This window comes from Acinetobacter sp. LF10 (assembly GCF_048585715.1).
GTDB lineage: Bacteria > Pseudomonadota > Gammaproteobacteria > Pseudomonadales > Moraxellaceae > Acinetobacter.
The window spans coordinates 2,996,913-3,054,583 of the sequence record NZ_CP184160.1; the positions used below are offsets into that span (position 1 = coordinate 2,996,913).

A 57,671-nucleotide genomic window follows, 5' to 3' on the forward strand; every position below is an offset into this window, starting at 1 on the left:
TGAAGGACAACTTGAGCATTTCCGCCAAATTTTGAATGCATGGAAAGCTGAGTTAATGTCTGAAGTTGATCGTACATTGAATACAATGCAAGATGAATCAAGCGCACTTCCTGATGTCAACGACCGAGCAACGCAAGAGGAAGAGTTTGCGATTGAATTACGCACACGTGACCGTGAACGCAAACTCATTCGCAAAATCGAACAATCACTTGAAACAATTCAAAACGAAGATTACGGTTTCTGTGAAACATGTGGTATCGAAATTGGCTTGCGCCGTTTAGAAGCACGTCCAACAGCGACTTTATGTATCGATTGCAAGACTTTGGCTGAAATCAAAGAAAAGCAAAATAACGGTTAATAATCCCTCCCAACCTCCCTTTGAAAAGGGAGGAATACTACGAATTGAAAGATTTATGATATTCGAGTATTTCCCCTCCTTTATAGGAGGGGCTGGAGAAGGATTGAAATACACAACCATAAAATCTTTATGCCTTACATCGGACGATTTGCCCCCTCTCCAACTGGCCCATTGCATTTTGGCTCCCTACTCACCGCAGTCGCAAGTTACTGTGATGCCAAAGCCAACCACGGAAAATGGCTAGTTCGAATTGAAGATACCGATATTCCTCGTATCTACCCCAATAGTGAAAACCATATCCGATCTTGTATTGATGCCTTTCAATTTGAACCCGATGCAGAAATTATTTGCCAAAAAGATCGTTTAGATATTTATGCACAAGTCCTTGAGCAGTTAAAACACTTAGATGCGATCTATGCCTGTCAATGTACCCGTAAAATGCTCGGTTCAAATCATATTTATGTTGGTACTTGCCGCGATTTACATCTGGATTTCAATGATCAAGCTATTCGCTTGAAAGTTGCTGATCAATTGATTTGTTTTGAGGATCGCTTACAAGGTCAGCAATCTTCCAACTTAAAACATGATCTAGGTGATTTCGTACTTAAGCGCCGTGATGGCATTATGAGCTATCAATTGGCTGTGGTCGTAGATGACGATCTACAGGGCATTACTCATGTGGTACGTGGCGCAGATCTATTGGATAACACCGCTCGACAAATCTGGTTGGGTTCTTTACTCAATTATCCCAGTCTCAGCTATATGCATTTACCGCTTGCAATGAATGATCAAGGGCAAAAACTGTCTAAACAAAATCTGGCACAAGCACTAGATATCAGCAAAGCATCAAACCTATTACAGCAAGCCATTTTAGCTTTAGGGCAACCGTTGGTTGAACTTGACCAGCCACGTATCATGCTGCAACAAGCTGTTCAACAATGGGATATCAATTTAATTCCTAGAGGCATCCATCTCACAGGTACTTTCTTATAAGCCATAAAAAAGCCCTACTTAAAGTAGAGCTTTTTATTTGCGATACGATTAGAAATTTGATTCTTCTTTAACTGGATTGAGCTCTTGCGTTGATGCATCAATTTTCAGGATTAGACTAATCATTGCAGCACACATCATTAAAGATGTTCCCCCATAACTAATGAAGGGCAAAGTCAAACCTTTGGTTGGCATTAAGCCCATATTCATCCCCGCATTTACCAAAATCTGCATGAGAAAAATAATACTGATACCGTATGCCAAATAGCCTGCACGCAAGTAATTATGTTGCAAAGCACGATGTCCTATTCGAATACAGCACGCCAACATCGTAAAGGACAATACCATCACCAAGGTGACGCCAACAAAGCCAAATTCTTCGCCCAGAACAGCTAACATGAAGTCTGTATGTGCTTCTGGAAGATAGGAAAGCTTTTGTACACTGTGTCCTAAACCTGTTCCAATCCATTCTCCACGTCCAAATGCCATCAAAGCATTTGATAACTGATAACCGACTCCTAATGGATCTGCCCAAGGGTTTGTAAAAGAAATTAATCGCTGGAAACGGAAAGGCTCAAATAAAATAAGTGCTGTAATCCCTGCAAGAATTGCTCCTAACATAATTAGGAATTGTGTTGCGGGTGCGCCTGCCAAGAAAAACACACCAACCATCATGAGTACAATTACAACTGTTGCCCCTAAGTCTGGTTCTGCGACAATAAATCCAACCGTTAATGCCATTACTCCACTCAAACGCAATAAACCTTTCCAATGCGTTCGAACTTCTTTAGCACGGCGAACCACATAATCTGCGGTAAAAATTGCCATCACAATTTTAGCAATCTCTGTTGGCTGCAATGTAAAACCACCAACCTTAATCCAACGGTGAGCACCATTCACTTCTGAGCCAACAACCAGTACAGCCAACAACAAGACCATCGTTACTAGCCATAAAGGAAAAGCATTCTTGAACCATAAATTCAAAGAAACTCTATAAGTTAAAAATGCAACGATGGAGGCAACAACAATCGAAATACCATGACGAACCAAGAAATAAAATGGGTTCTCATGAATATATTCGGCATATGGCATCGATGCGGATGCCACCATGACCGAACCGAAACACAGCAAAGAAATGACGCAAAAAATGAGAATATTACGTGCTGTCATTTCTGCGGGAAGCTTGGGCAACCGATTCAATAATTGCGAAATCTTTTGTACCGTATTTTGGGCTAAATCAGCCATAAATCTGTTCCTAATTTTTATTTTCATTCAGGGCATGTACACATGCCACAAATTGCTGTCCGCGATCATTATAGCTTTTAAACATATCAAAGCTCGCACAGGCAGGTGATAATAAAACCACATCTTCAGCTTGTGTGCCATTCTGAGCGAGTGCAACGGCTTCTTTTAAACTTGCTGCATGTTGAATCAAGGTTGTACCTTGAATTGCTTGTTCAATTACAGCAGCATCTTCACCAATTAAAATCACTGATTTAACATATTTTTGAATTGCACCACGTAAAGCTTTGAAGTCTTGCCCTTTGCCTTGCCCACCCAAAATCAATGCCAGTTTGCCTTTTTTTACTTCAATTGCAGCACCTAGACCATCAATTGCAGCGAGAGTCGCACCGACATTGGTTCCTTTAGAATCATTGTAATAGCGTACCCCTGCAACTGTTTTGACGTATTCGCAACGATGTTCCAAACCTTTAAAGTGTTTAAGTGTTTCTAACATAGATGCAGTTGCTAAACCAATCGCCTCACCGAGTGCCAAACATGCAAGCGCATTGGCAACGTTATGCATGCCTTGAATGTACATTTCAGAGGTTTGAATCAAACGCTCTCTGCCACGCGCTAACCACATCGTGCCATCAGCATCACGAAGCACACCATATTGATTTAAATCAGGCGCATTCAGACCAAAACTTTGCATTGGTGTAACATCAGGTACAAGCGGACGACTCAAATTGTCATCACGATTATAAACAACCTTTTTTACACCTTGGAAAATTCGATGTTTGGCTTTGTGATAGCCAAACATATCACCGTGACGATCCAAATGATCTTCACTCATATTCAACAAAACAGCCACCTCTGCATTTAGATGTGAGGTTGTTTCTAACTGAAAGCTCGATAACTCTAAAACAATCAACTCTGGCTGATCTTTGAGTAAATCCAACGCAGGACGTCCAAGATTGCCTCCAACTGCCACGTTTTTACCTGCATCCTGTGCCATCAGCCCAATGAGAGTGGTGACGGTGCTTTTTGCATTTGAGCCTGTAATCGCGACAATGGGGACTTCTGTAGCACGGCGTAGCAGTTGAATATCACCAACAACTGGAATACCTTTTTCTATCGCTTGTTGAATTTCAGGCAACTGAGGTGCAAGCCCTGGACTAAGAATAATTTCTTCTGCTTGTAATAAAAGTTCTGTATCCAACTTTCCAAAACTGGTACGAACACCGGTAGGAATTTGATCATGCCCTGGCGGTGTTTCCCGAGAATCCGTTACTGCAACTTGGTAGCCTTGTTCATGTAGGAAGTTGACTGCTGAAACACCCGAAATTCCCAAACCAGCCACAACTTTTAATCCACCACGTTGTATTAACATTTTTTCCCCATTTTTTGCAGATTACAGAATGGCAAAAATGTTAGCACTTTACTGTTTTAAATGCTTTTTCAGTTTTCGTTTTATTCAGGCTTTTTTGTGTCAGTGCGTAAAAGTGAATCTATATCGTGTATAGGGAATTGTTCACATTCAACAGATGTTTGCAATATGAACCGTATAGCGCAAAATTTTTAGATAAAAATACGTTTCGCGAAATTTGGTCATTCTGAATGAAGAAAGATAACGCAGTGACAACAACAATGGTTCTCTGTAGGGCTGTGACTAAAATGCTCACCATTCCCAATTAATCAGGGATAAAATAAGAAAATACCCATAAGATGATCGCAACATACATTATCCCATCAATTTTCTTGGCTGTGGCATTTCGTAGCTGAAAATGAATAATCTCAGGTCTTAACCATAAATACTTGACATCCTCCCCGACCTAAAGGACGGGGATTCCTCCTCCGAGACGCTCATGTCCGAGCGCAAGAATATTCAGTGCGGAATTTATATCCCGATCCCATGAGCTACCACACTCATGACACTGCCATTCTCTTATTCCTAAGCCTGCTCTACCTTTCGGACTACTGGAGCGTGAGCCACAGCACGAACAAGTTTGGGTGGTATAGGCTTCATTGACTTCTTCAAACCATACCCCTGCGTTCTCGCATTTATACTTGAGCATGGTTCTTAGTGTTGTCCAACTCGCATCTAGTACAGACTTGGCTAATTTAGTCTGTGCTAATGCTTTGGCATTCACATTGCCAACAAAGATTGCTGCATGTTCATTTACCAGTTTATGGCTGAATTGATGCAGCATATTTTGACGTATATTTTTAATCTTGGCGTGGATTGCTTTGACACGCTTTTTATTTCTTGCACGCTGTGCAATTCCTAGTTTTTTTTCATATTGTCGATAGATTTTAGGAGCTTTAAGTTTTACGCCATCTGAACAAGTGGCTAAATCTTTTAAGCCTATTGAGGTTTTAGCAGTGGTTTTTTCTGTTTTGACGGCATCAACCACAAGACATACATACCAACGTCCACGACTATCTTCTACAAATGAGCCTGTTTTGACATTGTATTTTGATAGTCCGTAACTATCCCATAGTTTGAATTGATGCTTGCCATATTGAACATAACCATCAGCATACTTCACAGCAACTTTTTTGAAAGGTATCCAACCAAGTGAGCGTCTTGCTGATTTCTTATTGCTGACACGCCATTTTAATTTAGCTTTTTTAAACTGCTTACGCCTTGTGATGAGTTCTTCTGTCACTGCCTGTATGGTTTGGCTATGCAAGTTACATTCTTTTGATGTGCCTTTGGTGTATTGAGCAATATCGTATGCTGAAAAGAATTGTTGTTTACGCTGTAGGTGCTTGAAACACAAATCATTGACATAGTTCCAGACAAAATTAACTTCGGATGCTAGTTGGTCTAGCATCTTGCAATGTTTGTCTTTTATACGTAATTTAAGTGTTTTCATAACGTTATTTTAGCAATTATTGTACTAAATCATCAATCTAAAACACACTAATACGACACCAGTTGACATGTTAACACAGACACCGCATTAGCAATCCTCTTGCGGAACTTTAATCGTTCCTCACCCTCACAAGGGGGACTAGCGGATTGCAGCCTTATATCCCCGCCCTGAAGGGCGAGGTTTTACGGCTATTTGGATAAAATTGCTTTTAAATGATGAGTTTCCGACCAATTTAGAATAGCAAAAATATTCAGCAATACGATGAAACCGAACAAAATTAACTTATGTTTAAGGCTTAATACTTTTGTTTCTATATTTTCTAGTTGATTCATTCGATGACTCTTTATTTTAATTCTTAGGTCATTAAAAAATTGCCCATACCCTAGAATATGAGCACTCATTATCTTTTAACGCCATTTGACTGCTTGAATAGTTTCTTGTTTCTTGAGTTCATTATTATCATCGACAGTACAGCCGCAACCTCCGCCACAACCCACCACGATTTTAGGCTTTAACCACATTGCCAAACGGTGCCAACCCAAACGCTGACAGAGATTCGATAAGGCAAGAAAGCTCGAACTTGCGGTTTTAGGGAACACTTTTTTAAAGACAACAAGCGCGCTCCACAGCACCAATACAGCAATAATCAAGTATTCAAACATAAACCACTCTCCAATCATTAGCTCCCGTTTTAAAGGGATGAGCTACCGTTATGGCAACTCACGGTGAGATTGCTTGCTTAACCCCAAATGCGTGATGCAATTTGGTAAGTAAAGAAAGACATTAAATACGCTAAACCAAATAAATAAGTCGTCATCACTGCGACATGTTTCCATGAACCCGTCTCACGGCGTACCGTTGCTAAGGTTGCCAAACAATGTGGCGCATAAATAAACCAAACCAATAAAGATAAACCCGTTGCCAGCGACCAACCTGTACCATCCATACTGATTAAATGTGATAAGCCTTGTGCCACTGCATCATCATCAGCGCCAGATAAAGCATAGACTGTACCCAATGCTGCAACGACTACTTCACGTGCTGCCATTGCTGGAATCAATGCAATACAGATCTGCCAGTTGAAACCAATTGGGGCAAAAATTGGTTGTATCAAGTGACCTAACATCCCCGCAAAACTATAATCAATTGCAGGTTGTGTCGCACCCTCTGGCGCTTGTGGGAACGTACATAGAAACCAAAGTAAAATCGAAAGGGCAAAAATAATCCCACCCACACGTTTTAAAAAGATTTTGGCACGATCAAGCAAGCCAATCCCAACGCTCTTTAAATCTGGAATACGATAACTTGGTAACTCAAGTAATAGCGCATGTTGTGATTTATCTTTTTGTAGAAATTTCATCACAATCGAAACACACAATGCACTCACGATCCCTGACATATATAAACCAAAGAGTACCAAGCCTTGTAGATTAAAAATCCCCCATACCATTTGACTTGGAATGAAAGCAGCAATCAATAAAGCATAGACGGGTAATCGTGCTGAACAAGTCATTAATGGTGCAACCATAATCGTGGTAAAACGATCACGCGGATCACTAATACTACGTGTTGCCATAATGCCCGGCACTGCACACGCAAAGCTTGAAAGTAACGGAATAAACGCACGACCACTGAGGCCTGCTTTAAACATTAATTTGTCGAGCAAAAAAGCTGCGCGTGGTAAATACCCAGACTCTTCCAACACTAAAATAAAGAAGAACAGAATCAAAATTTGGGGCAAGAACACAACAACGCCACCTGCACCCGCAATAATCCCGTCAACAACTAAACTATGGAGTAAAGGCTGTGAAATATGGGCACCAAGTGTCGTACCTAACCATCCAAAAAGACTTTCAATCCCATCCATAAATGGAGCTGCCCAAGCAAATACAGCTTGGAACACAATAAACATCATCACAGCAAGGCTTAATAAGCCCAATACAGGATGCAAAAATATTTTGTCGAGAAAATCAGTACGCTTATCTTCCTGATCAACAAAGTGAACGACATCTTTAAAAATAACTTGAATTTTCTGATGATGCTCGCCCGTTAATCCGCTGAGTTCGGTATGCGGCACTGTATATTTTTGTTGATCTAATGCGTGCAGTAAGTTCTCAATACCTGAGTTACGCACAGCGACTGTCTCGACCACGGGAACGCCCAATCGCTCTGATAATTTTTGAGTATTGATTTGAATTCCACGACGACGTGCTTCATCCATCATGTTTAACACGACAAGGATGGGACGACCTAACTCAATAATTTCTAGCACCAATCCGAGATGAAGCTTTAAATTAGTCGCATCAATGACACATAAAAATGCATCTTGCTGCCCTTCTTCAGCAATCTTGCCTTGACACACATCACGGGTAATTTCTTCGTCAGGGCTTGTTGCCTGTAAACTATAAGTGCCTGGCAAATCCAGCACACGTACAGCTTTTCCAGAAGGGAGTTGAAAATGCCCAACCTTACGCTCAACCGTAACGCCTGCATAATTGGCAACTTTCTGACGTGTTCCTGTCAGATGATTAAATAAAGAGGTCTTACCACAGTTTGGATTTCCCACAAGGGCAACACGTAACGCATCACTCATGCAGGCGCTCCTTCACGTTGAATTTCAATTTTATCGGCTTCAGCTTTACGCAATGCAAAACGAGTAAAACCAATCTGGATTAGAATCGGGTCACCACCAAAAATACCTTTGGTAATCACCTGTACTTGTGTACCAGGCACAAAGCCTAAACTCTCTAAACGAATAGCCACAAGGTCTGGCTGTTCGGCATCATCTACTAAGCGATTCACTTTAGTAATCATCGCCGTTTGCTTGACTTTTAATGCTGACAATCGCACCGCTTCTAACCCTAAACTCTTTTCTCCTAGAGTATACAGACAAATGAGAATAATTACCAAAAACAATCTCAATGGCATTCGCTTGTGTGACAGATCGACAACAATTCATTTTTCTTTTACAGTGCAGTTGAATGAAGGACTTTTCTGATTATGTTAAATAAAAAACCTCGTATTCCAACTGCGGTCACAATTCCAGAACATCTCAGTTTTTTACACGGTTTCCGTGATTATTTAGTGGCGCAAACCGTGAGTCCACATACACGTAATGCCTATCTATCAGATCTTATTCAATGTGCTGAGTTACATCCAAATGTGACATTAACGCAATGGTCGAGTGATGATATTGCTGATGTATTAATTGCACTCACTAAAGCAGGCAAAAGCCCACGCTCCATTGCACGCTGCTTGTCTGCTTTACGTCAATTTTATAAATTTCTGAGAGAACAGAAACTCAGAGATGATAATCCCGTTGCAAACCATCGTTCTCCTAAAATTGGACGTGCTTTACCCAAAGACTTATCGGAACAAGATGTAGAAGCATTAATCAATGCACCCGATGTCAATACAGCGCTAGGTCTCCGTGACCGAGCAATGTTCGAGGTGTTATATGCCTGTGGCTTACGTGTATCAGAACTACTTAATTTACGTTTGGAACTGATTAATCTCAAACAGGGCTTTCTTCGTATTACAGGTAAAGGCAATAAAGAACGGCTTGTCCCACTTGGACAACATGCTTGCGACTGGATCGAAAAATATTTAACTGAATCACGTCCACAACTCTATAAAAGTCGTACGGATTATTTATTTTTAACACAACATGGCGGCATCATGAGTCGACAGAATTTTTGGTATGCGATTAAACGTTATGCACTACAAGCCAATATTCTTGCAGAGTTATCACCCCATACCTTACGCCATGCTTTTGCAACCCATTTACTCAATCATGGTGCTGATTTACGTGTTGTGCAAATGTTACTTGGTCATAGTGATTTATCAACTACTCAAATTTACACGCATGTTGCTCAGCATCGGATGCAAGAACTACATAACAAATACCATCCAAGAGGATAAAACTACCTTTTATCAATCAACATGATTTCATTCACATGGCATCAGCAAGATTTAACGAACTCAATTTAAATTTTTGGTATGCTTGGTCAAACTTATAAATACAGTATGAAAGGTTGTTTATGTTGTTTACTCGGTCTCAGTTGTTTATTGCATGTGCATTAACTTCAACACTCTTGATCAGTGCTTGTTCAAAAGAAAATTCAGCACAAAAGCCTGATGCTCTGACAGCGAGTGCGCCAGCTACTGGTGAAGCATCAAAGTTAAATGAACGTAATACGCAACAACGTCTGGTTTCTACTTTAGAAAAAAATTTTAAAACCGCCAATATCAACGCCAAAATTCTTGCCATTAAAAAAACTGAGGTTCCAAATTTATTTTGGGTCAGCCTAGAAGGTATGGGATCGGTTTATGCGACCAGTGATGGGCAATATATTATTCAGGGCGATGTCATTCATCTTGGAGAAAAACAATTACGTAATGTGAGTGAAAGCTTACAAGCGGGTGAAAATAAAAAGCACTTAGCTACCCTTAAAACTGAGGACCTTATCGTTTACCCAGCACAAGGGGGTAAAGCGAAACACGTCATTTATGTATTCACTGATTCAAGCTGCCCTTATTGTCACAAACTACATGAACATCTTGCTGAAATTAATGCAAAAGGCATTGAAGTCCGTTACATAGCATGGCCACGCGGAGAGCAATTTATGCCAACCATGCAAGCGATTTGGTGTAGTCAAGATCGTAAAGCTGCATTCGATCAAGCTGCGCAAGGCTTACCAGTTGCATCAGCAGAATGTAAAAATCCAGTTCGTGATCAATATCAATTAGGCTTGAATATGGGCGTGAATGGCACACCTGCAATTTATAATGTTGAAGGTGTGTATTTAGGTGGGTACATGACTCCAGATGAAATCATTAAACGCCTAGAAAAATAAAACATTCTCTACACCGTCTCACCACGACTCGGGCGACAGATTAAAGATGATCTTAGCCCTAGTGTCTGCGCACTTTTTTAGCTATGATCAAGCTTCATTAAAATGATTGAATAAAATGGAGTGTGACGTGAAACCAGTTCGTCTGGCGATACTCGGTCTTGGTACTGTAGGTGGTGGAGCCCTTAAATTATTACAAGAAAATGCTGCTGAAATTAAACGCCGTACCGGTCGCGAAATTCAAATTACACATGTAGGCACACGCCGTCCACGTCCAGATTTACAACTCGAAGGGATCAAACAAAGTGATGATCTCATGAACATCGTACGTCAACCTGATGTTGATGTCGTAGTCGAAGTGATGGGCGGTATTCATCCTGCCTATGAAATCATCATGGAAGCGATTAAGCATGGCAAGCAAGTTGTCACCGCGAATAAAGCTTTACTTGCTGAACATGGTAATGAGCTGTTCAAAGCAGCAGAAGATAATGCTGTGCAAATCGCCTATGAAGCAGCGGTTGCTGGTGGTATTCCAATTATTAAAGTCATTCGTGAAGGTCTAGCTGCGAACCATATTCAATGGCTTGCAGGTATCATCAATGGTACAGGTAACTTCATTCTGACTGAAATGCGCGAAAAAGGTCGTGCCTTTGATGATGTCCTCAAAGAAGCTCAAGAACTCGGTTATGCTGAAGCAGATCCAACTTTTGATGTAGAAGGGATTGATGCTGCGCACAAACTCACTATCTTGGCGTCATGTGCTTTTGGTATCCCATTACAGTTTGATAAGGTCTATACAGAAGGCATTAGCAAAATTACCGCACAAGATGTGAAATATGCTGAAGAGCTTGGCTTCCGTATCAAACATTTGGGTATTGCACGTCGTGCAAGTAATGGTATTGAGTTACGTGTTCATCCCACACTGATTCCAGCAGAACAACTGATTGCGAATGTGAACGGCGTTAAAAATGCGGTATTGGTACAAGCACATGCCGTAGGCCCAACGCTTTACTATGGTGCTGGTGCAGGTGCTGGTCCAACGGCTTCTGCAGTTGTTGCTGATGTGATTGATATCGTACGTGATATTTCTTATACAGAAGATGGTGCAGGAACAATTCCACAATTGGCATTTGAAGCACTAACAAACATGCCTATCCTGAGTCGTGAAGAAATGACGACTGGATACTACATCCGTTTAAATGCTGAAGACCAAACGGGTGTACTCGCTGATGTAACCACCATTCTCAGCCGTGCTGGTATCAGTATTGATGCGATCATGCAGCAATCTCGCTTGAAAGATTTGATTCCTATCGTGATTTTAACAGATCCAATTGTTGAATCAAAAATGGATGAAGCACTTGCTCAAATTCAAGCATTACCAGCTATTCGTGGCGAAATCGTAAGAATTCGTTTAGAATCGCTCGATAGTTAATCAGTTTAAATCTCCCCTCACCCCTCTTTATAAAAGAGGGGGAACTCCTCCCTTTGGAAAAGGGAGGTTGGGAGGGATTTTCTCTCTACCTCATATTGGAACACCATCATGTCGAATGCCAATCGTTATACTGGTCTTGTAGATCGTTATCGTGACCGTTTACCTGTGTCTGCAACTACACGTGCAATTTCTCTAGGAGAAGGAAATACTCCTCTTATTAAACTTGAGAACATTCCGCGTATTATTGGCAAAGACGTTGAAATCTATGTGAAATACGAAGGTCTTAACCCAACAGGTTCATTTAAAGACCGCGGTATGACGATGGCTGTAACAAAAGCTGTTGAAGAAGGTTCAAAAGCGATTATCTGTGCATCTACTGGAAATACTTCAGCAGCAGCAGCAGCATATGCAGCGCGTGCAGGAATTAAAGCCTTTGTTTTAATTCCTGAAGGCAAAATCGCAATGGGTAAAATGGCTCAGGCGATGATGTATGGTGCGATCACCATGCAAATCCGCGGTAACTTTGATGATGGTATGCGCCTCGTAAAAGAAGTTGCAGATCAAGCGCCTGTGACGATCGTAAACTCAATCAACCCTTACCGTTTGCAAGGCCAAAAAACGATTGCTTATGAAATCGTAGAGGCATTGGGTCGTGCACCTGACTATCACTGCTTACCAGTTGGTAATGCAGGTAATATCACAGCTCACTGGATGGGTTATACCGAAGCAGTTGCAAATCAACCTGCTGATCAGTTTGAATCTGTTATCTATGATGCTGCAACAGATCAATTCACAGGTCCTAAACCAGAAAGTTTACCGACGATGGTCGGTTATCAAGCTTCTGGCGCAGCGCCATTCTTACGTGGTGCTCCAGTCGAAAGTCCAGAAACGATCGCAACGGCAATTCGTATTGGTAATCCACAAAGTTGGAACCATGCCAAAGCAGTCGTACGCGATTCTAAAGGTTGGTTTGATGAACTTGCGGATGCTGAAATCTTAGAAGCTCAACGCTTACTTTCAATGTATGAAGGTGTGTTCGTAGAACCTGCTTCAGCAGCGTCTATTGGCGGTGCAATTCGCGATATTAAAGCGGGTAAAATTGCTGAAGGTTCTGTAATTGTATGCACAGTAACAGGTAATGGCTTAAAAGATCCAGATACTGCAATCAAGCAATGCGCTGATGCCGTGATGCTGTCAATTGATGCAACGATGGCTCAAGTGAAAGATTCAATTCTTTCAAATATGTAAGCATAAATTTTTACAATATAAAAAACCAGTTGCCCGCAACTGGTTTTTTTATTGACTAAAGTACAAACTTATTCTTCATCATAGCCATATTGCTCCGCCAATTCTTTTTCAATCGTCTGAATTTCATCTAAACTAATTTCTTTGATTTCAAATAAAGGCTGTTTTAATAAAGGATTAACCGCATACAACCCCTCCTCTTCCCAGCCTTGCATAATAATTAATGTTTGACTTTTATTGTTATATTTTAACGCTTTATTATTTTTTATTAAGGCTTGTAATAATACAGGTTGTTCCGATAAATCTTCGAATGAACCTTTCAATTCAATATCATCATAATCGTAATCTGCAAAAATAGTTCCGACATTCGTTTTTAATTGTTCAGGTCGATCTGCATACACTAAACCTGCAAAAAACTCATCATGCTCTTCCACCCATGCTTGTTTTTTCACTGACCATAAACCATAGAACTTAATGTCTTGATCAAAATGAATTAATTGATAACTTTGCATGTTAGCAAGCTGAATAAACTCAAAAGTATCTTCATCATTTAAGCTTTCGGGCAAGGTTTCTCGAGAAACCTCTCCCTCCTGATAAATATGTTCACCACAACGTGAAAAGACAAAATCATCTAATTGTTTTAATAATGCCTCATCTGCATCAACTAATGATTCAACTTCATATAAAAAAAAGTTACGTGCAGCTTTAATTTCAAGTTGTTTATAGACCACTTCGGCTTGCTGTTTATCATCAAACACATTGCTCATACGATGTCCAATTACATAAAAAAACTCATCGTTATAACCAAAGCTTTTTTCACGAATAACATATTTTTTCATTTTAATTTCCCAATTTCAGTGTGTGATTTTTAAATATCAAGAATCATAATTTAACAAAAATTGCTCAAAATAGAAGTGATAAAGCATTTTTCACGTCATAAAATGTCGTTCCATTATATAAAAAAGCTCCTCAGATGAGGAGCTTTACGTTCATAAGCAATTAAATTCTTTTCGGTAAAGTACTCAGCCAAGTTAATAGGTTGGTTGCATCATTGGTACGTGCCTGAGAAGTTGAAGCTCCGAGCAATACGACAACAGCTGGACGAGAATTCACTGTGGTATGCATCACTACACAACGCCCAGCCTCACCGATATATCCTGTTTTAGATAGATTAATATTCCAACCACCATTACGTACCAAGGCATTGGTATTATTTGACTTAAGCACACGATAACCTAAATTAAAATCATAAGTTGGCGTGGTAGAAAATTGACGAATCAAGCCATACTGCGAAGCTTCTCTCACTAAAATCCCTAAATCTCGTGCAGATGATACATTGTGCGGGTCTAAACCTGTTGATTCTGCATAATGCGTAGATGCCATACCAAGTTTTTTAGCTTTAGTATTCATTGCTGCAATAAAAGCAGGACGACCACCTGGGTAAGTGCGTGCTAATGCCGCCGCTGCAGGATTTTCCGATTTCATCAAAGCGAATAACAACAGTTCCGCACGATTCATGGTATCGCCGACTTTCAAGGTCGAGCTTGAATTCTTTCCACCTGCACCCGCAAAGTCAATTTGCTGTAGCGTAATTTCTTCTGACATATTCAGCCGTGCATCTGCGGTAATCACAGCCGTCATCAATTTGGTAATTGAGGCAATCGGTACAGACATATTACTGTTTTTACTAAACAGTACTTCGCCCGTTTGTGCATCCATCACCAAGGCTGCACGTGCATTTACAGCGGGTTGGCTACCGAAATGAGAGGTATCTCGAATCTGTATGCTTTTTTGTGGCGTTGTAGATGAACTAATACTTGCAGAACCACCACTTCGTAAGGTGGTCGTAACCGAAGTTGAACCTTGCGGGCTGATCTCTAATGAATCATCATCTTCCATCAATTGGCTTGCATCACTTGCAGACCAATTTAACGAAGCTGAAGAACTATTCGCATTTGTAGAGACTGGATTGTTATTTACAACCAGCTCAGCATAACTTGTTGAACTAAGCGCCAACAAAATAGACATGCTCAAGGCATGCATGATAGATTTTTTAGAATTTCTCACGACACAATACTCAACTCGGGACGCTGCACATTTGCGCTTAATAACATTATGCCTTACATTTGAACAAATCGGGTAAAGCTTTTATAGACACAATTGTGTACAACTATTCTCTAAACATGGAGAATAGGATTGCTAATTTTGTCGTTTGATTGCAAGCTCATTTTTCTTTATGTAACAAAAAAATCGTTTTTTTAAAAAAAGGAGGTCTTCTTGATCACTGTTCTCGTTGTTGATGATCATGAACTCGTACGTACAGGCATTTGTCGTATGCTGGAAGACCATCCAGATGTAGAAGTCATTGGACAAGCTGAATCTGGAGAAGAAGCGATTGCTTTAGTTCGATTAAAGCATCCTCAAGTTGTATTATTAGATGTAAATATGCCAGGAATTGGTGGCGTAGAAACAACACGTCGTCTTTTACAAACAGCACCTGAGACTAAAGTGATTGCTGTTAGTGGTTTAGCGGAAGAACCCTACCCATCGTTGTTATTAAAAGCAGGGGCAAAAGGCTATATCACAAAAGGTGCGCCTATTTCAGAAATGGTACGTGCAATCAATAAAGTGATGCAAGGTGGTAAATATTTCAGTGCAGATATTGCCGAACAGCTTGCGAGTTCTTATCTTTCAGATACACAACAATCCCCTTTTGACGCACTTTCTGAGCGTGAAATGCAAGTCGCAATGATGGTGGTTAATTGTATTAGTGCTCAAGAAATCGCCGACAAATTATTTGTTAGCGTTAAAACTGTAAATACTTATCGCTACCGCATTTTCGAAAAACTAGCAATTGATAGTGATGTAAAATTAACCCATCTCGCCATTCGTTATGGACTCATTAAACCTTAATCATATTAAGTGATCGCTTATGTTGGGAAAAATTGCGTCATCAGTGTCCCAAACCGTTTATCGGCTCGGAATTTGGTATAGTGGATATCGACTGATTATTTCAATCAGTCTAATTCTTATTTACTTACTCACTGCGGAACAGCTTTCCACCAACTACGATTACCCTTTTTTATATTTCTATACGTTAGTCTGCTATATCTGCATCAACATTTTTCAACTCTTCATACTCAAGCTCATTCCATTACATGTTACGAAACAACTCATTTTCGTCTTTATTGTGGATATTGCCTGCTTGAGTATCATTACCTTCTCTGCGGGAGGACCCAACTTACAACTCAGTTTGCTGTATGTGATTATTATTTTCTCATCTGCAATTCTATTAAATGCCCACCTATCTCTCATCGTGACGCTTTTTGCTGTTATTATGGTGGTTTACCAGCGTTTCCTTGGCAATTTCTTCGATTACAATAATTTAAATAACTTAGGCAATAGCGCATTTCTTGCCTTTTTATTTTTTGTGGTTCATGCAATTGGTCGTATTGCCGTTCAAAGATTTAAGATTTTAGAAACACTCACTTTTCATCAGTCTATTGAAATTCATCAGCTGCAAAATATTAACCGCTATATTTTGGAGCAAATCGAAGATGGCTATTTGGTATTAGATCATAGCAACCATATTGTGTTGAGTAACCCAGCAGCCAACACATTATTAGGCATTCAAATCCCTGTTTCTCCAGAAAAAACTCCTCTGCTCAAATGGCAACCTGATTTATTTGAACTGATTAAATTTAGTGATTTAGAAGATGGTGAAGAATTTAGTTTTGAATCACAACAAAGTCCTTATACGATCAATGTCCGTGTTAAACACCTAATCGTCCCCGAACAATCATTAATTTTACTTATCTTGAAAGATGCACAAAAACTCACGCAACAAGTTCAACAATTAAAACTGGCCGCGCTTGGTCAACTCTCTGCAAGTATTGCACATGAAATTCGCAACCCTTTAGCGGCGATTGTGCAGGCCAATGAATTACTTAAAGAAAGTGATAGTCATCAACAAGAAATGCTCTGTCGTATGATCAGCAAACAAGCTAGACGTATTGATAATATTGTACAAGACACATTAGGCATGGCACGCAACAAACCAACTGAGCCACAAGTCATTCAACTTGCTGATTTTTTTGAAAGCCTATTGAATGAAGATCTAGTCGATGCGAAACATATGATTAAACTCAATCTTGCAGAACGAATTAATATTCTTTTTGATGAGAAACAATTACGTCAAGTTTTAATTAATCTGATTCGAAATGCCCTGCGGCACAATGCAGCTGATGCTCAATTTATTGAAGTGAATGTAGACTTAAAAGATGGCAGAACATGTATTGATGTGATTGATTTTGGTACAGGGGTCGCAAAACGAGATATTTCTCAGCTATTCAAACCATTTTTTAGTACCGAAATTAAAGGAACTGGTTTAGGATTGTATTTGTCTCATACTTTTTGTGAGGCAAATCATGCAAAGCTCACTTACGTAGAGCGACAACAAGGAGCATGTTTCAGGATTGAATGCTCAAAAATTCATTGATTAGATTAGGTTTTTCGGGGAAATGGCAATTAAACAACCACTCGTCTTACTCGTAGACGATGAAGAAGACTTATGTCTTTTAATGCAAATGACGCTCGCACGAATGGGCATTAAAACTCATCTTGCCTATCGCGTAGAGCAAGCAAAAAAATTCTTTACCGAGTTTCAGTACGATGCTTGTTTAACAGATTTGAATCTCCCAGATGGCAACGGTCTGGACTTGGTTAAACATGTCACACAAAACTATCCCAACACACCGATTGCAGTATTAACAGCGTATGGCAATATGGATATTGCAATTGCTGCATTAAAAGCAGGTGCTTTTGATTTTGTCAGTAAACCTGTCAATCAAACTCACCTAGATCAATTGATTCAAAAAGCATTGAATCGACCACAGCCTGAACAAGAAGCTGCTGAGAGTGCACTAGAAAATAAACTTCTGATTGGTCGTTCTACGCCTATTCAACAATTACGAATTGCTTTAAAGAAAATTGCTCGATCTCAAGCCCCTGTCTTTATTACCGGTGAATCAGGGACAGGAAAAGAAGTTGTTGCCAATTTAGTTCATCGTCTGAGTAATCGTAGCGAAGGACCTTTTATTGCGATCAACTGTGGTGCTATTCCAACAGAGTTAATGGAAAGTGAATTATTTGGTCATAAAAAAGGCAGCTTCACAGGCGCAACCCAAGACAAACAAGGTCTCATTCTTTCCGCACATGGGGGTAGTTTATTCTTAGATGAGATCGCTGAATTACCCTTAAGTATGCAGGTAAAACTGCTTCGTGCTGTACAAGAAAAGAAAATTCGCCCTGTTGGCTCAGATCAAGAAATTGATGTTGATTTCCGTGTCATCAGTGCAAGTCATCAAGATCTCGAATTACTAGTACAACAAGGTCGCTTCAGACAAGATTTATTTTTCCGTATACATGTAATGGATATTGTGCTTCCACCATTACGCGAACGTGGACAAGATATTTTACTACTTGCAAGCCACTTTATTCAAAAGATCAGCCAAGAATGGGAAGTATCGGTTAAAACCCTCTCTTCTCGCGCAGAACAGTTCTTATTACAGCAATATTTCCCAGGTAATGTTCGTGAACTTCGCAACATTATTGAACGTGCAATTACGCTCAGTGATGATGAAACTATTGATCTAGCCCATCTTCAAACAGCTCCTCTACGTAGCCCTATTGCAACGCCAATAGTCTCATTTTCAACACAAGATGAAAATGATCATGCGATAAGCACTAGCCCTATGGGTTCTAAAAAGCTACCACCTGAAGGACTGGAGCTCTATTTAGAAAATATTGAAAAAGAAATTCTTCTCAATGCACTGAATTTAACCCATTGGAATCGAACTTTAGCGGCTAAAAAATTAGGAATGACCTTCCGTTCTTTACGCTATCGTTTGAAGAAGTTTGGTTTAGATACCGAAGATGATGAATAAGCGTTAACAATAAAGCCCCTAAATAGGGGCTTTATTTTTGACTAAATTTTACTTTTTATAACCAAATCTGTGACATGTTCCAAATAACTATCTTCTTTCATTTCAGGTAACAACGGATAAGTTTGATTCGGTTGAATTCCTTGCCCTTCAATCATATTACCATTCGGCGTGTAGTAATGTGACACCGTCATTTGCAGTGCAGCACCACTCGGTAATGGAAATAATTTTTGTACTACACCTTTTCCATAGCTATTTTCACCTACCACCCATGCACGTTTATGTTCTTTTAATGCTGCGGTGAATACTTCAGCTGCCGAGGCTGAACGGTGATTAATTAAAATTCCAAGCTTAATATTTTGAAACTCATTCGAGGGTAAAGCCTGAAATTGTTGATCTCCTTCTGAACGACTCTTTGTCGTTACAATCAATCCTTGATTTAGGAATAAGTCTGTCGATTCAACAGCCGAAGACAACAAACCACCTGGATTATTGCGTAGATCAATAACCACCGCTTTTAGTTTAGTTGAACTATATTCTTCAATTAAACGTTTAATCTCATTGGCTGTATCTTGTTGAAAAACCCTAATTTTCAGCACAAGTACCTGATTATGTAGTAAAACAGGTTCAATATCTGTCTCAACTTTTTTATTTCGAACCAAAATCACCGTACTATTATTATTTTCTGGTTGTATTTGTACGGTACTGCCTATCGAGCCATAAAGCAGACCTTGCACTTGATCCTGATTTAAACTCTTTAATTCTTGATTATCGACTTTGAGTATGACCTGCCCATTACGCAATCCCAACTTACTAGAATCAGATCCTGATTTTAGGTCTTGAATTTGCCATAAACGAGTATGAGCATCGTAATTTAAATTGAAATCAACAGAAGCAAGATCACCTTCAGTGTATTGAATAAGCTGGCGGTATTCTTCAGCCGATAAATAACGAGAATAACGATCTAAACCACTCACCAACCCTTTGATTGCTTGCTGAAAGAGTGCATCGTCTGTTTTTTTATCAACGTAGTTATCTTTCACAATCCCATAAATCTGTACAAATTGCTGAATAGATTCAAGTGGCACTTCAGCATTCCGACTTGTAGTCTCTTCCCCCCATCCTGAGGCATGTGTAATAGGTGCAGATAACGTATGCGATCCCCAACACATCAACAAACTCGCAAAGAACCCTCGATAAATGTTGTTGTGTTGGGTCATAAGTTCACCTTATTTTAAAGTAATTAAATTCTTACCTTGCATATCGGAAGGTACAGGAATATTCATCAAATGAAGTAATGTTGGTGCCACATCAGCCAATACACCACCCTCTGCAATCGTTGCTTGAGTTGGGCCCACATAAATAAATGGCACCAATTCAGTGGTATGTTGTGTATGAACTTGTCCACTGTCGTAGTCTTGCATTTGCTCTACATTACCATGATCAGCTGTAATTAACATATGACCTTTGTTTGCCATTACTGCTTCATAGACACGACCTAAACACTTATCAACGGTTTCAACTGCTTTCACAGCTGCATCAAATACGCCAGTATGTCCAACCATGTCACCATTGGCGTAATTGACAACTAGAAGGTCAAACTCACCCGAATTAATAGCATTTACTAATTCATCGGTGACTTCATAAGCACTCATTTCTGGTTTTAGATCATAGGTTGCGACATTTGGAGAGGGAATCAAAATACGCTTCTCTCCCAGGTATTCATCTTCACGACCACCGCTGAAGAAGAATGTCACATGTGCATATTTCTCTGTTTCAGCAATACGCAATTGGGTTTTGCCCAAACCAGATAAATATTCACCAATGGAATTTTTAAGCTCTTCTGGCATGTATGCAACTGGTGCATCAATACTTGCCTGATAGCGTGTTAACATCACAAATTTAGATAAACTTGGAACGACTTTACGCGTGAACCCAGTAAAATCTTTCTCAACAAAGGCACGGGTGATTTCACGCGCACGATCAGCACGGAAGTTCATGAAAACCACACTATCGCCATCTTGGATTTTGGCAATTTCACCAATACGTGTTGCTTGAACAAACTCATCATTTTCTTCTGCTGCATAGGCTTGCTCTAAACCTTCTACAGCTGAGTTTACAACACGAACTGCTTCGCCTTCTGTCATTAAACGATAAGCGAGTTCAACACGATTCCAGCGGTTATCACGATCCATTGCAAAATAACGGCCAATCATCGAAACGATACGACCTTGATTTGGATACTGGGCAAATAAAGCATCGAATTTTTCTAATGAAGGCTTTGCGCTACGTGGAGGGGTATCACGACCATCAAGGAAAGCGTGTAGATATACGGTTGCGCCACGTTTTAATGCAAGTTCACACATCGCCACAATATGATCTTCATGCGAATGCACACCACCTTGTGATAACAACCCCATGACATGAACGGCACCATTTGCTGCTTTGGCTTTTTCAACTGCATCAACTAACACTTCATGCTCAAAAAAAGCACCTGTCCGAATATCTTTAGTAATCCGTGTAAAGTCCTGATATAAAACACGACCGGCACCTAAGTTCATGTGACCAACTTCAGAGTTGCCCATTTGTCCATCAGGTAGGCCTACATCTTCGCCAGAACCTGAAATCAAACTATTTGGATGCTTTGCTTTCATCGCAGTCAGATTTGGTGTTTTTGCTGCTAAATATGCATTATCTTCAACTGCTTCACGATGTCCTACACCATCCATAATTACAAGAACGTGAGGAATTTTGCCAGCATTTGCATCCGTCATAATGGAGTCTCTGTTTGTCTATCATTTGATCGGCGTATTTTACCCAAATTTACTGTAATTCTCTATGGCGTTACTGATGGCTTTCATCAATCAAAAGCATCGGGAATCATCTTTATATTCAAGTTTGGGGCTGATATTGATTAATTATTTTATTGAGCATCTGCGTGATGACTTGTTGGGTATAACTATGTGCCTGAGGCAAACTCGCCCCTTTGGGACCTGCGACATTTAAAGTAGTAATATTATTCTGATGACAAAATAAATAGATGCGCTCTGCTGCTCGCTCAATCGGAACCTCATTTCCATCAATAAGCAAATATGCTTTGGACTGCTTGATACATTCTAATAACGTAAGCTCTGTACCACCTTTGGGATAAATATAATCGAAATAGATAATGACCGTTGCATCACTATCTCGAACATTCTGTTTAGTCCGCTTTCGATAGCCACTCTCTGCTAAAATAATTAAAGGATACTTGTCTGGAATCTTTCCATCTTCTGCCATTCGATCCTCGGGACACCAACCACCACACGGCACCCCTAAATCTAATGCGGCATCTAAAGCACCTCTATCAACTCCGGTTTGTCCACCAGATATAATTTTAATGTGCATAGAAATCTAATTTTCTACCTTGCTCGATACAATAAGTAACTACCAACCATAAACATCAGCACAACGGGTAACAGTACAAACCAAGCAGGTGACGGTGCATAAACTAAGCTTGCATAACCTAAAAAGTCTTGTAAATAGAAGAACCCTAACCCAGTGAAAAGTGCGATAACCAAGCGAAAACCCATCGACTGTTGACGCAATGGACCAAAAATAAATGAACAGGCAATCAAAACCAAAGTAATTAAAGCGAATGGTGCTGTGACCTTTTGCCAAAAAGCCAATTCATAGGTTTTTGGGACTTGGCTATATTCCGCTAAGTACTGCATAAAACTGATCAGTTGACTTGGAGATAAATCGTCTGGGTCCAAAGTCACCATATGTACATATTTAGGTTGTAAAGCCAATCCTAACGCTTGTTGCTCGTGATCCGTTTTAATCGCATTGCCTTGAGCAAGTAAATCAACCTGATGTGATTTCTCTAAAGTCCACTGACCATCTTTTAAAAATTGGCCTTTTTCAGCAGTGACAAAGGACTGCAATCGATAGTTCTGATCAAAATCAATCGCTTGAATATTGCGCAATTGACCTTGGGAATTCGCATAATCAATATAGATAAAACGTTGGCCTTCACGTGACCAATAACCTTTTACCTCACCTAGAGCCGCTACACTACGTTGTTTTTTAATGCTTTGTGCTTTTTCATTGGTATAAGGAATCACCCATTCACTCAATACAAAAGACAATAAAATTAAAAGTAAAGCTGAGCGCATCACCCAACCCACTATACGCCACAGGCTGATACCAACCGAACGCATGACGATCAGTTCACTATTCGAAGCAAGAGCACCTAAACCTAAAACAGAACCAATAAGTGCTGCCACAGGTAAAATCTCATATAAATAACGAGGTGCGCCCCACATCACATAAAGAAATGCTTGCCACGCAGTATAAGTTGGCTTGAGTGAACCCAATTCACCCAAATAAGTGAATAATACTTGTAAAAAAGACAACACAAGTGTTGTACCTAGCATCGCGAGGACAGTGGTTTTTGTCACATGTTTGGCGACTATTCGACGTGCTAACATTACAACCCCACTCGCTGAATACTTTTCTTAAGTTTTGGTGCTAACTTTTGTTTCCGTGCAAAAATTGCCGCCGCAATGGCATAAATCATTAATGCGACAGGATAAGCCCAGATATCTAACTCACCTTTACTAATTCGTGTCTGAATTGCGATCATTAATACAATAAGGCTAGCAAAAATAAATATAGATGGAATAAGACGATAATATCGACCTTGACGTGGACTTACTTCAGATAACGCAACCGCAAGCATCAATCCAACAATAATCACAAATGGACCAAAGATACGCCAACCAAGCTCGCTGCGAATAACAGGGTCATCACGTCGTTCCCATAGCTTAGACATCGATAAAGCTTCAACATCATCGCTTTCAAACTTAACGTCTTTATCATTCTCTAAACGTAAACGATAAGATTGAAATTCTGCTTGGGTATAGCGTGGCTGGTTTGGATAAATTTCGTAACGACGACCTTGAACCAAATCAACAACATTGGCGGTATCATTTGCCATTTCAACACGTGTCGCTTCTTTGGCTAAAATCATCACATCAGGTTTATCTTCACGGTCTGCTTTTTGATAATAAAAAATATCTTTTAAATTTTTACGGTCTTCAGACAATGAACCTGCGTAAATGGTATAAGGACCTGAAGAAATAAATTCCTTAGGTCGGACCAAATCAAAACCTGCTCGCACTGCTTGTGTTTGCATTAAACTTTCGTAAGCACGTATCCCCGATGATGAACCCCAAAACATCAATATCGCCTGAACAAACAAGAACACAAAGGTCATCGGCAATAAAAGTTTGGCTAATTGATTACGGCTAACACCACTGCCATTTAAAACCGCCATCTCATGGTCAACATATAGACGACCAAAAACCAACATGAGTCCAATAAAGAAGCCTAGTGGCAAAATTAAGGTCAGAAACTCTGGCAAACGATAAGCAATGATACTCAGCAACACACTAGCGTCTAAACGACCCTGTGCAGCTCGCCCAAAAATCTTGATTAACTGCCCCCCCATAATAATTAAAGTGAGCAAAGCAGTCACAACCAAAGAGGTGGAGACCACTTGTTTGACGAGATAACGCCGAATAATCAAAGTAATGCTTCCAAAAATAGACCAATCGAGGGGTAGTGCTAGTTTACCCGAATGTTAAAAATATAAAACCTATCGCTTGTTGCGGATTGCAACCTCATATCCGAAAGTGTTTAATGGACTTATCTTTCTTTTTCGCTGCTTAGGTTCTATACAAACAATGAAATTTACCCTTCATACCGCATTCCCAACACAGTCGTCTAGTGAATCTTTGTGGATTTTGGTTGATTCAGAACAATTACAACAGAACTTAAATAGTTATCAAATCAACCATCTAGAAGATGTTCTGAATGCCACACAATTCAAAGCTGGTTTTAATGAAAATATTGCACTGATTACCAATATCTCTGTGCAAGCCAATGCACATTTACTCGGTTTAGGCAAAAGTGCAGAATTGAAAGCGACAAAATTAGCAAAACTCGCACAAACGATTATCAAATCATCACAAAATAAATTTAGACAAATCACTGTAGATCTCAGCGTATTACCAACTGATTTACATTACCTATTTGCCTTAAGTTTAACCCAAGCTGCCTATGCTTATGATGAGTTTAAATCAAAAAAAAATGAGTTCATCTTAGAAACCATTAATCTGGTTGCAGATAAAACTGCACTTGATGATGCTCAATTAAATTTAATTCACGCAGTTCAATCTGGACAAAACTATGCTCGAGATTTAGGCAATCGTCCAGGAAATATTTGCTTCCCTGAATACCTTGCAGATCAGGCGATTGCTCTTGCAGCACAATACCCTGACCTATTAAAAGTCACCATCCTCAATGAACAGCAAATGGCTGATTTGGGAATGAATGCTTTTCTTGCTGTCAGCAAAGGTTCTGATCGTCCTGGTCGAATTATTACCCTTGAATACAACACCCAAATTGATCAAGCACCTGTCGTATTGGTCGGTAAAGGTGTGACCTTTGATACAGGGGGTATTTCATTAAAACCGGGCTTAGGCATGGATGAAATGAAATTCGATATGTGTGGTGCTGCTTCAGTGTTAGGTACTATGCAAGCACTTTGTGAAGCTCGCCTGCCAATCCATGTGGTTGGCGCAATTGCTGCGGCAGAAAATATGCCTTCCGGCCATGCAACTCGTCCGGGTGATATTGTGACGACCATGAGTGGTCAAACTGTAGAAATTTTGAATACGGATGCAGAAGGTCGTTTGGTTCTATGTGACACCCTCACTTATATCAAACGTTTTAATCCTGCGCTTGTGATTGATATTGCGACACTTACAGGTGCATGTGTTGTTGCGCTAGGCAAAGTCGTCAGTGGGCTATTCTCTCCAGATGATGAACTTGTACAAGAGCTACAACAAGCAGGTGAGCAATCGCTTGACCGTGTATGGCGTATGCCTGTGATGGAAGAATATCAAGAATTACTTGATTCACCTTTTGCCGATATTGCCAATATTGGTGGCCCTTACGGCGGTGCAATTACCGCAGCATGTTTCCTTGAACGTTTCACGCGTGATTATCGTTGGGCGCATCTTGATGTGGCTGGGACAGCATGGTTATCTGGTGCAGCCAAAGGTGCAACAGGTCGTCCAGTACCGTTACTTATGCAGTTTTTAGCTAATCGCACAGAATCGAATAACTAACACATGACACAAGTTAGTTTTTATCTGTTTGAAAATAGCATAGAACGGCAAGTCGAAAGTGCTTGCCGTTTATGTCGAAAAATTTTGAATCAGCACCCACAGATTTGGTGGTATTGTGTTGATTCAAATTTACAAAATGAGTTGGATGACAAGCTATGGAGTTTTGATCCAAGTAGCTTTATTCCTCATGGAATTGATCAGTTGAATAGTCCCGTGTGTATTTCAGCTGAATTACCGCCATCCAAGGATTGGATTGTGTTTAATTTTAACAATCATGCACTTGAACAAACTCAAGATTTTCGCCACATTATCGAAATTATTGAAAATAATGAAACTGCAAAACAGATCGGGCGAGAGAAATTTAAGATGTATCGTCGTTTAGGCATTGAGCCACGCACATTTAAATTATAAGTCTGTAAACAATAGCATCATGTAAGGAGTGTCGTGTGGCATTAAATGTAGGACAGGATTTTAAAAAGCGTTGGTTAAATACACCTGAAGCGGTACGTCAGACCTATCAGGAAGATTTAGCTCGTATCTGTGATCTACTGCTACCACAAACACAAATCCAAACATGGATACAACTCGAAGAAAAAGCTCAGCTACGCTCTCAACAACGCATTGATCAAGCCTATGCCAATCTAAAAGCTGAGTTGATTGAACAAGCACGTATCCGTAAACAATTGGCTTTGGAAAAAGCCTTGGAAGAAAAACGTGCTGCCCAAGCTGCTTATGCCGCGCAACTGCAAGCAGATGAGTTAAATCAGTTCGAACAACAAACAGAAAATCTTGTTGCCCTTCGACAGCACATTGATCAAGAAATTGCACAACAAACTGAGCGTTATCAAGCGAATCCTGAACAGCCAAGCATTGATTATGCGCAGGCTCAACGTGTTCGGATTGATGACCAACAAATCTTATCTGAGCTCGAAAGTGTGCGTGTTCGCTTAGAACTAGAAGCAGAAAACTTAATAGAACAAGCCGTAACCGTATTCCGAGCAAAACTACATGCACTCGCACAAGATGAAATTGATTACATTCTGAAAAATAGTAAGTTCTCAGATGAAAAATAATAAAAAAGCCCAGTTTGAACTGGGCCTTTTTATGTTTCATTTTTTATTTTAAGAAACCATTCTCAGCTAAAAATGCCATACTGATGTTTGACTCAGTTTTTTGTTCCGCTGCTCTATCACCCAACAATAAGCGCTCGATATAACGTGCCAGCACATCAACCTCTAAATTAACTTTTGTACCAACTTGCCATGTGCCAATATTGGTACGCTCAGCAGTATGAGGGATGAGATTCAAACTTAGAATATTGCCACGTAGATGGTTAATAGTCAGACTAATTCCATCGACAGTTACAGAACCTTTTTCAGCTAAATATTTTGCCAACTCAACAGGCGCTGTCACCTCAAAATACAACGAACGTGCGTCTTGTCGAACGACTGTAATTTCTCCAAGACCATCGACATGCCCACTCACAATATGCCCACCAAAACGAGTTGTTGGCAACATTGCTTTTTCGACATTGACGGATTGACCCACTTTCCATTGACCTAAAGTCGTTCGATTTAAGCTTTCACGAGACACATCTGCAGCATACCAATTGCTTCCCCACTCGATCACTGTGAGACAAATTCCATTGGTGGCAATTGAATCACCTAAATGCACATCAGACATATCCAAATCAGTTTGAATACGTAGACGTACATCACCGCCTACACTTTGTAAGCTCTCAACCTTACCTAAACTTTCAATAATGCCTGTAAACATGGGAGTTCTAACCTAATCTTATGCAATATATGCCATAGTGAATCGAATACCTTAAAGCAAAGCCCTAGAGATAACAAGGGACTCCAAGTTCAAATACCTGCAATAAAAAAGGCGATCCATTGATCACCCTTTGATTATTTTCAATCTTAAATTACTGCATTTCAGAGACACGTTTATTGGCTGTCTGTTTAAGCTCAACCGTATTATTTAACAAGAAATGGCTAAAAAATAATTTATAGCCTAATACACCTAAGCAAGCGCCAACAATCGGCGCAAAGATAGGCACAATAAAATAAGGAATATCACGACCGCCAGTAAAAGCAATTGAACCCCAGCCCGAAAAATAGGCCACAACTTTTGGACCAAAATCACGTGCAGGATTCATCGCAAAGCCTGTTAATGGACCAAAAGAAGCGCCAATGACAGCAACTAATAAACCCACCAAAATTGGTGCTAAAGCACCACGTGGCAAACCATTATGATCATCCCCAATCGCCATGATGAGCCAAAGCAATAACATAGTGATAAACATTTCCACCATAAACGCCTGTCCAATAGACAATAAATGATGTGGATAGGTTGAGAAAATTCCAGCCAACTCCAAACTCTCTACACTCCCCCGTACCATATGGTGTGTTTGCTCATAATCCATAAATAGATTGCTATACAAACCATAGACCAATAGTGCGCCTAAAGCAGCACCACAAACTTGAGAAATAATATAGAAAGGAACTTTACGTTTATCGAAACCAGCAAACAGTGCTAATGCGATCGTAACTGCAGGATTGAGATGAGCTCCAGAAATACCTGCCGATAAATAAACAGCCAATGCTACAGCCAAGCCCCATACAAGACTGATTTCCCACAACCCTAAACTTGCTCCTGCAAGTTTAAGCGCAGCCACAACACCAATACCAAAAGATAAAAAAACTGCGGTAGCAAAAAATTCAGCTATACATTGTCCCAACAAGCTGGGTTCCGAGCGACTCATCACAACCTCTCTTGGTCAGTGCTGCGTATAGGCATGACCTGAAATAAAGCTCGGCAAAATATATTCATTTTCGAAAATGATCAATATTCTTCTGATAGTTTTTCAACCAAATAGTAAAATATTTGGTGGTGTTTCAAAATGTATGCTGATCATTTTAACATCACTATACAAAACTGTGGTTAATGTAAAAGAATCCAAGATTAAAAGCTTTTACATGATTCAATACCTTCTTCGAAAAACAGCATGTTCTTCTTACTGCTCGCCTTATGCGGTGTCTTAATCGGCAGTTGTTTCCTTCTATCCCGACTGTATAATATTTCCCTTCTTGGTCCGGCTTAAAAATTTTGATGAAACTTTCCCAATGATCACTCGATATACAATCATAAGTAATGCCCAGTTCTTCTAAACGGTTTTTTAGCCTTTGTGCTGTATGAGCATCTCTTCCTCCCCATACAAAAGCCACTATTTCTCCGCTACTTCTATCATAGACGTACTGTAGCCAATGCTTATCTTTCTTGTTGCCTACAAATGTCCAAAATTCATCAACTTCCAAGCATTTATAATGAGTTCTTTGAGGAATTATTTCATGATTTGATTGTGTAAGCGTTTTAAGTATCTTGCCAATACTAAACCTCGTAATCTTTGCAATATCCCGAATGCCACAACATCGCACAAGCATAAGCAAAATCAATTTGACCGCTTTTGAATGACAGCCTAAATACGTCAAATTATGGTCACCCACAAACTGCCTATTACATTCTTTACAACGATAGTTTTGCTTACCATCGTATTTAATGCCATTCTTCTTTATACTTGTACTCTGGCATCGAGGACAATGAAGTTCTATTTCGATTTTCACACATTTAAATATAGCTGAATTGTTCCTCCTTGCCTCCTTTTCTTATGAGCATACTTTTTAGAACACCACCAAATATTTTTTGTAAATAAAAAAGATTAAGTCACACAACAAAATATATAAGTAATTGTTTTTAATTAATTTAAAGATAAATGGTTATTCAGAAAGACTTATTTAAATTCAATGACAATTCATGTAAAAACAATCATTTATTTTATAAAATTATATGTATTAGCAAGAAAGTGAAAAAAATAGAAAATTGTGAATAGACACCACTTTATCCAAAAATGGTGTCTACTTGAATTTACCAAAGTGCAAGCTGAGTACTATTGCCTGTCGTATCAACACCACCCAACTCAGCAAAATGATATAACTGCCCTAAAAGTTGTCGTAATGGAGGGCCAGACTTCGCATGGGTATCCGTAATCACAATAAACTCAAGAACACGTGCACGTTCTGATTGACGCTGTTTGCTCACTCGATAACGCGGTACATCTTGAGTTAACAAAGTCACTTTGCCGCGCTTTAAATTAGCAGTAAGCAAATCTTTAGGCTCAATATTTCCATCAGTCGAATAACTAGTCAAAATATAGCGAGCATTAATGGTTTCCAATAACTTTTCATAAGCTTCTTTCGCATACTTAGAAGAGTTATAAGGACTTGGGCGTTCTTTACGCCATGCTCGATCAATTCCACTCTTAAAGCCTTTGGTATCAGGTGATGGTAAATCCACTTGATCCCATAAAGTCAGAGCATTTAAAACATGGTAGTTACTGCTGTAGGCATGCTGATTATAAGGTGGATCAAGATAGGCAACATCGACTTCGAAACCACTCATTTGGTTGGCTAAATGCTGTGCATCGACACACCACATTTCCGCCGCAGGACGTTTGGGATCACCAATCTCACAGAAACGGCTCGGTGTAAGCCATATTAATGACTCGATTCTTTCTAGCGCTGTTTGAGTTCGACCGCCCCAACCCTGATGAAAGCTCTTAAATACACCACTGGTATTACTCACAAAACTTGCCGAATATAAAAGTGGTGCCAATAGAGCACTCATTTCCACATCATTGATTGCACCTTGTGCTTGCCAAGTTGCGATCTGTTGACGAATTGCATCAATACGCATCCCATTGCGGCGTTTGAAAAACAAACGGTCACGAGCAGGATCATACACATCATCATTACGTGGACAAAGATTATGTGTCACCCAGCCTTTGACTTCTGGCAATCGATTCAAATAGTCGATCGCTTTTTGATAGCCACCTAACTCTTTAAATGCGGGTGCATCAACACAGGCTAAAATCGCATTGTTCAATGCATGGCTATACGGTTCCCAGTCATTTGCAATGACACGATAGCCGTTTTGACGTGCTAAACGTGAGACCACGCCACTCCCTGCAAAGAAATCAGCAAAAATCGGTGGATTCTTTTTTTTACTATTCAGTGTGCCCGTAATCTCAAGTGCTTCCAAAATGAGATGAAGCAGTCGACGCTTATTGCCTAAATAAGGTACTAGCTGATGAAAAAGATATTCGTCAGTCGTACGTGCTGCATGACGACGCTTGTGATAAACCGATGGTTCTGGATTCATATCATCTCTTGGATAGGGAGCAATCTTAGGCGAATATCTTGCCCAAGTTGGGTTACATCGACTAAATCAAAACGCAATTGTTCTGCCATTGTACTAAATTCAGCATTAAACATTGCACGAGCAGATTGACCAAGTAAAGTCGGTGCAACATAACTGATCATTTCATCAACTAAACCCTGCTGTAAAAAAGCCGTTGATAAAGTTGCGCCTGCTTCAACCAACACATCATAAATTTGATGCTGTTGAGTTAAGGTCTGCAATAAGTGACTTAAGGGTTGCGGCGCCAATTGTATCACGCCTAAATCAGCAAGTTCTTGACGAAATGGTGTCATCACCATCACTGTTTCAGGATTTTTCAAAATCTTCGCTGAAAGTGGTAACTGTCCTTGGCGATCCAATACAATACGCTTCGGCTGAACCACGGTACTTAGCTCAATACCGTCCAATTCACGTACATTCAGCTCACAATCATCGGCTAAAACGGTTTGAATACCAGTAATCACAGCACCCGAAATTGCACGCCAATGTTGTACATCTTGTCTAGCGATTGCTCCAGTAATCCATTTTGATTCTCCTGAAGCCATTGCAGTACGTCCATCTAAACTTGATGCAATTTTCAAACGCACATACGGCGAACCCGTAGACATCGCTTTTAAAAAGCCCAAATTGAGCGTTTTTGCAGTTTCTACACAAATTCCTGTTTCAACTTCAATACCCGCTGCTTGTAAAATTTGAACGCCTTTTCCCGCGACTAATGGGTTGGGGTCAGAACAAGCGACCACGACTTTCTTCACCTGAGCTTTAACCAATGCTTCTGCACAAGGCGGCGTTCTACCATAATGTGCGCATGGTTCCAAAGTCACGTAAGCTGTCGCACCTTTAGCATGTTCGCCCGCTTGGCGAAGTGCAAAAACTTCTGCGTGAGGTTGACCCGCTTTAGGGTGATAGCCCTCTCCAATCAACTGCCCATCTTTGACAATAACGCAACCCACATTAGGATTCGGCTTGGTTGAATATTGCCCTAGTCGAGCCAACTCAATTGCTTGCTGCATCCAATATTGATCTTGGGATAAATGATTTTGCGTGAACTCAGACATGATTTCTCTAACTTATGCTTCATTTTCACGTTGTTGCATTTGCTCAATCTGACGACGAAATGCTTCAACATCTTGGAAATCTTGATAAACAGAGGCAAAACGAACATAGGCTACATGATCAAGTGCGAATAAAGCCTGCATTACAATCTCACCAATTGTTCTAGACTTTACATCTCGCTCACCTAAACGTCGAATTTGTGATTGTATATCACTTAAAACCGTTTCAATTTGCTCTTGGGTTACTGGGCGTTTCTGTAAAGCATGCATCAATGAGCGGCGCAATTTTGCTTCGTCAAATGGTTCGCTTTTTGAATCAGATTTAATGACCCGCGGCATTACCATTTCATAACTTTCAAAGGTGGTAAACCTTTCACAACAAATCGTGCATTCTCGACGACGACGGATTTGACAACCCTCAGCCGCAAGGCGAGAGTCGATGACTTTACTATCAGCAGCGTTACAAAATGGACAATGCATAATTGTGCGATTATTTACTCACTTTGCTTAAGTGTAGCAAAGTTTCTGCAATTGCAGAACTAGCACACGAAAGGCATAAAAAAACAGCCTTATTCGGCTGTTTTTTAAACTTCAAAGAATAATGAATTATTCGATACGTTCGCCATGTTGGCTAAGGTCAAGACCCATGCGCTCATCATCAGCACTTACGCGGATACCAATCACAAGATCAATCACTTTAAGGATAATGAAAGTCACTACTGCGCTATATACCATCGTTGCGAGTACACCTTCAACTTGCACCCATAATTGACCTGCAAATGTTGGAGCAAGCGCAACGTTAGCAGCTTTAATGATTTCATTACTGTAGAACACACCCGTAAGAACCGCACCAACGATACCACCAACTGCGTGTAGACCGAAAGCATCCAATGCATCATCTGCTTTAAGGAGACGTTTAAGTGCTGTAATACCCCAGAAGCACACTACACCACCGATTAAGCCCATGATTAATGCACCACCTACACCAACAAAACCAGCAGCAGGAGTGATTACAACCAAACCAGCAACCGCTCCTGATGCACCACCAAGTACTGAAGCCTTACCACGAACGAGACGTTCAACAATCAACCAAGAGAATGCAGCGGCAGCAGCAGCAACTTGAGTTACAAGAATTGCCATACTTGCACGAGCACCAGCACCTAAAGCACTACCACCGTTAAAGCCAAACCAACCTACCCAAATTAAGCTTGCGCCAATCACAGTCAGAGTAAGGTTGTGCGGTGCCATTGATTCGCGACCTAGACCAGCACGTTTACCCAACATGTATGCAGCTACTAAACCAGCTACACCTGCGTTGATATGTACAACTGTACCGCCTGCAAAATCTAAAGCACCAGCTTTGAATAACCAACCATCAGCAGCCCAAACCCAGTGAGTAATTGGTGCATAAACCAAGACGATCCAAACTGCAATAAACGCCATGAATGCTGAATATTTCATACGATCAGCAATCGAGCCGCTAATAATTGCAACAGTGATGATGGCAAATGTCATTTGGAAAATAACAAACAAGCTTTCTGGAATAGTTCCACTTAAGGCATCAAATGCCACGCCATTTAACATGACCTTCGCAAAATCACCAACGTAAGCACCTGACCCAGAGAATGCAAGTGAATAACCCGCAATGACCCAAATCAAGCTGACTAAAATCGCCGCAGAAAGGCTAAACATCATGGTGCTGAGTACGTTTTTCTTACGAACCATACCACCATAGAATAAAGCCAAACCAGGAATAGTCATCAACAGAACCAGTGCTGTTGAAACGAGAATCCAAGCTGTATCGCCTGTATCAACTTTTGCAACTGGTGCAGGAGCTGGAGCAGCTTCTACAGGAGCAGGAGCTTCTGCTGCGACAGTCACAGTTGATGCAGCCACCGTATCAGACGCTGCTACAGTTTGTTCAGCAACGGGTGTTAATGCAGCATCTTCTGCCCAAACCATCGCTGAACCACCTAAGAGTGCGCCAGATAGACTGAGCGCCATAAGCATTTTTTTCATTCGTGTCCCCCAACCTTATTTTGTGAGCTATTTCTCTTAGTTCTAACTCAGCAAACTTTGTGCCAATTTAGACAGCATCTGGTCCAGTTTCACCAGTACGAATACGGATGACTTGCTCCAAATTCGTGACAAAGATTTTACCGTCACCAATTTTTCCAGTGCTTGCGACACGAGTGATAGATTCAATAACCGCATCGACCATTTCATCGCTAATCGCAATTTCAATCTTTACTTTCGGTAGAAAATCAACGACATACTCTGCACCACGATACAGTTCAGTATGACCTTTTTGACGACCAAAACCTTTTACTTCAGTTACGGTAATCCCTTGAACACCAATATCAGAGAGTGCTTCACGCACATCATCGAGTTTGAATGGTTTTACAATTGCAGTTACAAGCTTCATGTGTGTTTTCCTTCGGCTTATTTTCACCAGTAAGGTTTTATGTTCAATTTTCATGCCAATATTTAAAGGTTGGGGATTTTCAAACCATCAGCAAGAGCTTTCTTTATAACCTATTTGGACGTCAAGATGTAGATATTCAATCGAAAATAAGTTTCATTTGCTCCTGTTTAACTGAATTTAGATATCGGTGACATCAATGCGTTGAACAGGGCTATGGGATTACTACAAGCAATGGTACACTTGCCTACAAATACATATAACCTATTGAGTGCTTCATGATTGAAACTCTTTTACAAGCCATTCTTGAACAAGTTGATCAACCTAAAAAAGATTTAGAAAAAAATTTACGTGCTTTGCTCAATGAAAGCGTCGAAAAATTAGATTTAGTCTCTAAACAAGAGCTGGAGCGCCAGAAAATAGCGCTAAATTTGGCAAACCAACGCCTCGCTGCGTTACAACAGCAAATGAGCACTCTAGAAAAAATGGTGCAAGATCAAAAATAAGCACCAGTTTAGCGCACAAATCAACAAAAATGATTAAAAATAAAGCACCATGATGGAACAATAATAAAATGTCTTTCGCAAAAATTTACACGAGGGGTTTATTAGGTTTACATGCCCCTCAAATCGAAGTTGAAGTTCATATCAGTTCAGGACTCCCCTCCTTAACCATTGTAGGTTTAGCAGAAGCCGCTGTAAGGGAAAGTAAAGATCGTGTTCGATCAGCAATTATCAACAGTGGTTTCTTGTTTCCAACCAAACGTTTAACGATTAATTTAGCACCTGCAGATCTTCCTAAAGATGGCTCCCGCCTAGATTTACCGATCGCACTAGGAATTTTAATTGCTTCAGGTCAACTTCCTGAAAATTGTACTGACGGCTTTGAATTTATTGGTGAACTTGCATTAGATGGACATTTACGCCCTGTTACTGGAATATTGCCAATTGCGATGGCTTGCCAACAAGCCCAACACCGCTTATTGGTTCCTACTAATAATCTAGAAGAAGCCAATCAACTTCCGCAGTTTGAAGTTTATGCTGCCAATCATTTACAAGATGTATGTGCACACTTTTTGGGCACTTCTCATTTATCAACTGCACCCAAACAAGAAAATTTAAACACTACTCAGTATCAATTTGATCTTGCAGATGTCAAAGGTCAATTACGTCCCCGTCGTGCACTAGAAATAGCAGCAGCGGGCGGACATTCTTTACTTTTCAAAGGTCCACCTGGTACAGGTAAAACATTACTGGCTTCTCGGCTACCTTCTATTTTGCCACCACTCAATGCCCAAGAAAATTTAGAAGTCGCAAGTATTTATTCGGTTGCAAATGCTCAACATACTTTTGGACAACGCCCCTTCCGCGCACCACACCATACTGCGTCAGCGATTGCATTAGTTGGAGGCGGTTCACAACCTAAACCAGGCGAAATTACACTTGCACATTTAGGCGTATTATTTTTAGACGAATTACCTGAATTTGACCGCAAAGTTTTGGAAGTTCTCAGACAACCTCTAGAGTCGAAAGAGATCGTCATCTCCCGTGCGGCAAGACAAATGACATTCCCAGCGAATTTTCAATTTATTGCAGCAATGAATCCATGTCCTTGTGGTTACGCATTTAACCAAGATAGTCGCTGCCAGTGCTCAGCAGAAAATATTCAACGCTATCAAAATCGTATCTCAGGTCCATTACTAGATCGTATTGATTTACATATTGATGTGCCACCTTTGCAGACCAAAGAACTACAAGATCAAAGTCCGACAGAAAGTTCTACAATTGTGCGGCAACGCGTGATGAAAGCTTATGATAAACAAATGTTAAGACAGCAATGTTTGAATCAGGCACTTTCTCCAAATTTGCTAGAACAATATGCTCAATTAGATGAAAATTCAGCCAAAATCATCGAAATGGCTCAACAGCGACTTAATCTCTCAGCACGCGCCTATCATCGTGTACTTCGTGTTGCACGAACCATCGCCGACTTGGCCGAAAGCGATATCATTTTAACAACCCATTTAACAGAAGCCTTGTCTTATCGAGGCTAGATAGAAAATTACATGAATCAAAAATTGCCTTTATTAAAACTAAAACCTAGCGACATTAAACATGGAATAAAAGTCGTCAATCGTACGAAACGTTTTATTGTTTTTGTTCCTGCCTTATTACATGGCGGCGAAGCACTGATTTTTCCATCGCAAAGTCGTTACTCAGGTCAACAAATTAAGCAAGGGAGAGGTATTGTTTTTTATAATGGGGTTGACTCTGCATGGCAAGCAGCTCTCGGTAATGGTGAAGACTGTATTATTATTAATGACATTACTACATCACAAGCATCGTTGTTATTTGAAAAATATCATGCTCTCTTAGGACAAAATAAAAATTTGAACTTACAAAGTATTAAGACGCTTTTAGCATACGCCAAACAAGAATTGAACATTATTGATTTTTATAATAAACGTGCATCCAGTGTATTAAGGGATACTAAAATTATTGATGAAAATAATCCATTTTTTATGGAAGTAACCAAGCAAGAAGTTCACAAAGCACTATATATTCCACATGGATTCATATTTGATGGTCCCGTCCAACAAGTATACCCTCAAGGAGCAGTGATGGTGAGTGATAAGAAAAGATGCTGGGGTGTAGGAACAGATGTATTTCTAAGAGGTTATCGAAAAATAGAAAATGGCAAAGAATACAATTTAATAAGTATTGAAAATGATTTTGGAGAAAGGTTTACTTTCTCCAAATAATCAAACCCATATAAAAAGGCTGAGATATTGCTCAACCTTTTTATTAAATAAAATGTCTTTAAAAAGCGTAACCTAAACCCAAAACAACTTTATTTTTTTGCTTTGTTTCATCACGAGTATAGCCACCAAAGATATAATCTAGGCTCCAAGTTGCACCAGTATTTCCTAAAGGATGTGACAATCCAAGAGTTGCGTGACGGAAAGCAAAATCAGTTTTGGTGACATCTCCTGCTTTAGCTTGGTAAGCTAAATACTCATCATCATCACCATAATAATAGGCTGCTAATTGAGCTTTACCCGTAAAACCACCAGCTAATTTTGGTGCGTAGGTTGCTAGGAAATAAGTATCACCTTTATTTCCAAAAGTGACATTATTTAATAAAGTTTGGGCTGTAATACTCAAATCTTTATAACTTAAGCCGACAATGGTTTCATATCCTGTTGATTCCCAACCTGGATAATAGTAATAAACCGTACCGCCAATTTGATAACCAAGATCATCTGTAATCTTACCTTTATAACCAACATATAAATCATTTTCAAATGACTTCTTATCTTCGTTTACATAAGTCGGTGAGGTATTTAAATCTGCATATGCAGCAGTTAAGGTCGAAAACCAATATCCCAAATACAATCCACTATCATGCGTATAATCAAGTCCACCTTGTACTGCAGGTGTATCACTTTCAGGTGAATTTGTCATACCACGTAGATTATAACTAGATACTACGTTTACATTGCCTGTAATCGTTCCTGGAAATGGTAGCTTTGTGTCTTCAGCCAAACTTAAAGTTGATGCTGTAAACACCATCGCTAGAACTGTAGCTTTGCATGCAAATTTCATCATATTGATTTCCCCCATGATTTAGATATTCAACTGATTTATGTTCTAAATTGCATCATGATGAAATTTGCAAATGCTGTGCCAAAAGTAAGAACTAAGTTAAAATTAAGTATAAACTGTTGATTATAATCATTTTTAAAAAAATTATTTTATTATTCTATTAATCAATCAATCTCCCACGATAAGAGTGCGATAATAAAATGCATCTTTAAATATAGAGGCGCACATAATTAGCACCTATTCTAAATATAAAGTTTTCGCTTTGCTTTTCTAAGAATAAATAAAAAAAGCCAGCATATACGCTGGCTTTTTAAATGTTCATAAATATTTTTTAAATTAGAATGTTTTAGTCAAACTAAATAAAACACCTGTATCATAAGGTTTTTTAGCATTATCGCTCATACCTGAAGTACTTACATTTGTTCCAACAACATCAACTTCAGCGAGGATACCTAAGAAGTTATAATTTACACCAACTTTATAGTCGATATAATTATCATCTTTTCCAGGACCACCAGCAACAACACTTAAAGCGTCTTTATTTTTTAATTTATTATACCCTACAGATGCTAAACCTGTTAAACCTGTGCTTGAAATTGGTGCTGAGTAACCTAAGTTAAAATACCAAAAATCATCCGTTCTGCCCCAGTAATCAGGTGAATAATTCACGCCTACACTTAGAGCATCACCTGCTAATAATGTTTCAGGGAAAGTCAGCTTACCAAATACTTCTGTAAAAGCTAAACCTTTCTTACCATTATATCCATTTACAGCATTAGATTTAGAACCTATATATCCATAATGAATTACACCTACATCGTAGGTTGGTTTAATTTTATCTGTTAAGGCAAAACTATTAGTAAAACCTAATGTAGCGTCAGTTTCAGTTGAAACACCAGGAATACCGAAATCTACACTTGAACCCCAAAGTGCTAAATACGCACCCGACGTATGTGAAAATGTAAATCCACCTTGAATCGCAGGATTATTCGAAGATTGTGTCACACCACGAAAACGATAATCTGTTACAGCTGAAACATTGCCCGATGCAGTAATACCATATAATGAAGGTTTATCTTCTGCCATAGCAAAAGTCGAAGTCACAGCAAAAATACTTAACGCGATCGCCTTACATGCAAATTTCATCATATTGATCTCCCCCATGATGGATATTCGACTGAATTTATGTTTTAAGTTGCATCATTATATGAATAGCAAATGCTATGCCAACTTCTTTAAAGCACTATAAAACCTAGGTTTGATGTCATATCTTTGTCATGAAATATATAAAGAGAATAAAAAAGGGCTATTTAAGCGTTTTAAACTGGATTTTTTGATCCATTTTTAAGCAAAAAATAAGATTAGTAATTAAACCGCACAAAAATAATGCAACAACACTGCTCAACAATCGATCATTGTTAAACATTTACAGTTTTGGCTTACAAAGCGAGGAAAATTCGCACAACATAAGTGCAACTTCTAAAAAACGAGCGCTTTTTGATACAAAAATCTTACCACTCATCGGGATGTTATTTTTTGCAAATCAACTCAATCATTTTTTAATCAATTACAAAATAAATCATTAAATTTAAAAAGAAAATATAAATATAATCACATATTTTAAAAAGAAAATATCAAAAAATAATCAATTTTAATTACAGGAATAATATTATATTTTTTAATTAAAAAACAATTATTTAATTTTAATTTATCTATTTTTTATACAATAATAAAAACAAAAAATCTTATCCTAATTTTGTGTAAATTTAATTAAAATATTTTAATAAAAATCTATCTTTTTTATGTATAACTTATACAATTGGTCAAAATTTCGATTCTGACCGAAATTGATCTTATTTATTATGAGGCTACCTATGCCAAAGGCAAAGAAACTAACATTAGCGGTTTTGATTAATGCCGCATTGATCTCCTCAACATATGCAAGCGAACAAAGCGAAGCTAAAGGTTTTGTTGAGGATGCAAATGGTTCAGTATTGTTCCGCACAGGCTTTTTAAATCGTGATAAAAAAGACGGTTTAACAAATGACACAAGCTCAACTGCTCAAACTGCCATTTTTGATCTTCAATCAGGCTTTACAAAGGGTATTGTTGGCTTTGGTGTTGGCGTAGTAGGTGATACATCTTTTAAGCTTGGTGCGAATAATAATACGGGTAATCAAATGATTCCTGTAGATGATCGTGGATTTGCTTATGATCATTGGGCTCGTGGTGGTGCCAATGTGAAAGCACGTATTTCCAACACAACCGTGACTTATGGTACACAGGTGTCAACACTTCCTGTCATGGCAAGTAATCAAGCCCGTTTAGTACCTGAGTATTACACAGGTGTTTTCGTTGAAAGTAATGAAATTCCAAATCTAAATGTGGTTGCAGGTAAGTTCACAAAAAACCAAATGTCAAACCAAATTAACACCGATAAAGATGTGACAGGTCAAGGACTTGATCGTGCAGTAGTTTGGGGTGCTAAATATAAATTTAATGATCAACTCAATTCATCGTATTATGGCTTAGACGTTCAAGATAAGTTAGAACGTCATTATGCTAATGTAAACTTTACCCAAAGCTTAAAAGATAAGAGTACCTTAACACTTGATGCCATGGGTTATCATACAAAATGGGATAAAGATGCGCTCACTGATTCACATACCACAGATGATCTAGCAAACCGTAAAAACTCGATTTGGGCTGTTTCAGTGGGCTATGGCAAAGATGTACATAATGTCATGCTTTCTTATCAAGATAACACAGGTAATACTGGGTATGACTATGGCTATAATGCTGATGGTTTACAAAGTATCTATGTCCCTAATTCCTATTTAGGTGACTTTAATGGTAATGATGAAAAATCTGTCGGGCTACAATATAACTACAACTTCAAAAATCACGGTTTACCTGGTCTAAACTGGACAACTGCATTTGTTTATGGTTGGGATATTGATATCGCTAAAATAACAGATCGCTCAAAAATCATTGACCAAGCCGAAGAACATGAGTTCTTTAACCAAGTCAAATATACAGTTCAAACAGGTGCATTGAAAGATGCAAGCCTACGTGTTCGCTATTCTTACTTACGTTCAAGTGATACCTATAATAATGTTTCTGGTCAATATGTCAGCAATGTCATTGGCTCAACCAATGAATGGCGTTTGTTCCTTGATATTCCTGTGAAACTGTTCTAATTCACAGCTTTATTTAAGTCATAAAAAAACCTCCATCCAATTGAATGGAGGTTTTTTATCAGCTAGACTTTAAATCATAAAATCTAGCTGAATCTACTCAGAAAATTACTGCTTAGCAGCTTCGATTGCTTTCAATACTTCAGCTTTTGCAACGTCAGCACCTTCCCACCCGCTGATTTTTACCCATTTACCTGGCTCTAAATCTTTATAGTGAGCAAAGAAGTGCTCAATTTGGCTAATCAATAAAGGTGGAAGATCTGTATATTCTTTCACATCTTTATAGAGAGGAGATAACTTCTCATGTGGAACTGCGATGAGTTTCGCATCGATACCACCATCATCTTCCATTTTTAATTTACCCACTGGGCGGCAACGGATGACTGAACCCGCAGCAACAGGATGTGGAGTTACAACCAATACGTCTAATGGGTCGCCATCTTCAGATAATGTATTTGGTACATAACCATAGTTAGCTGGGTAGAACATTGCTGTACCCATAAAACGGTCTACAAATAACGCATCAGAATCTTTATCGATTTCGTATTTGATTGGCGCTGCATTTGCAGGAATCTCAATGATGACATAGATGTCATTTGGTGCGTCTTTACCCGCAGGAATATTGCTATAACTCATATCAACACTCGTTTATCTTGTGAACTTAGATGTAAATCCGACAGATTATAGCGTGAATACCATAAAAATGATGCTAGATATGCTGAGCGTTAATGAATTTTATACTCAACATCGATTTAGGTCAGTTTAATCGTAATCACAAACAGTAAAATTGGACAAAATATTGAAAAAAACCAAATAATCGAACGTAAAGTAGCTAGATTCGCTAAATAACAGATGCCATAAATAATGCGAAATATAATATACGCCCAGCCTAAGCTCAGAATAAATTTCTCAGGCACAACCATATATTCAGCCATTAAAATTGCAGCGATAAATAAGGGTAAACTTTCAAAACTATTCTGTTGTACTGCATTGGCTCTTGCAGCTAGACCTGTCGTTTTCGCCAAAAAATCACGCGGATTCTGATTATCCTTTGCTTGGAAGCCACCTTTTGCTTTTGCAATTAAGGTAAAAACATATGGCAATAAACACGCAACGATAAGAATCAATATAATGCCGCTAATACCTTGCATGCTGATATCCATCATTTGAAGTTCTTGTGATCATGCTATCATAACTTATAATTTATCAAACTTTCATTTGTGCTTGTTCAACAAGCACTGCTTTTATATATTTTGCTAGTTTTAAAAGTAGTTTTCTTTGATTCAATCTCAAGGTCATGTTATGCCAGCTCAAGATCAAAACAAATTGTTTGATGTTCTTGCTCAACAACGACAGCATCAGCTTTTAGTTGACCGCGTTCTCAAAGTAGTGTTGCCCATCATCGCATTTCTACTCAGCGTGATTTGTGCAAACCTCAATTGGCAATCAACTTTAGGGACTTTCGCTATTCTCACACTTGCATTTTATGCAGTTGGAATTAAAAGGCTCACACTTTGGCATTGGCTAACGATAGTTGTTCTCTACGTTTTTGCGGACAATTACTTCAGCTTTAATGGAATTGACCAAATTCGGTTACGTTTTCAACTTGCGACCATGCTTGTATTTGTCGGCATTGTTGGGATTGGACGGCCTTATATTGATCGTTGGTTGATGAAATCAAATAATACTCGATAAGCCCAAATAAAAAAACGCCACTATTGTGGCGTTTTTTTATTTCCAATAGCTCCCTTTTAAACGGAGGCTAAGTGGAATTATTAAGCTGGTTTACGTAAATCTTTACGTAAGATCTTACCTACGTTAGATTTTGGTAGATCATCCATAAACTCAACATAACGTGGGCATTTATAGCCTGTTAAGTTTTGTTTTGCATAAGCAATAATTTCTTCAGTTGTTAATGAAGGATCTTTTTTCACGATGAATAGTTTAGGCACTTCACCTGATTTTTCATCTGGCACACCAATCGCAGCAACTTCCAATACTTTTGGATGCTTCGCAATCACTTCTTCAATTTCACTTGGGTAAACATTAAAGCCTGAAACCAAGATCATATCTTTTTTACGGTCTACAATTTTGAAATAACCGCGTGAATCCATGACACCAACATCACCCGTACGGAAGAAACCGTCTTTGGTCATGACTTTCTCAGTTTCATCAGGACGATTCCAATAGCCTTTCATTACCTGTGGGCCACGAATCGAAATTTCACCCTGCTCACCAAGTGCCACTTCATTACCATCATCATCAAGTAAAGCAACTTCAGTTAATGGTAATGGGATACCAATCGTACCACTAAACTCTGTTGTTGCAGGCGGGTTTGCTGTCGCCACTGGCGATGTTTCAGATAAACCATAACCTTCGATAATGATCGTACCTGTTACTTTCTGCCAAGCAGCAGCCGTAGATGGCAATACAGCCATACCACCACCCATTGCCATCTTCAATTTGCTATGGTCAAGCTGTTTGAATTCTTCGTTATTCACTAAGGCATTAAACAAGGTGTTTACTGCTGGGAAGAAAGAAGGTTGATATTTACGTAATTCACCAACGACTGCTGGTAGGTCACGTGGGTTCGGAATCAAAATATTGGCTTGACCTTTATACATACCGTAAAGCGCGCACACCATGAATGCAAAGATATGATAAAGCGGTAACGCACACACGATACGATCATCTTTAGAACCGTCACCTGTGCCAAACTTACTTGAGAAAATACCATCACATTGTAATAGGTTAGAAACCAAGTTACGGTGTGTCAACTCAGCACCTTTAGAAACACCTGTCGTACCACCTGTATATTGCAGTACAGCAGTATCGCTTAAGGTCAAACTTGGACGTTTATAATTGCTTGGATTCGCTTTACCTAGCGCTGCATTAAATTTAACGTGGCCAGGAATATTCCATGCTGGAATTTGTTTACGTACTTTGCGTAAAACGAAGTTTACAATCGTACCTTTCAGTGTACCGAGCATGTCACCGACAGAAGCAACCACAACATGCTTCACTGGTGTTTTACCAATAATACTTTGATAAACACTAGCAAAGTTTTCGATGATTACAAGGGCTTCTGCACCTGAGTCATTTAACTGATGCTCAAGCTCACGTGAAGTATAAAGCGGGTTTACATTGACCAATACTAAGCCTGCACGGAATACGCCGAGAGCAACTACTGGATATTGAAATACGTTCGGCATCATCACCGCAACGCGTGTCCCTTTAGCCAAACCAAGGCCTTGTAAATAAGTCGCAAACTTACGACTAGCGACTTCTAATTCATTGTACGTTAAAACTTTATCCATGAAGATAAAGGCATCACGTGAACCAAATTTTTGGAAATTGCGTTCAAAAATATCAACAAGTGAGGTGTTTTCAGCAGGCAGCGCAACTGTTTCTGGAATTCCTGTCTTTTGGTATTCTGCAAACCAAATCTTTTCCATAATGCCATTATCTCCGAGTAGTAATCCTTAAAAATGTAACGACGTTACTTTCCATGACAAAACTTTTTTTTAACTTTTGAAATTGCCCTGTCAATCTATTCAAATAATATGAATACCTTGTCATATATAACGTATTTTTATCACAGAATACTAGCCTTATCTCTGAATGAGGAGTCTATTTGCTTTTTGATATCCCCGTGGTAAAAGTTGCCCCTTTGTTGCTCTTTTTCCTATATATTTTTGGAGATCATCCCCTTTCAGTTTAAGGTGTTGTTGTCCTGCAGCGACTTGGATTATTTCATCTAAACTAAGTGTTGTCATGGATAAAATTTGCTCTTTTTCATCAAGTTGTATCAACTTGTTACCTTTTCCTTTATTTAGAATCGGTAATTCAGCTAAATCAATAATCAATAACCGCCCTGATGAACTCAGGATTGCAACATGTGTGGCTTGTTGAATTGGCAATAAAGGTAAAGCTGTTGCCTGATCTGCGACTGTCAAAAAGGCTTTACCTGCTTTAGCATTCGTATCTAACTGCGCCGCTTGCGTTTTAAATCCATATCCATTTGAACTGACAGCAAGTAACTCATTACTGTCTTCATCAACAAATACTTGAATAAATGACACGCCGCTAGCTGGTGCAAGTTTCGAACTCAATGGCTCGCCTAAGCCACGTGCAGAAGGGAGACTACTAATCGGCAGCGCATAACTCCGCCCTGTTTCATCTAAAAAGTAGACACGTTGATTGGTTTTTCCGACTGCATGACTCAAATATTGATCACCTGCACGGAAATTTAGATTTGCTGCATCAACATCACCACCTTTGGCAGCTCTCACCCAACCTGCTTCTGATAAGACCACAGTTACCGTTTCCGCAGGCATTAAATCTTGTTCTTTGATTTGTACCGCATCTGCACGAGTAACAATCGGTGAACGGCGATCATCGCCAAACTTTTTCGCGTCTTCTTTTAACTCACCAATAATTAAATTCTTCAATGATTCAGGATTTGCAAGTTGCTCGCGAATAATGGCAGCTTTTGCTTCCAGTTCTTCTTGTTCACGGCGGATTTCCATTTCTTCAAGTTTAGCCAAATGACGAAGCTTGAGCTCCAAAATCGCTTCAGCCTGAATATCATCTATCGCAAAGTGCTGTATCAAAACAGGTTTTGGCTGATCTTCTTCACGAATAATCCGAATTACAGTATCAATATCTAAATAAGCAATTAAAAGACCTGCCAAAATGTGCAAACGCTTTTCGATTTTAGTTAAATGGTATTGCAAACGGCGCGTTACGGTTTGCTTACGGATCTCAATCCATTCCAACAAAATACGGCGAATCGATTTGACTTGCGGACGACCATCTGCACCAATCATGTTTAGATTGACACGATAGCTTGATTCTAAATCAGTGGTTGCAAATAAATGGCTCATCACAGTTTCAGCATCTACACGATTAGAACGTAATACAATGACTAAGCGTGTTGGATTTTTATGATCTGATTCATCACGAATATCTGCCACCAAAGGTAACTTTTTCGCAATCATCTGATCCGCAATTTGCGTGACGACTTTTGAACCTGAAACTTGATAAGGTAGTTCAGTAATCACAATCTCATTTTTTTCGACCGTATACACTGCACGCGCACGATAGCTACCACGCCCTGTGGTTTGGATTTTTAGTAATTCTTCTGGTGGTGTAATGATTTCAGCTTTGGTCGGTAAATCGGGGGCTGGAATATATTCTGCTAATTTTTCATCAGTGGTTTCAGGATTTCGAATCAGTGCAATCGTGCCTTTGACCACTTCACGTAAGTTATGCGGTGGAATATCGGTTGCCATCCCTACCGCAATACCCGTAGTACCGTTCAGTAGAATATTGGGAATACGTGCAGGCAAAGTAATCGGTTCTTTCATCGAACCATCAAAGTTATCTTGCCATTCACTAGTACCCTGTCCAAGTTCGCTCAGTAATAATTCACTATAAGCAGACAGTTTGGCTTCGGTATAACGCATTGCAGCAAATGACTTAGGGTCATCAGGTGAACCCCAGTTGCCTTGACCTTCAATCAATGGATAACGGTAGCTGAATGGCTGTGCCATTAACACCATGGCTTCATAACAGGCTAAGTCACCATGCGGATGATATTTACCGAGTACATCACCAACGGTACGGGCTGATTTCTTGGGCTTGCCAGTCGATTTTAAACCCAGCTCACTCATTGCATAGACAATACGACGTTGTACAGGTTTTAAACCATCGCTGATATGCGGCAGTGCACGATCCATAATCACGTACATGGCATAATTTAAGTAAGCTTGTTCTGTGAATTCGGCTACGGAGCGGTTTTCGGTTGCATGGTGTGCAAGGCTGGTCATTTCAGCAAGTCATCCAAAATCATTGTTATCGTCAATGTTTTGTATGCTATGTGGATGAATGCCTTGTGACAACCCCTTGTTGTTGTTTAAACGTCAAATGGTGTCTTTGTATAGGGATAACTTGATCCATCATTTCCTATGATGAGTACCGCTTTGATACTCACCATTCTTTTAATTAATTAGCGTTATAACCAAATGTTCTCGTAAGTAATGTATTCTTCCACCAACTTTCTCGATTTAATATGACTTGATCATCAGTTGTTGATTTAAAAATGTCTAAAATAGAAAATTTAAAGTTATTTTCAATATATTCTCGACTCAGTTTTTCTAACTGAATATTTCCACCATGCCCACTTTTGATATAATTTTGCCATCTATTTAAAAGCATATTTTCACCATATGCCGACCCTACATACATTTTTCCATTAGAAATGTCGGTAATGAGATAAACAGCTTTTTGATTCTGTAAAGCGATTTTCCATGATTCCTTATCAATGACATATTTCAACTGATTCCATGACAAATGGATATGTTCATATCCTGGAAACTTTTCCATAGGTTGATCAGAATATAACTCTATTACTTTTTTATCCGTATTATGATAATGTTGATGCCATGATCTTTCTGCATCACCCCAATCAATAACTAATCTAAATTTTAGCGCATTAAATTGAGGCATTTCTTCAAGATCATACTCATACTGATCTTTCTCTGGGTTATATCTCCCACTGTGGACTTTAAATACTCCCCAAAATAAGGACTTGCGACCGTCAAAACCAATAAAAGAAATAATGTAATCTAAATTTTTAAATACATCTTTACGCTGTTCACTTTGATAATCCTCTAACTCTGAAATATTAGGAACGATATGTTCAGAAAGCTCTAAGAATCGTTTCTTATCCTTATGGCGAACATACTTAACTCTACTATTTTCATCTAAAGGACTATTTTCAATTAATTTCATTAAGCTTTTAAATGTCAAATGGTTCACTATTGTTCTCTTTTCTATAAAATATGATCACTTAAAAATTAATTCAGGTTGAATATCTAAGATACGAAGTAAAAGCAACACTGAACCCGTTGGAGATCGCTCCCGACTTTCCCAATTTTGAAGCTTTTTCAGATCTATATGTAAACGTGCAGCGAACTCCTCTTGGGATAAATAGGTCTTTTCTCGCACTTTTTTCACATCTGGATAAGAAATATTACGAAGTACACACTCTATTGGATTGTTCCCCAATCCAAGTTTCCCTTCCTCCAATAAATCCTTAAATTCAGGGTGATTAGGTGAAATTATTTTGACTTCTAAATTTTTAGACATTTATCTATCTACCCTATATCTTTTTTTAAAGTATAAAGTGCTTAAATTTATAAAAGTACAAGGATAAAGATCGAAGCGTCAAATTATGACGCTTCGAACATAAGTAACTAATCTATACAAATAATTGTAGAAAAAGCACTCTTACTTTTATTTTGACTAACAGAATCACTAAAAGTCTTGATCTGCTGTCTTAATTGTTTAAGCACATCATTATTCATTTCAATGCTCATCTATTGAAGAAGCAGACTCAGCATCATCCTCTTTATAAATAAATTTCGGCATTTCCAAACCAAAATAAATGGCAATTACACGTAAAGTAAAACCAAATACTAAGGTGAAAATCACGGTAAGATCGTGCTGCAATCCAATTTCCAAACAGACCCAATAGCAGATTACTGCAACAAAGGAAATACTGGCATACAATTCACGGCGGAACACTAAAGGTACATCATTACAAAGAATATCACGCAAAATACCCCCTGATACCCCTGTTAAAACACCCGCAACCGCAGAAACCACAAAACCATGACCCATCGACAATGCAATTTGACAGCCAATAATCGTAAAACCAATTAAGCCCATGGCATCGAGTAATAAGAATACACTGCGTAAATGACGCATCCATTTTGCAATAATAATCGTGACAAATGCAGCACAACACGTCAGAACCAAATACTCAGGATGCTTCACCCAAGTTAAAGGATAATGTCCTAATAACACGTCTCGAACTGAACCACCGCCCAATGCGGTTACACAGGCAATCAACGTTACCCCGAACCAATCCATACTCCGTCGTCCCGCAGATAACGCTCCCGTCATTGCTTCCGCAGTAATGGCAATAATATAAATCACGGTCAGTAACATCTGCCGACATCCCTAAATCAGGCATCAAAGTGTGCGCTATTTTAAGGCAAACTTAGATGAATTGTGCACAACATTGTTTAAATTTTTTCCCTGAACCACAAATACAGGACTGTTTCATGGTGATTTGCATATCCAAGGTTGGATCAAGAAAGTACCAGTGTTGTTGATGCAAAACAAAATGTGAAATTTCATGATGAATATGCGCCTGTTTGTTACCCTGATTTTTATCACAGTAATGCGCTTTGAACTCTACCAAGGCATGGGTTTTATCTAGTTTTGGCTGGTGCTGCACGACTTCTAATTTTAGCCACTGATTGGATTGACTCCAATCTGCAATTGCATCTCGATCCAAAGCAGCTTGCTGCCCCAAAGCGGTGGTTTGCAAAATATAATCAATCTGTTGTAAAGCAAAAGCACTGTAACGCGAACGCATTAATTGCTCTGCATTTTGAGCAAATTGTTGTTTCAAATGCAAAGGCTGGCAGCATGTTACATATAGCCCATTTCCACATGGGCAATTGTCCGTCGATGTCATTTCAATACTCAAATAAAAATAGCCTTGAGCAAAACTACCGCAATCACGATAGTAAAACTCAGAGGCTATCTAGAACAAATTTAATTATTTATCGGCTAACTTTTCTTTGGCAATAATACGCACTTTTTCAATCTTGTGCCCATCCATTGTCACAACTTCAAAGCGATAGCCATCAGCTTCGACCATTTCCCCATTTTCAGGTAAACGACCTAAATGGAATAACACATAACCAGATAAAGTTGAATACTCTTCACTTTCATCAACCAGATCTTTACCTAATAACAGTGATACATGGCGAATGTCAGTTGAACCTTCTAATAACATTGAACCATCATCCAAACTGGCAGCCACAGCTTCCAATTCATCTTCGTCAGGGAATTCACCTGCGATAGCTTCTAACACATCAATCGGTGTGGCAATTCCTTCAATTGAACCATATTCATTCAGTACAATTGCCAACTGCAATGGTGCTTGACGTAATTGTTCCATCACCATCAAGACTTGCGCATTTTCATGCACAATAACGGGTTCACGTAGGTGTTTGCTGAAATCAATTGATCCAGTTTCAATGTATTCATTGAGTACTTTATGAGTTAATACAATACCTTCAATATTATCTAACTCACCACGCGCAATAATCAACCGCGAATGGGTCATTGCCATTAAACGTTCTTTCAATTCTGCTGGATCAGCGTCTAGGTCTAACCATTCTAATTCAGGACGTGGTGTCATTACCGACTTTACAGGTCGTTCAGATAATCCTAAAACCCCTTGTACGAGTACACTGTGGTAAACACCGTTGTCTTCATCAAACACTTCGTTGGCATAGGCTTGAGTTGCGAGAACATCACCCACTTCTTTATTTTGCCCTTCTGAACTGCCATTACCTTTGTTTCCAAGCATACGCAATACTGCTGATGCGGTACGGTAACGTAGATCTGTCGTCGTGACTAATTTCTCTTGATTACGACGCATGGTCTGGTTGACCATTTCAACTAATACAGAGAAACCAATCGCAGCGTATAAGTAGCCTTTCGGAATATGGAAACCAAAGCCTTCAACCACCAATGAGAAACCAATCATCATCAAGAAGCCAAGACACAGAATGACCACTGTTGGATGCTTATTGACGAAGTCCATGAGAGGTTTTGCTGCCAACAGCATAATACCTACAGCAATAATCATGGCGAGCATCATGACACTTTGGTGCTTCACCATACCAACCGCAGTAATCACACTATCTAAAGAGAAAACTGCATCCAAAACGACAATCTGAACAATAACCATCCAGAAAGTCGCATGTACAGGATTTTCTTCTTTATGCGTTTGATGACCCTCAATTCGTTCATGCAGCTCCATGGTTCCCTTAAATAATAAGAACACACCACCGAATAATAGAATCAGGTCTCGTCCAGAGAAAGCATGATCGAACACATAAAATAATGGTTCAGTCAGCGTTACCACCCATGCAATGGCAGCGAGTAATCCCAAACGCATTAATAAAGCGAGAATCAAACCAACTCTACGAGCAGTATCACGTTGTTCTGGCGGGAGCTTTTCTGCTAAAATTGCAATAAAAACAAGGTTATCAATACCCAGTACAATTTCTAGTACCACTAACGTTGCTAAACCTACCCATGCAGAAGGGTCAGACATCCATTCGAACATCATTAAAATGACTCCTCTGCAAAATCAGCAATATCGTTATTAAATTGAACATTTAAAAGATCGGCACAAACAGCCAAAACATTTTTTTTAGGAAATAAGATCAAAGCGGAGCGACAACAACCACTACTCATAGAGGGACATAAATTAATAAAAGGATTTTCAGTATAGGCAAGATTTCATCGAAATTCATCTATTTTATGTGGGTGATGTTTTCAAATTCTTTCTAAAGTTTGTAAAAGCACATTGTATGTAAAGTGTGCATTAAACTGTCATAAAAGTCATTTAGCCTAGACAAGCACAATGAAAATGATAAGGTGAAAATAAACCAAATGAATAGCGTATTTAGAATGACAGATAAAAAAACCATTTCTTCTACTCCCAGAAAAACCACTCAATCTCTGATTGCTTTATATTGCGGTTCTCGTACAGGCAACAAACCCATTTATCGTGAGAAAGCGATTGAATTAGCACAACATATTGCCAACCAAGGTTTTGGAATCGTCTATGGCGGTGCCAGTATTGGTTTAATGGGACAAGTTGCAGATACTGTATTGGAACATAGCGGTGAAGTTGTCGGTGTGATTCCTGAATTTATGTTGGACTACGAAATTGCGCACAATAAATTAACGGAGTTGCATGTCGTCCAAACCATGCATGAGCGTAAAGCTTTAATGGCTGAACGTGCCAGTGCTTTTATTGCTTTACCTGGTGGTTTAGGTACTTTTGAAGAGATTTTAGAAATAGCGACTTGGGGACAACTCAATCAGCACCAAAAACCGATCATCATTTATAACGTTAATCATTTCTATGATGCACTGATTGCACAACTGGATCATGCGGTAGAAGAAGGTTTTTTACCTCCGCAACATCGTGCCAAAGTGATTATTTGTCAAAGTCTAGATGAAATTTTCAACGTTATTCAAAACCTAAAAACACCAAAACAATTTGTGATTTAACTCTAAATTTTGTTGAAACGGATCAGTCTGATCCGCTCTCTTTAATGTCCGCCTATTGTGTATTGACTGGGCAAACTGTGGTTGAACCACCTAACTTATTAGCCGCGACTAATTTTTATGGATCTTTGACAGCTTCAAAGTAAATCACAGTGGCATTGAATTTGCCTGTAGAGAACGTCATATTAACGGTATAGAATCCTTTTCGGGCTATGCGAAAAAATGGCTCAGCAAGTTTAATGGAATTGACAAGAAGATGTTTTATTTGCATCTTAAAGAGACGGAGTATCGCTTCAATCATCGGCATGATACTTTATCCTCGATTTGCTTAAATGACTCCGTAACAACCCTCTTTCACGTCCTAACCCCCAATTTTATTCGTAACTAGTATTGTTAAAACCATACTCTGGTTATTTGAAGGATAAAATGAAAAAACTATTATTATTAAGCGTGATATTATTAGCAGCTTGTAATAAACAAGATGAACCTAGTGTTGAGCCATCAAAAGCCACCATCATTCCTTATGTAAAAAAGCACCATGCTAAATCTGACCCACCAGCCCAGCTTGATTTCCTTCAACTTGTTCAAGTTGTCATTAGCAGTTTTCCAAATGCGCAAGCAAGCTATAACAGCAATGCGACAGAGCTAAGACTTTTATCTAAGCATATCCCTTCTGATAGTAAATTTAAGACCTATGAGAACTGGTATAGTATTAAAATTACGAGAAATATAGACTCAGAAAATTGGAGTAATTTTCTTGTTGAAATACGAGATAATCAAAGTTATGAACAATCAAAAACTGATGCTTTTAATGCCTGCAAAGATGTTTGGCGAAATATAGATCACCGTGTACCGACTGTGATTAATGAGTTGGCAAGTAGAATTAATAAATATGGAAAAAATAGTTCTTCCGCAACGGCTCAGCATATCATCCGCTATGGTTATCTTTTTAATTTAGATGCAAGTCATTTTAATGATGGTTATCCTGTATCTTGTTCTATTTCATACAATAACAAATAAACGGAAGCCTTTCCATATGACATCATCATTTGATGATGTTTTAGTTATGGGCAAAAATACATTTTATCTGGACTCAGTCTAAGCCGCGTGGTTGGACTTCAAGCAAGGAGTGCAGCAATCGTAAAGCGTGCAATCGAGATCATTAAACAAGATTTTATAGTCATTAAAAGTGTGCATTCAAAATAGCAATCCTTTCTTAACTACAGCAATTGAAAAACGAATTTATCTCGGTGCACATCAATATAACGAAGTACTCTAATCTTTGAACTCAATGACACTTTAATGTCAGTTCCATGACCACTCTTTGACAATTTTTGTCTTTATTTCAAATACAGTTACTTTAAACTAAAACTGAATTCTCATTTGCCACGGCTATGACAACGACCACTCATCAAACGGTACAACCTGAATTTCGCCTATTGGTACTCCTCGTTTCGATTGGCTTTTTCATGCAAGCCCTAGACACCACCATCGTCAACACGGCAATACCAGCCATGGCTGTTCAGCTTCATGAAAATCCATTACAAATGCATAGTGTGATTGTCGCCTATGTATTATCTGTTGCAGCCTGTATTCCCTTGAGTGGCTGGTTAGCCGATCGTTTTGGGATTCGTAATATTTATCTCAGCTCTATGGTGATTTTCAGCTTGGCCTCATTGGGATGTGGCTTGTCTCAAAATCTAGAACAACTCCTGTTTTTCCGTGTGATTCAAGGCATCGGTGGTGCATTACTGATGCCTGTAGGCCGTTTGGCTTTATTAAAGCTAATTCCACGCTCCCAATTTCTTTCAGCCATGAGTCTCATGAGTTTGGCAGGGCTAATCGGTCCACTGATGGGACCTACATTAGGCGGTTGGTTAGTTGAAGTCGCAACATGGCATTGGATTTTTCTGATTAATCTTCCGATGGGTATTCTCGGTATGATCATGACATTGAAAATCATGCCGAATCAGAAAGAGCCAACGGTCAAAGCATTCGATTTAAGCGGTTTTATTTTACTCATGGTGGCAATGGTGGGGCTGTCTTTAGGGATTGAAAATATTGCTGCATCACAATATTCAAATCTTGTCAGTATCAGCTTATTGTTGATTGGCATGATTGCCACAGTTAGTTATGCCTATCATGCGCATACCCATCAAAATGCGCTATTTCATGGGCGTCTATTCCGTTACAAAATCTTCTCGATCGGTGTATTAGGTAATTTCTTCGCGCGTTTAGGCAGCAATGCTATTCCTTTTATTTTGCCTTTGATGTTACAAGTCGCCTTTGGCTTTGAAGCTTTCATTACAGGACTAATGATGATTCCATTGGTCTTGGGTTCATTATTTTCGAAACCAATTATTCGTCCATTAATTCAACGTGTAGGGTATCGTCGTTTTCTACTCACCAATACCATCTTGGTCGGATTATGTATCGCCAGTTTCTCGTTAATGACCGAAATAACGCCACTTTGGCTGAAAGTCTTGCATCTGTTTCTCTTTGGTACGTTGAACTCACTACAATTTGTGGGCATGAATACCCTGACTCTGAAAGACTTGCCTCAACACGATGCCAGCAGTGGTAATAGCTTTTTATCAATGATTATGATGCTGTCTATGAGTATTGGTGTCGCAATGGCAGGCACATTGATTAATCTATTCAGTCAGCACTTTTCAACGACATCGATTAGCAGTGCTTTCCATGCCACCTTGATGACACTGGGTTGTATTAACATCATTACGGCGTTGATCTTTTGGCAAATTCCGAAAGAGACCACCGACGAGTCTCCATAAGAGAATGTCTAGGATTACTCTCAATACATCATGTAAATTTGTGGAACAATTGAGCCATCAGATGATCAATCTAAAAGCTAAACCGAGTACAATCAATGTATGATCCATACTGTAAATCTAGCACTCAACTCGATATTGCATAGTACAAAACCTCATTATGGCAAAGAAAATACCAAAGTATCCACTCTCTCAGTATTATCCAGCACTGACTAGTATTGCTTTAACAGTGATGCTTGGGCTTGTGAGTTATTTCGGTGTGTTCTATCAACAAAAAGCCGTAGCACAAAACTATTCAATCCGTGGATTTGATGTTTCACATCATCAAGGTGAGATTAACTGGAAAAAAATCTCTCCGATGCAATATCAATTCGTGTATCTCAAAGCCACTGAAGGCGGTGATTTTAAGGATCGTAACTTTCAGCAAAACTGGCTTAAAGCACGTGAAAGAGGTTTACATGTCGGTGCGTATCATTTCTATCGTCTCTGCCGTGATGGCACCGTTCAGGCTGAAAATTTTATCGCTACTGTGCCAAAGAAAGCAGATGCCTTACCGCCTGTGATTGATCTTGAATATGACAGTAGTTGTATTAATACCTATACCAAAGAGCAGTTACTCAAAGAAATTCAGATCATGAATGATCAACTCCATAAACATTATGGCAAACAGCCTATCTTTTATATTTCCAAGACTTTTTATCACATTGTACTCATGGGTAGTTTTAGCAATACCCCGTTATGGGTGAGAGATTATGAGGGTAAACCTGAACTCAAAGATGGACGACAATGGCTATTTTGGCAGCATAGCCAAAGTGGAAAGATAGATGGAATTCCCAAACCTGTCGATCTGAATGTCTATGCAGAATCGCCAAAACAGTGGCGAATCTTTTTAAAACAACAAGGCATCGTAGATGCCAAATGAGCTGCGCAAAATCATCCATATTGATATGGATGCCTTTTATGCATCGGTTGAACTCAGAGAACGCCCTGATCTCAACGGCTTACCTGTGGTGATTTCTTCACATCACCCTCGTGCCGTAATCGCAGCAGCATCGTACCCTGCTCGTGTCTTTGGTCTACGCTCTGCCATGTCGATGGGGCAAGCTAAAAAACTCTGCCCTCAGGTTGTGGTGATTGAGCCTAATTTTGAAAAATATCGTGAAGTCTCAGCACAAATTCATCAAATTTTCCAACAATATACCCCCCTGATTGAACCCTTATCTTTAGATGAAGCTTATTTGGATGTCACTGAAAATTTAAAGAATATTCCCAGTGCGACTGAAGTCGCAGCACAAATTCGTGCTGATATTTTTGCGGTGACAGGACTCACTGCATCCGCTGGTGTAGCACCCAATAAATTTTTGGCAAAGATTGCCTCTGATTGGAACAAACCCAACGGTTTATTTGTGATTAAGCCCCATCAGGTACTCAATTTTATTCAGGATTTAGCCCTCAATAAAATTCCAGGAGTTGGTAAAGTCACACACGAAAAATTGAATCAGTTGAATTTACATACGCTCGGTGATCTACAAAAGATCGAAGAAAATGTCCTGATTCATCATTTTGGAAAATACGGCAAACAACTATATTTATATGCTCAAGGGATTGATCATCGTCCCGTCAAAGCCGAGCGAGAACGCCAACAAATTTCAAAAGAGATTACCTTTGACGATGATTACACACTTGAGCAATGTCGTCACACATGGCAGCCCCTAGCTGAACAAGTATGGCGAAGTTTGAATAAGAAACAACTCACGGCTCGCGGTGTGAGCGTCAAACTAAAATTAAAAAATTTTCAGGTCTTACAGCACAGTAAAAGCTTCAAACAAGCGCTACAATCTGAACAAGACTTAGCACAAGTCATCTTTCAACTACTGAATGAAATGCATATTGACCCTACGTTTCAATTCCGTTTAGTCGGCGTAGGCGTCTATCAATTACAACCCTTGCAGCAAGAATCACAGCTTTCTTTATGGTAGTGTCGTTTTTTTACACAAAAGCACGATTCAGACTAAAATTTATGTTTGCTTTTTATTCGGTTTTCAGTACTCTAAGCGGCGCAGTAACTTTA

Annotated in this window: 54 protein-coding genes and 1 pseudogene (1 of these 55 only partly in view); 23 read left to right on the plus strand and 32 right to left on the minus strand. The window is 39.3% G+C overall.

The features are described from left to right. Together dksA and gluQRS are read left to right on the plus strand one after the other, a co-directional pair. On the plus strand, positions 1-358 hold the 3' portion of the coding sequence (gene dksA / locus ACN19N_RS14400; RefSeq protein ID WP_269229039.1) for an RNA polymerase-binding protein DksA. 176 nt of this gene lie to the left of the window's left edge; 358 of the gene's 534 nt are visible here — the last part of the coding sequence; its start codon lies beyond the left edge, outside the window; its stop codon occupies positions 356-358. Between the two features lie 129 nt (positions 359-487). Beyond that, positions 488-1,351 carry a tRNA glutamyl-Q(34) synthetase GluQRS gene (gene gluQRS, locus ACN19N_RS14405; protein WP_269238932.1) on the plus strand — a complete coding sequence of 288 codons (864 nt, stop codon included), beginning with the start codon at positions 488-490 and terminating at the stop codon, positions 1,349-1,351. 48 nt (positions 1,352-1,399) lie between these two features. On the opposite strand, the gene ftsW is transcribed toward gluQRS, so the two are convergent. The 6 genes from ftsW to ACN19N_RS14435 form a co-directional block, all read right to left on the minus strand. Next, positions 1,400-2,593, minus strand: a complete 1,194-nt coding sequence (gene ftsW / locus ACN19N_RS14410) for a putative lipid II flippase FtsW (RefSeq protein ID WP_420001619.1) — start codon at positions 2,591-2,593, stop codon at positions 1,400-1,402. 10 nt (positions 2,594-2,603) lie between these two features. Further along, positions 2,604-3,962, minus strand: coding sequence for a UDP-N-acetylmuramoyl-L-alanine--D-glutamate ligase (gene murD / locus ACN19N_RS14415; RefSeq protein ID WP_420001620.1), 1,359 nt, complete (start codon positions 3,960-3,962; stop codon positions 2,604-2,606). A gap of 442 nt (positions 3,963-4,404) precedes the next feature. Beyond that, positions 4,405-5,451, minus strand: a complete 1,047-nt coding sequence (locus ACN19N_RS14420) for an RNA-guided endonuclease InsQ/TnpB family protein (RefSeq protein WP_420001621.1) — start codon at positions 5,449-5,451, stop codon at positions 4,405-4,407. A 407-nt stretch (positions 5,452-5,858) separates the two neighbouring features. After that, positions 5,859-6,113, minus strand: a complete 255-nt coding sequence (locus tag ACN19N_RS14425) for a DUF6587 family protein (RefSeq protein WP_420001622.1) — start codon at positions 6,111-6,113, stop codon at positions 5,859-5,861. A gap of 77 nt (positions 6,114-6,190) precedes the next feature. Then, positions 6,191-8,044: a ferrous iron transporter B gene (feoB, locus tag ACN19N_RS14430; RefSeq protein ID WP_269229045.1), complete on the minus strand. Its 1,854-nt coding sequence runs from the start codon at positions 8,042-8,044 to the stop codon at positions 6,191-6,193. Further along, positions 8,041-8,301, minus strand: coding sequence for a FeoA family protein (locus tag ACN19N_RS14435; RefSeq protein WP_018679148.1), 261 nt, complete (start codon positions 8,299-8,301; stop codon positions 8,041-8,043). The genes feoB and ACN19N_RS14435 overlap by 4 nt, the downstream gene beginning before the upstream one ends. Positions 8,302-8,451: 150 nt before the next feature. On the opposite strand from ACN19N_RS14435, the gene xerD reads away from it, so the two are divergent. From xerD to thrC, 4 genes are all read left to right on the plus strand, one after another. Then, on the plus strand, positions 8,452-9,372 hold the full coding sequence (gene xerD / locus ACN19N_RS14440; protein WP_420001623.1) for a site-specific tyrosine recombinase XerD: 921 nt from the start codon (positions 8,452-8,454) through the stop codon (positions 9,370-9,372). Between the two features lie 119 nt (positions 9,373-9,491). Then, positions 9,492-10,307 carry a DsbC family protein gene (locus ACN19N_RS14445; protein ID WP_420001624.1) on the plus strand — a complete coding sequence of 272 codons (816 nt, stop codon included), beginning with the start codon at positions 9,492-9,494 and terminating at the stop codon, positions 10,305-10,307. A 127-nt stretch (positions 10,308-10,434) separates the two neighbouring features. Then, positions 10,435-11,736: a homoserine dehydrogenase gene (locus ACN19N_RS14450; protein WP_269238925.1), complete on the plus strand. Its 1,302-nt coding sequence runs from the start codon at positions 10,435-10,437 to the stop codon at positions 11,734-11,736. 108 nt (positions 11,737-11,844) lie between these two features. Next, positions 11,845-12,984 (plus strand): threonine synthase, encoded by a 1,140-nt coding sequence (gene thrC / locus ACN19N_RS14455; protein WP_420001625.1) that lies wholly within the window; start codon positions 11,845-11,847, stop codon positions 12,982-12,984. A gap of 68 nt (positions 12,985-13,052) precedes the next feature. Here the strand turns inward: thrC and ACN19N_RS14460 are convergent, their stop codons facing one another. Beyond that, entirely contained in the window at positions 13,053-13,820 is a 768-nt protein-coding gene (locus tag ACN19N_RS14460; protein WP_420001626.1) for a hypothetical protein, read from the minus strand. 160 nt (positions 13,821-13,980) lie between these two features. Next, the gene (gene pbpG / locus ACN19N_RS14465) at positions 13,981-15,048 is read right to left on the minus strand and encodes a D-alanyl-D-alanine endopeptidase PBP7/8 (RefSeq protein WP_420001627.1); all 1,068 of its coding nucleotides are present in this window, start codon (positions 15,046-15,048) and stop codon (positions 13,981-13,983) included. Between the two features lie 210 nt (positions 15,049-15,258). Between pbpG and ACN19N_RS14470 the strand changes: the two genes are divergently transcribed. Genes ACN19N_RS14470 through ACN19N_RS14480 form a run of 3 tightly spaced genes read left to right on the plus strand, consistent with a single transcriptional unit; the run spans position 15,259 to position 18,926 of the window. Next, positions 15,259-15,894: a response regulator gene (locus ACN19N_RS14470; RefSeq protein ID WP_005163158.1), complete on the plus strand. Its 636-nt coding sequence runs from the start codon at positions 15,259-15,261 to the stop codon at positions 15,892-15,894. A 19-nt stretch (positions 15,895-15,913) separates the two neighbouring features. After that, positions 15,914-17,479: a sensor histidine kinase gene (locus ACN19N_RS14475; protein WP_293738412.1), complete on the plus strand. Its 1,566-nt coding sequence runs from the start codon at positions 15,914-15,916 to the stop codon at positions 17,477-17,479. A 22-nt stretch (positions 17,480-17,501) separates the two neighbouring features. Then, positions 17,502-18,926: a sigma-54-dependent transcriptional regulator gene (locus tag ACN19N_RS14480; protein WP_269238919.1), complete on the plus strand. Its 1,425-nt coding sequence runs from the start codon at positions 17,502-17,504 to the stop codon at positions 18,924-18,926. A 41-nt stretch (positions 18,927-18,967) separates the two neighbouring features. Here ACN19N_RS14480 and ACN19N_RS14485 read toward each other — a convergent pair whose 3' ends face one another. The 5 genes from ACN19N_RS14485 to lptF form a co-directional block, all read right to left on the minus strand. After that, complete coding sequence (locus ACN19N_RS14485) at positions 18,968-20,143, minus strand: S41 family peptidase (protein WP_269229052.1); 1,176 nt, start codon at positions 20,141-20,143, stop codon at positions 18,968-18,970. A gap of 9 nt (positions 20,144-20,152) precedes the next feature. Then, positions 20,153-21,697 carry a 2,3-bisphosphoglycerate-independent phosphoglycerate mutase gene (gene gpmI / locus ACN19N_RS14490; RefSeq protein ID WP_420001628.1) on the minus strand — a complete coding sequence of 515 codons (1,545 nt, stop codon included), beginning with the start codon at positions 21,695-21,697 and terminating at the stop codon, positions 20,153-20,155. A 118-nt stretch (positions 21,698-21,815) separates the two neighbouring features. Further along, on the minus strand, positions 21,816-22,310 hold the full coding sequence (locus tag ACN19N_RS14495; protein WP_420001629.1) for a putative molybdenum carrier protein: 495 nt from the start codon (positions 22,308-22,310) through the stop codon (positions 21,816-21,818). A gap of 14 nt (positions 22,311-22,324) precedes the next feature. Continuing rightward, positions 22,325-23,395: an LPS export ABC transporter permease LptG gene (gene lptG / locus ACN19N_RS14500; protein ID WP_420001630.1), complete on the minus strand. Its 1,071-nt coding sequence runs from the start codon at positions 23,393-23,395 to the stop codon at positions 22,325-22,327. Further along, positions 23,395-24,495, minus strand: coding sequence for an LPS export ABC transporter permease LptF (lptF, locus tag ACN19N_RS14505; protein ID WP_269238915.1), 1,101 nt, complete (start codon positions 24,493-24,495; stop codon positions 23,395-23,397). Before lptF ends, lptG begins: the two co-directional genes overlap by 1 nt. A 157-nt stretch (positions 24,496-24,652) precedes the next feature. On the opposite strand from lptF, the gene ACN19N_RS14510 reads away from it, so the two are divergent. The 3 genes from ACN19N_RS14510 to blhA are packed head-to-tail and all read left to right on the plus strand — an operon-like array spanning position 24,653 to position 27,174. Continuing rightward, positions 24,653-26,101, plus strand: a complete 1,449-nt coding sequence (locus ACN19N_RS14510; RefSeq protein WP_420001631.1) for a leucyl aminopeptidase — start codon at positions 24,653-24,655, stop codon at positions 26,099-26,101. Between the two features lie 3 nt (positions 26,102-26,104). Then, entirely contained in the window at positions 26,105-26,512 is a 408-nt protein-coding gene (locus tag ACN19N_RS14515) for a DNA polymerase III subunit chi (protein WP_269229058.1), read from the plus strand. Between the two features lie 35 nt (positions 26,513-26,547). After that, a complete protein-coding gene (gene blhA / locus ACN19N_RS14520) occupies positions 26,548-27,174 on the plus strand; it encodes a cell division protein BlhA (protein ID WP_420001632.1) in 627 nt (208 codons plus the stop codon). 43 nt (positions 27,175-27,217) lie between these two features. Here blhA and ACN19N_RS14525 read toward each other — a convergent pair whose 3' ends face one another. The 8 genes from ACN19N_RS14525 to glnK form a co-directional block, all read right to left on the minus strand. Further along, positions 27,218-27,877 carry a riboflavin synthase gene (locus ACN19N_RS14525; RefSeq protein WP_046738931.1) on the minus strand — a complete coding sequence of 220 codons (660 nt, stop codon included), beginning with the start codon at positions 27,875-27,877 and terminating at the stop codon, positions 27,218-27,220. A 151-nt stretch (positions 27,878-28,028) separates the two neighbouring features. Beyond that, on the minus strand, positions 28,029-28,868 hold the full coding sequence (locus ACN19N_RS14530; protein ID WP_420001633.1) for an MIP/aquaporin family protein: 840 nt from the start codon (positions 28,866-28,868) through the stop codon (positions 28,029-28,031). A 163-nt stretch (positions 28,869-29,031) separates the two neighbouring features. Beyond that, entirely contained in the window at positions 29,032-29,727 is a 696-nt protein-coding gene (locus ACN19N_RS14535) for an IS1 family transposase (RefSeq protein WP_269228301.1), read from the minus strand. Between the two features lie 301 nt (positions 29,728-30,028). Further along, on the minus strand, positions 30,029-31,321 hold the full coding sequence (locus tag ACN19N_RS14540; RefSeq protein WP_004659442.1) for a DNA adenine methylase: 1,293 nt from the start codon (positions 31,319-31,321) through the stop codon (positions 30,029-30,031). After that, a complete protein-coding gene (ribD, locus tag ACN19N_RS14545) occupies positions 31,318-32,418 on the minus strand; it encodes a bifunctional diaminohydroxyphosphoribosylaminopyrimidine deaminase/5-amino-6-(5-phosphoribosylamino)uracil reductase RibD (RefSeq protein ID WP_420001634.1) in 1,101 nt (366 codons plus the stop codon). The genes ACN19N_RS14540 and ribD overlap by 4 nt, the downstream gene beginning before the upstream one ends. A 12-nt stretch (positions 32,419-32,430) precedes the next feature. After that, positions 32,431-32,895 carry a transcriptional regulator NrdR gene (gene nrdR / locus ACN19N_RS14550; protein WP_269229062.1) on the minus strand — a complete coding sequence of 155 codons (465 nt, stop codon included), beginning with the start codon at positions 32,893-32,895 and terminating at the stop codon, positions 32,431-32,433. 126 nt (positions 32,896-33,021) lie between these two features. Then, on the minus strand, positions 33,022-34,434 hold the full coding sequence (locus tag ACN19N_RS14555; RefSeq protein ID WP_420001635.1) for an ammonium transporter: 1,413 nt from the start codon (positions 34,432-34,434) through the stop codon (positions 33,022-33,024). A gap of 67 nt (positions 34,435-34,501) precedes the next feature. Next, a complete protein-coding gene (gene glnK / locus ACN19N_RS14560) occupies positions 34,502-34,840 on the minus strand; it encodes a P-II family nitrogen regulator (protein WP_000780326.1) in 339 nt (112 codons plus the stop codon). 275 nt (positions 34,841-35,115) lie between these two features. Here glnK and ACN19N_RS14565 point away from each other — a divergent pair, with 275 nt between their 5' ends. The 3 genes from ACN19N_RS14565 (at position 35,116) to ACN19N_RS14575 (ending at position 37,598) form a co-directional block, all read left to right on the plus strand. Beyond that, on the plus strand, positions 35,116-35,343 hold the full coding sequence (locus tag ACN19N_RS14565) for an accessory factor UbiK family protein (RefSeq protein ID WP_087536529.1): 228 nt from the start codon (positions 35,116-35,118) through the stop codon (positions 35,341-35,343). Positions 35,344-35,411: 68 nt separating this feature from the next. Beyond that, a complete protein-coding gene (locus ACN19N_RS14570) occupies positions 35,412-36,890 on the plus strand; it encodes a YifB family Mg chelatase-like AAA ATPase (protein ID WP_269238908.1) in 1,479 nt (492 codons plus the stop codon). 12 nt (positions 36,891-36,902) lie between these two features. Next, positions 36,903-37,598, plus strand: a complete 696-nt coding sequence (locus ACN19N_RS14575; RefSeq protein ID WP_420001636.1) for a hypothetical protein — start codon at positions 36,903-36,905, stop codon at positions 37,596-37,598. A gap of 58 nt (positions 37,599-37,656) precedes the next feature. Here ACN19N_RS14575 and ACN19N_RS14580 read toward each other — a convergent pair whose 3' ends face one another. Both ACN19N_RS14580 and ACN19N_RS14585 read right to left on the minus strand, forming a co-directional pair. Next, positions 37,657-38,445, minus strand: coding sequence for a TorF family putative porin (locus tag ACN19N_RS14580; RefSeq protein ID WP_420001637.1), 789 nt, complete (start codon positions 38,443-38,445; stop codon positions 37,657-37,659). Between the two features lie 333 nt (positions 38,446-38,778). Further along, complete coding sequence (locus ACN19N_RS14585; RefSeq protein WP_420001638.1) at positions 38,779-39,591, minus strand: TorF family putative porin; 813 nt, start codon at positions 39,589-39,591, stop codon at positions 38,779-38,781. A gap of 725 nt (positions 39,592-40,316) precedes the next feature. Here ACN19N_RS14585 and ACN19N_RS14590 point away from each other — a divergent pair. Further along, complete coding sequence (locus ACN19N_RS14590; RefSeq protein WP_420001639.1) at positions 40,317-41,642, plus strand: OprD family outer membrane porin; 1,326 nt, start codon at positions 40,317-40,319, stop codon at positions 41,640-41,642. Positions 41,643-41,747: 105 nt separating this feature from the next. Here the strand turns inward: ACN19N_RS14590 and ppa are convergent, their stop codons facing one another. Further along, positions 41,748-42,275, minus strand: coding sequence for an inorganic diphosphatase (gene ppa, locus ACN19N_RS14595; RefSeq protein ID WP_420001640.1), 528 nt, complete (start codon positions 42,273-42,275; stop codon positions 41,748-41,750). A gap of 116 nt (positions 42,276-42,391) precedes the next feature. Beyond that, positions 42,392-42,790 (minus strand): MAPEG family protein, encoded by a 399-nt coding sequence (locus tag ACN19N_RS14600; protein ID WP_087536524.1) that lies wholly within the window; start codon positions 42,788-42,790, stop codon positions 42,392-42,394. 151 nt (positions 42,791-42,941) lie between these two features. Between ACN19N_RS14600 and ACN19N_RS14605 the strand changes: the two genes are divergently transcribed. After that, positions 42,942-43,334, plus strand: coding sequence for a hypothetical protein (locus tag ACN19N_RS14605; protein ID WP_420002399.1), 393 nt, complete (start codon positions 42,942-42,944; stop codon positions 43,332-43,334). Positions 43,335-43,414: 80 nt separating this feature from the next. On the opposite strand, the gene ACN19N_RS14610 is transcribed toward ACN19N_RS14605, so the two are convergent. From ACN19N_RS14610 to ACN19N_RS14640, 7 genes are all read right to left on the minus strand, one after another. Beyond that, positions 43,415-45,094 carry a long-chain-fatty-acid--CoA ligase gene (locus ACN19N_RS14610; protein WP_004659466.1) on the minus strand — a complete coding sequence of 560 codons (1,680 nt, stop codon included), beginning with the start codon at positions 45,092-45,094 and terminating at the stop codon, positions 43,415-43,417. Between the two features lie 156 nt (positions 45,095-45,250). Next, the gene (parC, locus tag ACN19N_RS14615; RefSeq protein ID WP_269229071.1) at positions 45,251-47,470 is read right to left on the minus strand and encodes a DNA topoisomerase IV subunit A; all 2,220 of its coding nucleotides are present in this window, start codon (positions 47,468-47,470) and stop codon (positions 45,251-45,253) included. A 175-nt stretch (positions 47,471-47,645) separates the two neighbouring features. After that, entirely contained in the window at positions 47,646-48,434 is a 789-nt protein-coding gene (locus ACN19N_RS14620; protein WP_420002400.1) for a GIY-YIG nuclease family protein, read from the minus strand. A gap of 54 nt (positions 48,435-48,488) precedes the next feature. Then, positions 48,489-48,791 (minus strand): helix-turn-helix domain-containing protein, encoded by a 303-nt coding sequence (locus ACN19N_RS14625; protein ID WP_420001641.1) that lies wholly within the window; start codon positions 48,789-48,791, stop codon positions 48,489-48,491. A 219-nt stretch (positions 48,792-49,010) separates the two neighbouring features. After that, on the minus strand, positions 49,011-49,655 hold the full coding sequence (locus ACN19N_RS14630) for a trimeric intracellular cation channel family protein (protein ID WP_420001642.1): 645 nt from the start codon (positions 49,653-49,655) through the stop codon (positions 49,011-49,013). 52 nt (positions 49,656-49,707) lie between these two features. Further along, on the minus strand, positions 49,708-50,190 hold the full coding sequence (locus tag ACN19N_RS14635; protein ID WP_420001643.1) for a YchJ family protein: 483 nt from the start codon (positions 50,188-50,190) through the stop codon (positions 49,708-49,710). 84 nt (positions 50,191-50,274) lie between these two features. Then, complete coding sequence (locus ACN19N_RS14640; protein ID WP_269229074.1) at positions 50,275-51,861, minus strand: TerC family protein; 1,587 nt, start codon at positions 51,859-51,861, stop codon at positions 50,275-50,277. Between the two features lie 326 nt (positions 51,862-52,187). On the opposite strand from ACN19N_RS14640, the gene ACN19N_RS14645 reads away from it, so the two are divergent. The 6 genes and pseudogenes from ACN19N_RS14645 (at position 52,188) to dinB (ending at position 57,579) form a co-directional block, all read left to right on the plus strand. Then, the gene (locus ACN19N_RS14645) at positions 52,188-52,814 is read left to right on the plus strand and encodes a TIGR00730 family Rossman fold protein (RefSeq protein ID WP_420001644.1); all 627 of its coding nucleotides are present in this window, start codon (positions 52,188-52,190) and stop codon (positions 52,812-52,814) included. Positions 52,815-52,959: 145 nt separating this feature from the next. Continuing rightward, a pseudogene (locus ACN19N_RS14650) lies at positions 52,960-53,195 on the plus strand (hypothetical protein); the annotation flags it as partial. 42 nt (positions 53,196-53,237) lie between these two features. Next, positions 53,238-53,831, plus strand: coding sequence for a hypothetical protein (locus ACN19N_RS14655; protein WP_269238897.1), 594 nt, complete (start codon positions 53,238-53,240; stop codon positions 53,829-53,831). Positions 53,832-54,205: 374 nt separating this feature from the next. Beyond that, positions 54,206-55,603 carry a multidrug transporter subunit MdtD gene (gene mdtD / locus ACN19N_RS14660; protein WP_420001645.1) on the plus strand — a complete coding sequence of 466 codons (1,398 nt, stop codon included), beginning with the start codon at positions 54,206-54,208 and terminating at the stop codon, positions 55,601-55,603. Positions 55,604-55,760: 157 nt separating this feature from the next. After that, positions 55,761-56,522 (plus strand): GH25 family lysozyme, encoded by a 762-nt coding sequence (locus ACN19N_RS14665; RefSeq protein ID WP_420001646.1) that lies wholly within the window; start codon positions 55,761-55,763, stop codon positions 56,520-56,522. A 1-nt stretch (position 56,523) separates the two neighbouring features. Further along, positions 56,524-57,579 (plus strand): DNA polymerase IV, encoded by a 1,056-nt coding sequence (dinB, locus tag ACN19N_RS14670; RefSeq protein WP_293745429.1) that lies wholly within the window; start codon positions 56,524-56,526, stop codon positions 57,577-57,579. Positions 57,580-57,671: the final 92 nt, after the last annotated feature.

Bases quoted from the DNA above. Each gene is read 5' to 3' on its own strand.
- gluQRS (WP_269238932.1), top strand. From the start codon at position 488: ATGCCTTACATCGGACGATTTGCCCCCTCTCCAACTGGCCCATTGCAT.
- ftsW (WP_420001619.1), bottom strand. From the start codon at position 2,593: ATGGCTGATTTAGCCCAAAATACGGTACAAAAGATTTCGCAATTATTG.
- murD (WP_420001620.1), bottom strand. From the start codon at position 3,962: ATGTTAATACAACGTGGTGGATTAAAAGTTGTGGCTGGTTTGGGAATT.
- ACN19N_RS14420 (WP_420001621.1), bottom strand. From the start codon at position 5,451: ATGAAAACACTTAAATTACGTATAAAAGACAAACATTGCAAGATGCTA.
- ACN19N_RS14425 (WP_420001622.1), bottom strand. From the start codon at position 6,113: ATGTTTGAATACTTGATTATTGCTGTATTGGTGCTGTGGAGCGCGCTT.
- feoB (WP_269229045.1), bottom strand. From the start codon at position 8,044: ATGAGTGATGCGTTACGTGTTGCCCTTGTGGGAAATCCAAACTGTGGT.
- xerD (WP_420001623.1), top strand. From the start codon at position 8,452: ATGTTAAATAAAAAACCTCGTATTCCAACTGCGGTCACAATTCCAGAA.
- ACN19N_RS14445 (WP_420001624.1), top strand. From the start codon at position 9,492: ATGTTGTTTACTCGGTCTCAGTTGTTTATTGCATGTGCATTAACTTCA.
- thrC (WP_420001625.1), top strand. From the start codon at position 11,845: ATGTCGAATGCCAATCGTTATACTGGTCTTGTAGATCGTTATCGTGAC.
- ACN19N_RS14460 (WP_420001626.1), bottom strand. From the start codon at position 13,820: ATGAAAAAATATGTTATTCGTGAAAAAAGCTTTGGTTATAACGATGAG.
- ACN19N_RS14475 (WP_293738412.1), top strand. From the start codon at position 15,914: ATGTTGGGAAAAATTGCGTCATCAGTGTCCCAAACCGTTTATCGGCTC.
- ACN19N_RS14480 (WP_269238919.1), top strand. From the start codon at position 17,502: ATGGCAATTAAACAACCACTCGTCTTACTCGTAGACGATGAAGAAGAC.
- ACN19N_RS14485 (WP_269229052.1), bottom strand. From the start codon at position 20,143: ATGACCCAACACAACAACATTTATCGAGGGTTCTTTGCGAGTTTGTTG.
- gpmI (WP_420001628.1), bottom strand. From the start codon at position 21,697: ATGACGGATGCAAATGCTGGCAAAATTCCTCACGTTCTTGTAATTATG.
- ACN19N_RS14495 (WP_420001629.1), bottom strand. From the start codon at position 22,310: ATGCACATTAAAATTATATCTGGTGGACAAACCGGAGTTGATAGAGGT.
- lptG (WP_420001630.1), bottom strand. From the start codon at position 23,395: ATGTTAGCACGTCGAATAGTCGCCAAACATGTGACAAAAACCACTGTC.
- ACN19N_RS14510 (WP_420001631.1), top strand. From the start codon at position 24,653: ATGAAATTTACCCTTCATACCGCATTCCCAACACAGTCGTCTAGTGAA.
- ACN19N_RS14515 (WP_269229058.1), top strand. From the start codon at position 26,105: ATGACACAAGTTAGTTTTTATCTGTTTGAAAATAGCATAGAACGGCAA.
- ACN19N_RS14525 (WP_046738931.1), bottom strand. From the start codon at position 27,877: ATGTTTACAGGCATTATTGAAAGTTTAGGTAAGGTTGAGAGCTTACAA.
- ACN19N_RS14530 (WP_420001633.1), bottom strand. From the start codon at position 28,868: ATGAGTCGCTCGGAACCCAGCTTGTTGGGACAATGTATAGCTGAATTT.
- ACN19N_RS14540 (WP_004659442.1), bottom strand. From the start codon at position 31,321: ATGAATCCAGAACCATCGGTTTATCACAAGCGTCGTCATGCAGCACGT.
- ribD (WP_420001634.1), bottom strand. From the start codon at position 32,418: ATGTCTGAGTTCACGCAAAATCATTTATCCCAAGATCAATATTGGATG.
- nrdR (WP_269229062.1), bottom strand. From the start codon at position 32,895: ATGCATTGTCCATTTTGTAACGCTGCTGATAGTAAAGTCATCGACTCT.
- ACN19N_RS14555 (WP_420001635.1), bottom strand. From the start codon at position 34,434: ATGAAAAAAATGCTTATGGCGCTCAGTCTATCTGGCGCACTCTTAGGT.
- glnK (WP_000780326.1), bottom strand. From the start codon at position 34,840: ATGAAGCTTGTAACTGCAATTGTAAAACCATTCAAACTCGATGATGTG.
- ACN19N_RS14565 (WP_087536529.1), top strand. From the start codon at position 35,116: ATGATTGAAACTCTTTTACAAGCCATTCTTGAACAAGTTGATCAACCT.
- ACN19N_RS14570 (WP_269238908.1), top strand. From the start codon at position 35,412: ATGTCTTTCGCAAAAATTTACACGAGGGGTTTATTAGGTTTACATGCC.
- ACN19N_RS14575 (WP_420001636.1), top strand. From the start codon at position 36,903: ATGAATCAAAAATTGCCTTTATTAAAACTAAAACCTAGCGACATTAAA.
- ACN19N_RS14580 (WP_420001637.1), bottom strand. From the start codon at position 38,445: ATGATGAAATTTGCATGCAAAGCTACAGTTCTAGCGATGGTGTTTACA.
- ACN19N_RS14585 (WP_420001638.1), bottom strand. From the start codon at position 39,591: ATGATGAAATTTGCATGTAAGGCGATCGCGTTAAGTATTTTTGCTGTG.
- ACN19N_RS14590 (WP_420001639.1), top strand. From the start codon at position 40,317: ATGCCAAAGGCAAAGAAACTAACATTAGCGGTTTTGATTAATGCCGCA.
- ppa (WP_420001640.1), bottom strand. From the start codon at position 42,275: ATGAGTTATAGCAATATTCCTGCGGGTAAAGACGCACCAAATGACATC.
- ACN19N_RS14600 (WP_087536524.1), bottom strand. From the start codon at position 42,790: ATGCAAGGTATTAGCGGCATTATATTGATTCTTATCGTTGCGTGTTTA.
- ACN19N_RS14605 (WP_420002399.1), top strand. From the start codon at position 42,942: ATGCCAGCTCAAGATCAAAACAAATTGTTTGATGTTCTTGCTCAACAA.
- ACN19N_RS14610 (WP_004659466.1), bottom strand. From the start codon at position 45,094: ATGGAAAAGATTTGGTTTGCAGAATACCAAAAGACAGGAATTCCAGAA.
- parC (WP_269229071.1), bottom strand. From the start codon at position 47,470: ATGACCAGCCTTGCACACCATGCAACCGAAAACCGCTCCGTAGCCGAA.
- ACN19N_RS14620 (WP_420002400.1), bottom strand. From the start codon at position 48,434: ATGAAATTAATTGAAAATAGTCCTTTAGATGAAAATAGTAGAGTTAAG.
- ACN19N_RS14625 (WP_420001641.1), bottom strand. From the start codon at position 48,791: ATGTCTAAAAATTTAGAAGTCAAAATAATTTCACCTAATCACCCTGAA.
- ACN19N_RS14630 (WP_420001642.1), bottom strand. From the start codon at position 49,655: ATGTTACTGACCGTGATTTATATTATTGCCATTACTGCGGAAGCAATG.
- ACN19N_RS14635 (WP_420001643.1), bottom strand. From the start codon at position 50,190: ATGACATCGACGGACAATTGCCCATGTGGAAATGGGCTATATGTAACA.
- ACN19N_RS14640 (WP_269229074.1), bottom strand. From the start codon at position 51,861: ATGATGTTCGAATGGATGTCTGACCCTTCTGCATGGGTAGGTTTAGCA.
- ACN19N_RS14645 (WP_420001644.1), top strand. From the start codon at position 52,188: ATGAATAGCGTATTTAGAATGACAGATAAAAAAACCATTTCTTCTACT.
- ACN19N_RS14655 (WP_269238897.1), top strand. From the start codon at position 53,238: ATGAAAAAACTATTATTATTAAGCGTGATATTATTAGCAGCTTGTAAT.
- mdtD (WP_420001645.1), top strand. From the start codon at position 54,206: ATGACAACGACCACTCATCAAACGGTACAACCTGAATTTCGCCTATTG.
- ACN19N_RS14665 (WP_420001646.1), top strand. From the start codon at position 55,761: ATGGCAAAGAAAATACCAAAGTATCCACTCTCTCAGTATTATCCAGCA.